Genomic DNA, 55,350 nt, shown 5'->3' with positions numbered 1-55,350 from the left:
CAGGGACGATAGACCTCGCGGTGCTTGTCGTGCTCCGGGCGGCCGTCGGCCTTGAGTCGTTCGACCACCTGCTTCACCTCCTGCACGCGGTCCTTGCTGGCGACCAGGACCGCATCCTTGGTCTCGATCACGATCAGGTCCCTGACGCCCACCGCCGCCACCAGGCGGTTGCTGGCATGGACGTAGGAGCCGGCGCAGTCCTGCAGGATGACGTCGCCAAGGACGGCGTTGCCGGCGGCGTCCTTGGCGCTCAGGTCCCACAGCGCCGACCAGCAGCCGACGTCGCTCCAGCCGGCGTCGAGGGCGACGACCGCGGCGTCGGCGGTTTTTTCCATGACCGCGTAGTCGATCGAATCCGCCGGGCAGGCCTCGAACGCCGCCTTGTCCACCCGCAGGAAGGTCAGATCCGCCTGCGCGCCGGCGACCGCTTTCCGGCAGGCGGCGACGATCGCCGGCGCGAACTGCGTCAGTTCCTGGAGATAGCGGTCGGCCGTGAACAGGAACATGCCGCTGTTCCACAGGAAGCGGCCGCTGTCCAGGTAGGCCTGGGCCGTTTCGAGGTCCGGCTTCTCGACGAAGCGGCGGATGGCGAAGCCGCCGTCCATGGCTGCGCCGCGCTCGATGTAGCCGTAGCCGGTCTCGGCATGGGTCGGCGTGACGCCGAACGCCACCAGCTTGCCGGTTGCCGCCAGCGGCAGGGCCGCCTGCACGCAACGCTGGAAGGTGGCGACATCGCCGATCACGTGGTCGGCGGCGAGGACCAGCAGGAGCACCTCGCCATCGCTCGCCGCGCTGCCGGCGAGCAGCGCCGCCAGGGCGACGGCCGGCGCCGTGTTGCGGCCGGCCGGTTCGAGCAGGATGCGCGCATCCTCGCGGCCGATGGCACGCAGTTGTTCAGCCGCCAGGAAACGGTGTTCCTCGTTGCAGATCAGCAGCGGCGGCGCCAGGTTCAGCCCGTCCAGCCGCTGCACGGTGGCCTGCAGCATGGTCTGGCCGCCGGGTGCCAGCGGCAGGAACTGCTTCGGGTACTGCAGCCGCGACAGCGGCCAGAGCCGGGTGCCGGAGCCGCCGGCCATGATGACGGGTTGAATGCGCATGGTCAGGTAGGAAATGAAAGACGGGCCTTGCAAGGGATACCGGCATGCCGCCGGCGCCAGCGACGATTTCCGGCAGCATAGCAGTTGTCTCAGCGGAGCAAGGAATGCAGGTAGTCGATCTGTTCGCGCAGGGGGTAATGATGGTTGCCGACGAAGAAGCCGGCGCGGTCGATGTGGTCGGCATTTTCCAGGGTGCCGTGGATGCTGTAGTCGAACCACTTCAGCACCTCGTTCTTGGCGAAATTGCCGGCGACGATCGGCCGCACGTTGACGCCGGCGGCGCTCAGCCGGTCCACCAGCGTCGCCCGGTTGACCGGGGCGTCCTCGGTCAGGCGCAGCGCGAAGCCGAACCAGCTGCTCTGCCCGGTTTCCCGCTGCAGGCGCAGCCAGGGGTGGTTGGCGAAGCGCTCGGCGAAATGCCGGGCGTTGTCGCGGCGGGCGGCGATCATGGCGTCCAGTTTCTGCAGTTGCGCCTGGCCGATCGCCCCGCTCATTTCCAGCGGGCGCAGGTTGTAGCCGGGGAGGACGAAGCGGAAGGATTCCTCGAACGGGTTGTCGCTCTTCTCGCCGCACACCCGGTTGTGCTTGGGTAGGTTGCGCGTCCAGCCGTGGGCGCGCAGGCAGAGCAGGATGTGGTGGAGTTCCTCGTCGTCGGTGACGACCAGGCCGCCTTCCATGGTCGAGATATGGTGGCTGAAGAAACAGCTGAAGCTGCCCATCAGGCCGTGCGTGCCGGCCTGCTTGCCGGCGCAGCTGGCGCCCAGCGATTCGCAGTTGTCCTCGAGCAGGATGATGTCGCGCTCGCCGATGATCCGGCGGATCGCCGCGAAATCGTTCGGGTTGCCCAGCAGGTTGACGGCCAGGATGGCCCGGGTGTCGTCGCTGATCGCGGCGGCCAGTTGCTGCAGGTCGATGTTCAGGGTGTCGCGGTCGATATCGACGAATTTCAGCTTCAGGCCGTGTTGCTGCAGCGGCGCATAGGTCGTGCTCCACGATACCGCCGGGACGATCACCTCGGCGCCTTTTTGCAGGCCGCCCTGCTGGCGGAACATGAGGGCGGCGATCATCGCCAGGTTGGCCGACGAGCCGGAATTCACCATCACCGCATGGCGGCTGCCCACCCACTCGGCAAAGGCCTGCTCGAAGCGGGCGACTTCCTGGCCCATCGAAAACATGCCCGATTTGACCACGCGGTCGATCGCGGCGTATTCGGCCTCATCCCAGGTCGAACTGGCGAGCGGGTAGTGCATGTCAGGTTCCTTGCAGTTGCTGCAGATAATAGTCGTAGGTTTTGGCCAGGCCCTGCGCCAGCGTATGCGCGGGTTGCCAGCCCCAGCGCGTGGCCAGGCTGGTGTCGCTCAGCTTGCGTTCCATGCCGGTGGGCCGGGAAAGATCGTGGTGGAAGCCGCCGCGATAGCCGACGACCTCGGCGGCGATCGCGTAGTACTCGTTGACGGTGTAGTCGTGGCCGAGGCCGATGTTCATCAGCGCCGGCAGGGCGGCAAAATCCTCGACGGCGCGCAGGACCGCGGCGGCGAGGTCGCCGGCGTAGAGGAATTCGCGGCGCGCTTCGCCGTTGCCCCAGATTTCGACGCTGTCCTGGCCGGCGGTCTTGGCGCGGTGCAGCTTGTCGATGATCGCCGGAATCATGTGCGACCAGCGCGGGTCGAACTTGTCGTGAGGGCCGTAGAGGTTGCAGGGGATCAGGGTCTTGTACTGCAGTTGCGGATTTTCCCGGGCCAGGTAGGCGGCCAGCCGCGCCACCGTGATCTTGGCCAGCGCATAGCCCTCGTTGGTCGGTTCCAGTTCGCCGCTCAGCACGTCGTCTTCGCGCAGCGCCTGCTGCCGGCCGCGCGGATACATGCAGGTGCTGCCGAAGTTGAGCAGCCGGGTGATGCCGGTTTCGGCGGCGGCGAGCAGCACGTTGCGCCCCATGTCGAGGTTGTCGACGAGGAAGCGCACCGGTTCGCGCAGGTTGGCCTGGATGCCGCCGACCCGGCCGGCGGCGTGGATCACCAGGTCCGGCTGGCTGGCCTGCAGGTAGTGCCGGACGGCAGCGAAATCCAGCAGGTCCAGCTCGCCGCTGCCCGGCGTCAGCCATGCGTGCCGGGCCGCCGCCGGGTGCTCCAGGAGGTTGCGCCCGACCATGCCGGAGGCGCCGGTCAGCAGGATTTTCATGCGCCGCGCCCTACTCGAAGTGCCAGGCCGATGCCTGGTAGCCATGTTGCTTGAGCAAGGCGTGCTGGCGGGCCTGCGCCAGGTCGTGGGCGACCATCTCGGCGCACATTTCCCGGGCCGTGATCTCCGGTTCCCAGCCCAGCTTGGCCTTGGCCTTGGACGGGTCGCCGAGCAGCGTCGACACTTCGGCCGGCCGGAAATAGCGCGGGTCGATGGCGACCACGATGTCGCCCGGCCGCACGGCCGGCGCCTTGTCGCCGGCGATGGCGACCACCCGCCCCTTCTCCTCGATGCCCTCGCCTTCGAAGGCGAGGGTGATGCCCAGTTCGGCGGCGCTCCATTCGATGAACTGGCGCACGCTGTGCTGGCTGCCGGTGGCGATGACGAAATCGTCCGGTTGCGCCTGCTGCAGCATCATCCACTGCATGCGCACGTAGTCCTTGGCGTGGCCCCAGTCGCGCAGCGCGTCGAGATTGCCCATGTACAGGCATTTCTCCAGCCCCTGGGCGATGTTGGCGAGGCCGCGGGTGATCTTGCGGGTGACGAAGGTTTCGCCGCGGCGCGGCGATTCGTGGTTGAACAGGATGCCGTTGCAGGCGTACATGCCGTAGGCCTCGCGGTAATTGACGGTGATCCAGTAGGCGTACATCTTCGCCACGGCGTAGGGGCTACGCGGGTGGAAGGGCGTCGTTTCGCGCTGCGGGGTTTCCTGCACCAGACCGAAGAGTTCGGACGTGGACGCCTGGTAGAAGCGGGTCTTCTTTTCCAGGCCGAGGAAACGGATCGCCTCCAGGAGGCGCAGGGTGCCGATCGCGTCGACGTCGGCGGTGTACTCGGGCGCTTCGAAACTGACCGCGACGTGGCTCTGGGCGCCGAGGTTGTAGACCTCGTCGGGTTGAACCTCCGCCAGGATGCGCGTCAGGTTCGAGGAGTCGGTGAGGTCGCCGTAGTGCAGTTCGAAACGGGCGTTCTCGACGTGCGGGTCTTCGTAGATGTGATCGATGCGCTGGGTGTTGAAGGACGACGCCCGGCGCTTGATGCCATGCACCTTGTAGCCCTTGGCGAGCAGGAACTCCGCCAGGTAGGAACCGTCCTGACCGGTGACGCCGGTGATCAGGGCTTTTTTCATGGAGTCTGCTCCTTGTCGGTCAAAGCGTGAGGATCGCGGAATAGGGGGCCGCGTTCGTAGACGGCTTCCAGCAGTTCGAGATCGCCGTCCGGGAGGCTGCGCCCGTTCGGGAAGGGGGCGGCCGGATCGTCGCCGAAGGCCTGGCGGACCGCCGGATCGAGACAGTAGCACTGGATGGCGAGCAGGAAGAAGTCGGCGAAGGCCGCCAGGTGCTGGCGGCGGATGCGGCTCAGCAGCACGGCGCGCGCCGCCGCGTCGAGATCGGCGAAGGGCGTCTCGGGCGATGCCGCGGCGACGATATCCAGCAGCGTGACGAGTGGCGCGCTGCGGCTGTGCCGCGCCGCGAAGTCGGCGAGCCGGGGGGCGTCGATCGTCGGCACGCCGTCAGCCGGCGGCAGCAGGTCGTCGAGGAGGACGGCGAGCGTCCGGTCGCCGGTTTCCGCAGCCGAACTCATGCGGCGCTCTGCCTTCTGGCGACGATGCTGTCGGCGATGTGCAGGGCGATGGCCTGCATCGTCGAGGCCGGGTTGACGCCGCCCGAGGTGACGAAGACGCTGCTGTCGACGATGTAGAGATTGTCCACATCGTGGCAACGGCCCCGGGCGTCGACTACGGCGCGGGCCGGGTCGTTGCCCATGCGCGCGGTGCCCATCAGGTGCCAGCCGGTGTGGCGGACCGGGCCGAAGGCCGCGGTGCGCCGGGCGCCAGCGGCGCGCATGACTTCCTTGCCGCGCTCAAGCCCGTGGGCGAGCATGCGCCGGCTGTTGTCGCCCAGCGTGTAATGGATTTTCGGCGCCGGGATGCCGTGGCTGTCGGTGAGTTCGCTGTCCAGCGTGACGCGGTTGTCCGGGTCCGGCAGGTCTTCGACGATGATGCCCATGGCGGCGAGGTGACCGAAGCGTTCGCGCAGCGCCGCGGCGAAGCCGGGGCCGGGCGGGATTTCGCGGCGCAGGAAGCCGCTCGTGGCGGTCTCCAGCAGCCCCGGGCCGCGCAGCACCTGCATCGTGTAGCCGCGCAGGAAGCCGCGGGCGCTATCGGTTTCGTAGAACTGGTGGCTGTAGATCGAGCAGCCCTGCGGGCCGAGCTGGCTGTCGAGCGCTTCGTCGAACAGGCCTTCGACGTAACCCAGCGGGTGCAGCATCAGGTTTCTGCCGACCAGCCCCGAGCGGTTGGCCAGGCCGTCGGGAAAGGCCGGGCAGGCGGAATTGAGCAGCAGGCGTGGGGTGCCGACGCCGTTGCAGGCGAGGACGACGAGCCGTGCCGGCTGCTGCCATTCGTTGCCGGCGGCATCGAAATAGAGGACGCCGCTGGCTTTCCCCTGCGCATCGAGGGTGACGCGGCTGACCCGGGCGCCGGTCTGGAGGCGGACGCCGGACTGCCTGGCTGCGGGCCAGTAGCTGACGTCGGTGCTGGCCTTGGCGCCCTGGGCGCAGCCGGTGTTGCACGGGCCCAGGTTGATGCAGGGCGGGCGGCCGTGGTGCGGACGCGTGGCGATTGCCGCGTAGGCCGGCCACCAGTGCCAGCCGAGCCGGTTGAAGCCGCGCCCGAGGCATGCGCCGAGGCGGCCCATCGGCACCGGCGGCAGCAGGCCGTCGATCGGCGGGTAGGCGGGATCGCCGCCGAGCCCGGAAACCCCCATCATGCGATCGTTGAGGGCGAAGTAGGGGGCGAGTTGCGGGTAGTCGATCGGCCAGTCGTCGGCGACGCCGTCGAGGCTGCGGACCCGGAAATCCGACGGGTGAAAGCGCGGGAAGTGGCCGGAAAAGAGGATCGTGCTGCCGCCCACGGCATTGAAATTGGCGATGGCGATCGGCGAATCGTTGTCGTTGATCGGGTAATCGGCTTCCCGGCGGCGGACGTTGGGGCTGACGTGGAAGTCCTGCAGGCGGGCCAGCTCCCAGTCCGGGCGGGTGCTCGGGTAATGGGCCGGGTCCATGTGTTCGCCCTGCTCCAGGCACAGCACGTCCAGCCCGGCCTGGCCGAGGCGCCAGGCGACCGCGGCGCCGGTGGCGCCGGCGCCGACGATCAGGATGTCTACGGGCGGCAGTCCGGCCATCGTCAGGCTTGCGGTTTCTTCGGCAGGTACTGTTCGAGGATTTCCGGAATGGTGATCATCATCTCCGCCTCGCAGGCGACTTCGCCGTTGGTGTAGCCGGTGGCGGTGCCCTTGGCGATGCCGCGCTTCCAGGACAGCACCTTGGCCTCGATGACCAGTTGCTGCCCCGGCAGGACTTCCTTGCGGAAGCGGACCAGGTGCTGCAGCGCATGCGTGACCTTGCCCTTGTTGCCGGGCAGGGTGGTGATCGCCACCGTCAGCATCTGCGCCATTGCTTCCAGTTGCAGGGCGCCGGGCATGTTCGGGGCGCCCGGGAAATGCACCGGGAAATACCATTCGTTCATCGTCAGGTTCTTGTAGCCGCGGGCGCTGACGCCGGGGATGACCTCCTCGACGTGGTCGATCATCAGGAAGGGGTAGCGGTTGGGCTGGTATTCGAGGAGTTCGACGCAATTCAGGCTGAAGGCTTCCATGGCGGCTTTCCAGTGGGTCATTGGGTGGCGACGATGCGCGACAGCGCGCCGACGACATCGTAACCGTCCCAGACGGGACCGATGTCGAGTGCGCGGCCGACGGGAACGATGCGGTCGATGCCGCGCAGGCCGCGGTCGACGATCGTCTGGGCAAGATGTTCGCGGTCGACGCCGTAACAGGTCAGGGTCTGGGTTTTCTCGTCGACGATGGCGTCGAGGCAGTTGGTGTCCGGGCTGACGTATTCGAGGAACAGGCCGTGCCGGCCGCGTACGCGTTCGATGTCCGGGGGCAGCGCGGCCAGCCGGATGCGGTAGATGGCGTTGCCGTGCCGTGTGCTGGCGACGGCGGCGGGCAGCTCGAGGGCGATCCGGCAGAGGTCGCTCAGTTTGTCCACCGCCTGTACCGCGCTCAGCGGGTACTTGTCCCGGACGACCTCGGCCAGCGCCGGCCAGAAGCGCGCCTGGGCGCGCGCGGCGGTTGCCTCGTCGCCGAGCCAGAGCACAAGGTGCGGCGACGAGCAGGCGTTCTGGTCGAGCAGGTAGGCGTCGTTGTAGAAATCGCCGGCCAGTTTTGCCAAGGCTGCCGCGTCGCTTGCCGCGACGCTCGCCGCGTCGAGCAGGCACAGCGAGTAGCGGTCGGCGAAGGCGATCTCGACGCAGCGCGGCGGCATCGGCAGTTGCCGCAGCTGGGCGATGCTGCGGTCGCCGCCCCACAGCACGCGGGCGTCGCAGCAGGCCGAGAGGGCGGCGGTGATGGCGTCGTCGCGCGGGTAGCCGACGACACGGTTCATCGCCGCGAGGCGGGCGTGCACCGGTTCGGCGAACAGCTCGCGCAGCGCGGCGCACAGGATCAAGGTCTGCTCCTTGGGCGCGGCCGGTACCCGCACGATGTTGGCGTTGCCGGCGAGCATGCCGAAGGCGAGGCTGAAGGCGAAGTTGACCGGGACGTTGGCGGGCGCGATGTGCAGCGCCAGTCCGCGGCCGAGGCGCCGCTGCGGGCCGGCGGCTGCGGCGGCCAGGCGGGCCAGGTTGGCCGGCCGGCACCAGTAGCCGAAGGCGGCGATGTCGGGGAAGGTCCGGCAGGCGCTGTCGGCGAGCAGGCGGCGCGAAAGGTCGGCGAGGAAGGCCAGCGTCGGCGGCGCGTAGGGCGGCAGCGGACGGCAGTCGATGTCGGCGATGCCGGCACCGGCGTGGTACGTCAGCGGCAGGTCGGCGGGCAGCGGGCGTTTACTCATGGCTCGCCCGGACATCGCTGCAGCCGCGCAGTTCGGCGCTCGGGGCGCGGCCGGTCACGGTGAAGTACTTGCCCCGCCAGCCGCAGGGGCAATCGTCCTCGCCGAGCAGGACGCCGAGATCCTCGGTGAGCAGGGCGTGCCCCGGGTAGCTGAAGGGCAGGACGGAGAGGGTTTCGATCAGCCCGCTCTGGCCCGCCGGCAGGACCGAGAAGTCGGCCGGGCTGCGGATCAGGACGTCGGAAAACAGCGAGGCGTGGAGGTGGCCGGCCGGGCATTCGAGATAGATCGAGCCGGTCTGCTCGACCATGCCGTAGTAGTTGACGATGCGCTCGATGCCGGTCTGCGCCTTGAGCCCTGCCTTGAACTCGGCGTTGCCGACGGCCTGTTCCTGCAGCTTCTTCCAGCCGCCGCCGTGCAGGAGCAGCGCGTTGTCGAGCGCTAGCCGCCGGCCCTGGGCGCGCAGGCCGAGGTAGAGGTGCTGCCAGACCAGGAAGGTGAAACCGAAGACCAGGATCGGCGCGCCGGCGTGGCGGGCGAGGAAGGCATCGATCGCCGGCAGGTTGGGCTGCAGGTCGTCGTCCAGCGCATAGGTGAGGTCGCGGCCGAACAGCGAGAAGCCGAGGATCGCCGCGCCGCGCGCCGAGAAGCGCTGGCGGTCCCTGAGCACGCCGGGCGCGTTGACGATCAGCATGGGCAGCCGCTGGCGGCCGATCAGTTCGGCCATCAGCCGGGCCAGCACCTTGCTCTGTCCGGCCGCCGTCGCGCGGTCGAGGAAGATCCGGGAAACCGCCTGGCCGCTGGTGCCGGACGAGGTCATCGTCTTGAACACCTGGTCGGGAGCGACGCTGGCCAGTTCGTATTCCTTGAACAGCCGGACCGGCAGGAAGGGAATGTCGGCAAGGCCGGCGGCGGCTGTCGCGTCATCGCCGAAAATGTCGAGCAGGCGCGCGTAGGCCGGGCATTGGCGGCGATGGTGTTGCGTCAGGCGGGCCAGGGCGCCGGCGAGGCGGGGCGTCTTGTCACAAGCGGCCAGCGCGAAGGGCGGGATTTCCAGCCACTGCGCCAGCTCGGCCAGGTAGTCGTCCGCCGTCATGCCAGGGGTTTTCCGGCCAGGCCGGCCAGTTCGGCATAGCGCAGCTTGCCGGCATCGTTGCGCGGCAGCGCCGCCACGCCGACGACGGCGATGGCCGAAGGCGGCGCGCGCAGGGTCTCGGCAAGCTGGCGCTTGAGGTCGCCGGCGTCGGCGCCGTCGGCTTCGTTCAGGTAGATCACCAGATGATCGTCCTCGCCGCCGCAGGCCGCGTCGTGGCCCCGGGTGCGCAGCATGTCCTCGACGTCCTGCAGGTTGATGCGGTGGCCGAACAGTTTGAGGAAGCGCTTCAGGCGGCCGGTGATGTAGTAATAGCCATCGCTGTCGCGGCGGGCGAGGTCGCCGGTGCGCAGGCAGCCCTGGTTGTCGTCGCCGCGCGCCAGGTCGGCGTAACCCGTCGCGTAGCCGAGGCTGACGTTGTCGCCACGATAGACCAGTTGACCGCTGGCTGCGGCGTCGCTCAGTTCGTTCCCCGCCTCGTCTTCCAGACTGAAGCTGCCGCCGGGAATGGCGCGGCCGATGCTGCCCGCTTTCTCGATGCTCATTTCCGGTTCGAGGTAGGACATGCGCGCCGTCGCCTCGGCCTGGCCGTACATCGTGTAGTAGCGCAGGCCCCGCTGGCGGGCTTCGAGCGCCATTTCGAGGGCGATTTCCGGCGCCATGCGACCGCCGGCCTGGGTCAGCGTGCGCAGGCCGGGCAGCGTCATGCGCCAGAAACGCAGCTTGCGCAGCATTTCATAGTGGTAGGGAACGCCACCGAACGAGGTCGGCGCGACTTCCCGGAAGAAGTCCCAGAAGCCGCGGTCGAAGAAGCTCTTGCCGGTCAGGGCGATCGGGCAGCCGTGCAGGACATGGCTGTGGATGATCGACAGGCCGTAGGTGTAGGACAGCGGCAAGGTGGTGATCGGCCGCTCGTCGGGGCCGATGGCGAGATATTCGGCGATCGCCGCGGCGTTGGCGGCGAGGTTGCGCCGGGATTGGCGGACGAACATCGGGCTGCCGGTGCTGCCGGAGGTGGCGACCAGCAGGGCGAGATCCGGGTGGATCGCGTAGTCGGCCGGCGTTGCGCTGCCGAGCAGGACATGGTCGGCATAGGCGGCGGCTTCCCGGGTGCCGGCGAGTTCCGCGGCGCGCTGCCGCTCCAGCCAGTGGAAGGCGGGGCGGTAGGCGGCGATCAGCGCGCTCAACTGGGGCGCCGGCAGGCTGCTGTTGAGCATCAGCGGTACCGCCCCGCAGCGCAGCAGCGCCAGGTAGCCGAGCAGCGCGCCCGGCGTGTTGCCGGCCAGGCAGAAGACCAGTTGCCTGGCGCAGCCGGCCCGTTCGAAGGCGGCGGCCAGTTCGAGCACGCTGGCGTAGCGATGGACGCTCGCGTCGTCGGCCTGGATCAGCGGCCAGTCGGCGAACTCAGTTAGACGGGCGATGAAGTCCATGCCGGCGCCGATTGCCTCAGAAGGTCACGCCGTACTTGCCGAGCAGTTCCATTCCCTTGGTGTAGGACGAGAAATCGACGATGTCGTCGGTCTCCATCATGATCCCGAAGGTATCTTCCAGCGCCGCGATCATGCCCATGTGGCCGACCGAATCCCAGGCCGGAACGCATTGATAGGTGAACTTTTCGCCGAGGACATCGGCGGCGACGCCGAAGCATTCGATGAAGACCTGCTGGTATTTTTCCTGATTGCTCATCGAGCGAGTGCCTTTCCTTACTTGTTGAAAACCCGGCGGGTTTCGTTTTTTCGCATGGCCCGCGCCGGATTGCCCAGGGCGATCAGGTCGTCGCCGAGGTCATGGTGGACGACCGACCCCATGCCGACGATGCTGCGGTCGCCGATGCGCAGTTGTTCCTTCACCTGCGACCCCATGCCGATATAGGTGGCGGTCCCGACGCGGGTGCCGCCGCCCAGATTGACCATCGACGAGATCACCGTATGGTCGCCGACGACGACGTCGTGACCGATGATGGCCTGGACATTAACGGCGACATTATTACCGACTTTAGCATCCGCGGCGACGCTGCAGAAGGCCGTCAGCACAACGCCTTCGCCGACGCTGGCGTAAGGCGAGACGATCGCCGAGGGGTTGACGACCCGGCCCAGGCGGATGCCGCATTGGCTCAGTTTGCCGTACAGGGTCTCGCGGTGCACCGGTTCGCCCTGGGCGATCACCACCTCGATGGCGGCGCTGTCGAAATCTTCCAGCACCGAGGTGAACGGGAAGGACTGGCAGTCGCCGAACCAGGTGCCCGGCGGCGCGAAATCGTCGATGAAGAAGATCTTGTCCCAGGTCTGTTCCTGCCGGTTGGCGCGTCGCGCGATATCGCGGATTTCCTTGCCGAAGGCGCCGGCGCCATAGATGAAAAGATGGGGAAGGCTCATGGTGTTGCGCGCTTTGCCGAGGAATGGCGGGCCAGCGAATCGACGACGATGCCGCTGATCCGTTCGATGTCGGCGGTGCCGAGCTCGAAATACAGCGGCAGGCAGAGGATGCGCCGGGAGATGCTTTCGGCGACCGGGAAGGGCTGGTAGGGAAAGAGACGGTCGAGGGTGTTGAGCGCCGGGTAGAAGTAGCGCCGGGCGACGACAGACTCGGCGAGCAGCGCCTGCTCGGTGGCGAGCAGGCTGTCCTCGTCCGGGAAAATGACCGGCAGGTAGCTGTGGTTGCAGGCTTCCGGGTCGATGCGCTGGAAGCGCAGTGCCGGCGCGCTGCCGAGACAGGCCAGGTAGTGCGCGTAATCGGTACGGCGCTTGCGCTCGACGGCGGCGGCGAATTCGAGGTTGACCAGCCCGAGCGCGGCGTGGATCTCGGTCATCTTGCCGTTGGTGCCGTCGTCGACGATGTTGCGTGCGTCGTCGTGGCCGAAGAAGCGCAGGCGGCGGATGCGCGCGTCGAGTTCCGGGTCGGCGCTGACGCAGGCGCCGCCTTCGCCGGTGTTGAACAGCTTGGTCGCGTGGAAGCTGAGGGAGGTGACGTCGCCGGCCAGCGCCAGCGGCTGGCCGCCCTGCCTGACGTTGAAGGCGTGGGCGCCGTCGTAGATGACCTTGAGCCGGTGGCGGGCGGCGATTTCGCCGATCTCCCCGGTGGCGCACGGGTTGCTGAAGACATGGACGGGCAGGATGGCGCTGGTGTGCCGGGTGATGCGGGCTTCGATCTGCGCCGGGTCGATGTTCAGCGTTTCCGGGTCGATGTCGACGAAGACCGGCCGGCAACCTTCATAGACGATGGCGCTGACGGTGGCGACCCAGGAAAACGGCGTGGTGATGATTTCGCCACGCAGGCCGAGGGCGCGGATCGCCAGTTGCAGGGCGATGGTCCCGTTGGTGACGGCGGCGAGCCGGGGCAGCGCCAGGTAGTCGCAGAGCCGCGCTTCGAGTTCGCGAACGAGCGGGCCGTTGTGCGTCAGGACGCCGCTTTCCCAGGCGGACTCGAGCTTGCGGGCGAAAGCGTCAAGCGGCGCCAGGGCCGGTTTGGTGACATGGATGGCGGGCATGGGTTCTCAGGGCTTCGGTGAGCGTGGCCTGGCGCAGCAGTCCGTCGCACGCCGTGTCGTGGCGGGCGATGCGGCGGATGAAGTGGCGCAGGGCGTTGGCAAAGTGGTTGTCGGCGGCGATCGTGTGTTCTTCGCCGCCTTGTCCGGTTTCGATCCGGACCGGCGGGCTGAATCCCGGTGGCGCGGTGAAGATTCTGGGGGCGGTCAGTCTGGCGTTGGCGGTCCAGATTTCCAGCTCGCAGCGGTAGTGGCTGTCGAAACCGAAAGCGAGCTGGGCGGTGATGCCCCGGGACGATAGCAGCAGGGCGCTGCCGAAGCGGTCGACCTCGCTGTCCGGTGGCGTCTGCAGGTAGCTGCCGAGCAGCGTCAGCGGGTCGCCGAGCAGTTCGCGGGCGATGCGCAGGGTGTAGCCGCCGGCATCGAGCAGCGCGCCGCCGCCCAGCGCCGCGCGGTAACGGAAGTTGTCCGGCGGCAGCGGCGGGAAGCCGAAGCTGGCCCGGAGCAGGCGGATTTCGCCCAGTTGGCCGCTGGCGAGCCGGTCCTTGATGAACTGCAGTTGGCGGTGGTGGAGGAACATCCAGTTTTCCTCCAGGACCTTGCCGGCGCGGCGCGCCGCCTCGACCAGGCGGCTGGTTGCGGCGAGGTCGGTGGCCAGCGGCTTCTCGCACAGGACGTGCTTGCCCGCCGCCAGCGCGTGAGCGGCCCAGGTTTCGTGCAGGGCCGGCGGCAGCGGCAGATAGACGGCGTCGATGTCGTCGCGGGCGAGCAGGGCGTGGTAGTCGCTGGCCGCCGCGCAACCGAAATCGGCGGCGAACTGCGCGGCGCGAGCGGGATCGCGGGAGGCGATGGCGACCAATGTTGCCTCCTCGACCTGGGCGATGGCCGGCGCGAACATGCGGCGGGCGATGCTGGCGCAGCCGAGGATGCCGAAGCGGATGCTCATGCCTTGATCACGCGAAGGAAATGGCGGAAATCAGGCTGCGCGCCTGGATGTTCAGGTAATTGTTGAAGCGGATGAACTGCTTGATCTGGTTCAGGGTCATCCAGCGGTAGTTTTCCGAGGTCGCCAGCGGGAATTCGTCGTCGGCCAGTACCAGCAGGTTGCGGTTCTGCTCCTGGAAGAAACGCCCGCCTTCTTCGGACTGCATGGTGTCGACCAGTCGCTGCGCGGGCGCCGCGGACAGCACGTAGTCGAGATAGGGCGGCCGCTGCCCGGGCTCGTTGTCGCGGAAATTGCCGGTCAGGCACTGGACGGTCGGCGCAAACTCGATGATGTCGAAATTGCCCGGCTCCAGTTTGGCCTGGACCAGGAAGTGATAGACGCCGTTGATCGGCTTGATGATGAAGGCGAGCAGGCCTTCCTGGGCGCTCTCGATGAGCGGCTGGCACCAGCTGCGCACTTCCCGGCCGTGCAGCTCGATGCGGGTGCCGATCACCTTGAAGAAGCGGTTGGTTTCGTGGCGTATGCAATCCCGCTCGATCCGCCACTGGCGCAGTTCGGCAAGCGGCTTGCGGGTGATGTGGAGTTCGTAGCGCGAGCGCAGGTGCGTCACCCAGGACAGGATTTCTTCCATGCTGTGCAGGCTGTCGCCGGCGTGGAGGAAAGACCTGAGGAGCGAAATGGCGGGCAGGTTGCTGCTCGAGAAGTGGCGCGCGAAGAGGTCGAAGTAGTACTCGGCGCGATCGTCGAACTCGCCGTAGGAAATCCCGGAAATGACCGTCCGGGTATCCATGTTGATGAGGTTCGGCTGGCGCAGCAGGTGTTTGATCTGGCCCAGCGTCAGCCAACGGAAGCTGGGGGTCAGCGCCAGTTCGCCCTGCGGTTCGATGATGATGTTGCGGTTGCGCTTGGCCAGGAAGCGGGCGCCCTGCTCGGACTGCAACTGATCGAGCAGGATCTCGTCGGGCCGGGCGTCGATGAAGAAATCCAGATAGCGCGGGGCGTTGCCGCCGTGGGCGCGCGAGTAATTGCTCTTGGTCGCCTGCAGGGTCGGCGAGATCTGGACCGCGTTGAGATTGCCGGGCTCGACCTTGGCCTGCATCAGGAAATGCAGGACGCCGCCGAATTCACGGGCGATCAGGCCGAGGAAGCCGACTTCCGGCTGGTCGATGATCGGCTGGTCCCAGTTCGGGACCTCGCCCCAGTCGGTGCTCACCTCGATGCCCTGGATCGCGAAGAAGCGGCCGCTGCGGTGGGCGATGCGACCGTTTTCGGAGAACGCCCAGTTTTCCAGCTGGTCCAGGGGGACGCGTTCGAGCGAGAGTCCGGCCGAGCGACGTTCTTCTTCCAGCCAGCCGGCGATTTCGCTGTTGGGCGTCAGTTCGCTGTCGACGACGAGTGACGATTTGAGGAAGCGCAGCGGAACATGCTGGCGGCTGGCGAGCGGCGATTTCCTTTCCGGCACGAGGCGGCTCTCCGTCATGGGGTCCACTGCTTGGTCACGACCCGGTTCTTGCCGGTCTGCTTGGCGACGTACATCGCCTCGTCGGCGCGCTTGATCACGCTGCCTTGATCGTCGTTGTCGGTCATCTGGGTGACGCCGGCGCTGAAGGTGATCAGGACTTTTTCGTTGTCGTGCAGGAAGAAACGCTTGGTCAGCTCGCGCTGCAGCCGGGCCAAGACGGTGGCGGCGTCGTCGAGACGGGTTTCCGGGAGCAGGATGACGAATTCCTCGCCGCCGTAGCGGGCGATCGTGTCCTGTGGGCGCAGGGTTTCGCGGCAGACGGCAGCGAGATGGACCAGCGCCTGGTCGCCGACATCGTGGCCAAGCGAATCGTTGAGTTTCTTGAAATTGTCGATGTCGAGCAGTGCGATGCAGAGCAGGGTGTCGTGGCGTCTGGCCCGTGCCAGCTCCTTGCTGAACATCTCCTCGAGGCCGTGCCGGTTGAGGGCGCCGGTCAGTTGGTCGTGGCGGACCAGGTCGCTGGTCTTGGCGAGTTCGACTTCCAGTTCGCTGATGCGGGCCTCGGCCTCCCGCACGCGTTGCTGGGTTGCCCGCAGTTCGTCGCGCGAGCGCTTGGCGTTGCTCTGTATGCTGCGGGTTTCCCGCATTACCTCGCCGAGGACGTTTTCCAGCGCCGAGATGTTGTCCGCCGAACTGATCTTGTTGGCGAAGTTTTCGATCCGGTCGTGGTAGTCCGAGGTGGCATCGGCGAAGTTGGCCAGATGATCGACGAAACCGGTGAGCATCTGCTTGATCGCCTCGCGGGTTTCGAACAGGCTCGCCTTCAATTGGCTCTGCTTGAACAGGACTTCCTTGAGGCGGCGTTCGGCATCGTCGATGCTGCGCTGCGACAGCGGCTTGTCGATGATGTCGCGGACGACTTCGATCTGTCCGTGCAGCCAGCGGTCGTCGATGACCAGTTCGGTCATGTTTTCGACCAGCAGCCGGAGCAGGCCGAGCAGGCTCTTGCGCAGTTCCTGCTGATCTTCGGCGAGCAGTTCGAGCTTGAAGGCGAAACGTTTGAGACGGACCAGGAAATCCTGGGTTTCCTCGGCGTTCCTGGCCTGCCTGATGGCCAGGGCCAGTTGCTTCGCATCGTCGGAAAGTGCCGGACTTTCGAGCAATTGGGTGGCGATTGCAGTTTCCAGCGTGAATGCGAAAAGCTCTCTGAGTTGAGACAGGACTTCCTTGTGGTCATTGGCATTGGCAACCGGCTTCTGCTCGGCAGACGGAAGCTTGGCGACTTCCGGCGTTTCCGGTGCGCTGCTGCTCGGCTCGTGTTCTCGGCCATTTCCCCACGAACGCAGAAGATTCTGCAGGCGGGAGAACAGGTTGTCCGGGTTGCTGGCGCTGCTGGTCAGGACGTGTTCGAGCGATTCACGTTTGCGCGCGGAAGTGAGTCCCTGATGCTTGGCTTCCCATTGTCGGAGCAGGTCGCTGATCAGTTCACCCCAGGCCAGCTTCTGCGATTCGGCCAGTCCGGCGACGAAAGTCGCCAGACATTTCTGATAGGCTTCCCAATCGGCGCGCTTGATTGCTTCGTCGAGCTGTCTGGCCAGGCGTAGCTGGTCGGGCGAGCTTCTGGGCAGGGCCTCCGTCAGGGAGCGCAACTGCCGTTCGGGGAAATTCGCGTTGACCGGTTTGGTTCCGGCGATGTCGTGATAGAGAGTCTGATAGTTGTCCGGGGTCGGCGGGATGCGCTTCTGTGCCAGTTGCTTGAGCGTATCGCGGGCAATTTCAAACGGATTGGTCGGCGTGGTCATCAATGAACTCTGTCGATCGGCTATAATCCCGGCCCGGCGTCAGCCCCCGTAGCATGAAGGTCGTGCAGTTGATTTGTAATCATCAGGCGTTGGTTCGATTCCGACCGGGGGCACCAGCACTATTCCTGAATACTGCCGTAGCCTAGCCGATGCGATAGTTCTGCTGCGGCTGCGAGCATGCGCTTCGCCGTATCGCTCTCCCACTCGACGTCGAATTCGCCAATGGTGCCCAAAGAAGTAATGGCGGCAACCATGCGACCACTGTGATCGTATACCGGCGCGCTGAAGCCATTGATGCCGGGGGTCAGGCTGCCGCTGGCTCGTGAAAGCCCGCGCTCGCGGATTTCGGTGAGCGTGGTTTCGAGTTGGCGGCGGCAGGTGGTGATGGCGGTCTTGCTGCTGTCGGCCTGTTCGCGGAGTTCCTTGTCGATCATCTTCTTCAGGAAAGGCGAGCGACAGAACGTGGCGAAGGCGCGTCCGGTTGCCGATCGGGTCAGTGAAAGAACCGTCCCGGGGCGCAAGGTGATGGTGATCGGGCTGCCGGCGTCGACGATGCGGACAATGGTGGCGCCATGTGTCCCCCAGACGGCGAGGGCGACGGTTTCATGGATGTCCTCGCAAAGATTGTCGAGGATGGGGCCCGCCAGTCTGACCGGGTCGAGACGGCCAAGTCCGGAGAGCCCCAACTCCAGGGCGTAGGCCCCCAGATCATAGCGGCCGGTACCGGCGTCCTGTTCGACGATACCGATGCGCATGAAGCTGACCAGATAGCGGTGAGCCTTGGCCGCCGCCATGCCTGCTCCCTTTGCAATATCGCGCAGCATCATCGGACGATTGTTCTTGGCCAGCACGTCAAGCAGTCGGAAACCGACCTCGATGGACTGGATACCCTGGCGTTCGCCGGCAACTTTCGTGATCATTTTGCAGTTTCTGATTGGTGAAGTGCTTATTCTATGCATCTATGACGCGTCTGGTGCGAGCAATATAATCATGCTCATATTAAAGAGGGAGTTTCAGATGCGTGCAGTGCTCGTGGCAAATCCAAAAGGCGGGGCAGGCAAGACGACCCTGGCAACCAATCTGTCGGGGTATTTTGCCAATCAGGGCAAGGTGACGACACTCTGCGATCTGGATCGCCAGCAGTCAGCCTTGCGCTGGATGGCTTTCCGCGACCAGTCCCTGCCGCCGGTTACCGGCTATTTCGGCGGTAACCAGATCACTCTCAATTTGCCGAGGGACGCCGACTGGGTCGTCGTGGACGCGCCGGCAGGGCTTCAGGGTTACAAACTGAGCGATTACATCCGTGCGGTGGACAAAGTCGTGGTGCCGCTGGTCCCTTCGGTGTTCGATATGGCGGCGACGGAAGATTTTCTCAATTCCATCCGCGGTGAAATACGCGGTGTGCGGGCCAAGGTCGCTATCGTCGCCATGCGGGTCGATCCGCGGACACGCGCAGCGGCGATGCTGGAAGAGTTCCTGCGCCATTTCGACATTCCTATCGTTGCTTATCTCCGCAACACTCAGAACTATGTAAACGTCGCTGCTGCCGGCGCGACCGTATTCGATCCGCCGAAAGCCAAGCACAAGAGGGATGTCGAACAATGGTCGTCTTTGCTCGAATGGTTGTCCGAATAAAAGAATTTGCAGCAAGGGGGTTGACGAAGGTGTGAGGGCTAGGCATAATTCGGCCTCTCTGACGGACGCGGGGTGGAGCAGTCTGGCAGCTCGTCGGGCTCATAACCCGAAGGTCGCAGGTTCAAATCCTGCCCCCGCAACCAGCAAGCGACGCGCTTGGTAAAGCCAAGCGTTTTGTTTCTGGAGGTTAGAAGAAGTGGTTTTGAAGTGGTTTGAAATAATTTTTCAAAACGCTTGACGGAAGTGAGGAGTTGGTTCATAATCTCACTTCTCTGCTGCTGACGAAGTGAAAGCGACGGCGCGGTGGAATTGATCTTTAAAAGTTAGGACAACCGATAGGTGTGGGTGTCTTGATGCGAAGCGACTTAGGTCGCAAAAGTATTAAGGCAAAAACACCGAGTAATAGGTAGAGAAATCTACCGTCAGTGAATTTGCGAGTTAGTTGGATTGAACTGAAGAGTTTGATCCTGGCTCAGATTGAACGCTGGCGGCATGCCTTACACATGCAAGTCGAACGGCAGCACGGGAGCAATCCTGGTGGCGAGTGGCGAACGGGTGAGTAAAGTATCGGAACGTACCCTAGAGTGGGGGATAACTATCCGAAAGGATAGCTAATACCGCATATTCTATGAGTAGGAAAGCGGGGGATCTTCGGACCTCGCGCTCTGGGAGCGGCCGATATCAGATTAGCTAGTTGGTGGGGTAAAGGCCTACCAAGGCGACGATCTGTAGCGGGTCTGAGAGGATGATCCGCCACACTGGGACTGAGACACGGCCCAGACTCCTACGGGAGGCAGCAGTGGGGAATTTTGGACAATGGGGGCAACCCTGATCCAGCCATGCCGCGTGAGTGAAGAAGGCCTTCGGGTTGTAAAGCTCTTTCGGCCGGGAAGAAATCGCGCAGACTAATAATCTGTGTGGATGACGGTACCGGAATAAGAAGCACCGGCTAACTACGTGCCAGCAGCCGCGGTAATACGTAGGGTGCGAGCGTTAATCGGAATTACTGGGCGTAAAGCGTGCGCAGGCGGTTTTTTAAGACAGGCGTGAAATCCCCGGGCTCAACCTGGGAACTGCGCTTGTGACTGGAAGGCTAGAGTATGGCAGAGGGGGGTGGAATTCCACGTGTAGCAGTGAAATGCGTAGAGATGTGGAGGAACACCGATGGCGAAGGCAGCCCCCTGGGCCAATACTGACGCTCATGCACGAAAGCGTGGGGAGCAAACAGGATTAGATACCCTGGTAGTCCACGCCCTAAACGATGTCAACTAGTTGTTGGGTGGGTAAAACCATTTAGTAACGTAGCTAACGCGAGAAGTTTGACCGCCTGGGGAGTACGGCCGCAAGGTTAAAACTCAAAGGAATTGACGGGGACCCGCACAAGCGGTGGATGATGTGGATTAATTCGATGCAACGCGAAAAACCTTACCTACCCTTGACATGCCAGGAACTTGCCAGAGATGGCTTGGTGCCCGAAAGGGAGCCTGGACACAGGTGCTGCATGGCTGTCGTCAGCTCGTGTCGTGAGATGTTGGGTTAAGTCCCGCAACGAGCGCAACCCTTGTCGTTAATTGCCATCATTTAGTTGGGCACTTTAACGAGACTGCCGGTGACAAACCGGAGGAAGGTGGGGATGACGTCAAGTCCTCATGGCCCTTATGGGTAGGGCTTCACACGTCATACAATGGTCGGTACAGAGGGTTGCCAAGCCGCGAGGTGGAGCCAATCCCAGAAAGCCGATCGTAGTCCGGATTGTAGGCTGCAACTCGCCTGCATGAAGTCGGAATCGCTAGTAATCGCGGATCAGCATGTCGCGGTGAATACGTTCCCGGGTCTTGTACACACCGCCCGTCACACCATGGGAGCGGGTTCCGCCAGAAGTGGGTAGCCTAACCGCAAGGAGGGCGCTTACCACGGCGGGGTTCGTGACTGGGGTGAAGTCGTAACAAGGTAGCCGTAGGGGAACCTGCGGCTGGATCACCTCCTTTCTAGAGAAAGCATCCTGGCACCCACAACCTATCGGTTGTTCGAAAGTAGCAAACAGACGAGGGTCTGTAGCTCAGTCGGTTAGAGCACCGTCTTGATAAGGCGGGGGTCGTTGGTTCGATTCCAACCAGACCCACCAACTGGCATTTGGTAACACTGCGCACTTCGGCGTTGTCGCGCGGCTTGCATACGAGAGTATGCGGCGCCACGCTCCGCCTTGAATTGCTTGGTTACCAAAAGCCAGTGGAACGTCTATCAGATGAACGAGCAGTACTAGGCGCGAGGAAGGGCCGCATAGCAGCGCTATGCAACCGACCGAGCAACGACGTAATGCGAAGTTCAGCGGGGGATTAGCTCAGCTGGGAGAGCACCTGCTTTGCAAGCAGGGGGTCGTCGGTTCGATCCCGTCATCCTCCACCAGAGACCAGTGATAAGCAAAGGTGCTTATCACTGGCTTTTGAAAGAAAGCTACTGTTCTTTAACAAGTTGGAAGAAGGTTGTGTTGTTCCTTGATGAGAGGAATGACACGTTGTGATTGCATCTGATTGTTCATTACAGCTAATGGATGATCGGCACAAAGTTTATGAGTTGCCTGTAGCCGCTCTCGCAAGAGAGGACAAGGTTATAGGATCAAGCGACTAAGTGCATGTGGTGGATGCCTTGGCGATCACAGGCGATGAAGGACGTGTAAGCCTGCGAAAAGCTTCGGGGAGCTGGCAATAAAGCTTTGATCCGAAGATGTCCGAATGGGGAAACCCACCCGCAAGGGTATCGCTTACTGAATACATAGGTAAGCGAGGCGAACCCGGTGAACTGAAACATCTAAGTAGCCGGAGGAAAAGAAATCAACCGAGATTCCGTAAGTAGTGGCGAGCGAACACGGAAGAGCCTGCTAGTGATAGCGGAACTGTTAGGAGAACGGAATGGAAAGTCCGGCCGTAGTGGGTGATAGCCCCGTATTCGAAAACAGATCCGTGGTACTAAGTTAGCGAAAAGTAGGGCGGGGCACGTGAAACCTTGTCTGAACATGGGGGGACCATCCTCCAAGGCTAAATACTCGTGATCGACCGATAGTGAACTAGTACCGTGAGGGAAAGGCGAAAAGAACCCCGGGAGGGGAGTGAAATAGAACCTGAAACCGCATGCATACAAACAGTGGGAGCCTCCTTGAGGGGTGACTGCGTACCTTTTGTATAATGGGTCAGCGACTTACGTTGTGTTGCGAGCTTAACCGAATAGGGGAGGCGTAGCGAAAGCGAGTCTGATAAGGGCGTTTAGTAGCACGGCGTAGACCCGAAACCGGATGATCTATCCATGGCCAGGATGAAGGTGCCGTAACAGGTACTGGAGGTCCGAACCCACTAACGTTGAAAAGTTAGGGGATGAGCTGTGGATAGGGGTGAAAGGCTAAACAAATCCGGAAATAGCTGGTTCTCCCCGAAAACTATTTAGGTAGTGCGTCACATATCACTTCCGGGGGTAAAGCACTGTTATGGCTAGGGGGTCATCGCGACTTACCAAACCATGGCAAACTCTGAATACCGGAAAGTGCGAGTGTGGCAGACAGACAGTGGGTGCTAACGTCCATTGTCAAGAGGGAAACAACCCAGACCGCCAGCTAAGGTCCCAAAGACATGGTTAAGTGGGAAACGAAGTGGGAAGGCATAGACAGCTAGGAGGTTGGCTTAGAAGCAGCCATCCTTTAAAGAAAGCGTAATAGCTCACTAGTCGAGTCGTCCTGCGCGGAAGATGTAACGGGGCTCAAACCATGCACCGAAGCTGCGGATATCCGTAAGGATATGGTAGGGGAGCGTTCTGTAGGTCTGTGAAGGTGTCTTGTAAAGGATGCTGGAGATATCAGAAGTGCGAATGCTGACATGAGTAGCGATAAAGGGAGTGAAAAGCTCCCTCGCCGAAAGCCCAAGGTTTCCTACGCAACGTTCATCGGCGTAGGGTGAGTCGGCCCCTAAGGCGAGGCAGAAATGCGTAGTCGATGGGAAACAGGTCAATATTCCTGTACCGGCTCTAGATGCGATGTGGGGACGGAGAAGGTTAGGTCAGCCAACTGTTGGAATAGTTGGTTTAAGCGTGTAGGCGTGCCCCTTAGGCAAATCCGGGGGGCTAAGCTGAGGCGTGATGACGAGGCACTACGGTGCTGAAGTGATTGATACCAAGCTTCCAGGAAAAGCCACTAAGCTTCAGTCTAGAGACGACCGTACCGCAAACCGACACAGGTGGGCAGGATGAAAATTCTAAGGCGCTTGAGAGAACTCAGGAGAAGGAACTCGGCAAATTAACACCGTAACTTCGGGAGAAGGTGTGCCCCGGTAGGTTGTAGAGCCTCGCGCTCGAAGGCCGATGGGGTTGCAGTGAAATGGTGGCTGCGACTGTTTAATAAAAACACAGCACTCTGCAAACACGAAAGTGGACGTATAGGGTGTGACGCCTGCCCGGTGCTGGAAGATTAATTGATGGGGTGCAAGCTCTTGATCGAAGTCCCAGTAAACGGCGGCCGTAACTATAACGGTCCTAAGGTAGCGAAATTCCTTGTCGGGTAAGTTCCGACCTGCACGAATGGCGTAACGATGGCCACACTGTCTCCTCCTGAGACTCAGCGAAGTTGAAATGTTTGTGAAGATGCAATCTCCCCGCGGCAAGACGGAAAGACCCCATGAACCTTTACTGCAGCTTTGCATTGGACTTTGAACCGGTTTGTGTAGGATAGGTGGGAGGCTGTGAAACCGGGACGCTAGTTTCGGTGGAGCCAACCTTGAAATACCACCCTGATTTGTTTGAGGTTCTAACCTTGGCCAGTGAATCCTGGCCGGGGACCGTGCATGGTAGGCAGTTTGACTGGGGCGGTCTCCTCCCAAAAGGTAACGGAGGAGTACGAAGGTACGCTTAGGGCGGTCGGACATCGCCCATAAAGTGCAATGGCAAAAGCGTGCTTGACTGCGAGACCCACAAGTCGAGCAGGTGCGAAAGCAGGTCATAGTGATCCGGTGGTTCTGTATGGAAGGGCCATCGCTCAACGGATAAAAGGTACTCTGGGGATAACAGGCTGATACCGCCCAAGAGTTCATATCGACGGCGGTGTTTGGCACCTCGATGTCGGCTCATCTCATCCTGGGGCTGTAGCCGGTCCCAAGGGTATGGCTGTTCGCCATTTAAAGAGGTACGTGAGCTGGGTTTAAAACGTCGTGAGACAGTTTGGTCCCTATCTGCCGTGGGCGCTGGAAATTTGAGAGGGCCTGCTCCTAGTACGAGAGGACCGGAGTGGACATTCCTCTGGTGTACCGGTTATGACGCCAGTCGTATCGCCGGGTAGCTATGAATGGAAGAGATAAACGCTGAAAGCATCTAAGCGTGAAACTCGCCTCAAGATAAGATTTCCCGGGGCCTTGAGCCCCCTTAAGGGTCGTCGAAGACCACGACGTTGATAGGTCAGGTGTGGAAGCGCAGCAATGCGTTAAGCTAACTGATACTAATTGCCCGTGCGGCTTGATCCTATAACCTTGTTCATACAAGTAACTCTAAACAAGCAATCACAACACACAACCCCTTCCTCCTTGGCTTGATCACAAAATCAAGCACACAAGTTTCGCTTGGCGGCAATAGCCTTCTGGACCCACCCCTTCCCTTCCCGAACAGGACCGTGAAACAGAAACGCGCCGATGATAGTGAGCATCTCGCTCGCGAAAGTAGGTCACCGCCAGGCTCCCATTCCAAAAGACCCCTGCTAGCATCCTAGCCGGGGCCTTTTGCCGTCTACATTCCAAACACATCAGCACAGAGAAATTCCGCCCTAGTGGAAATGGTGGGGGCGCTCTGTGTTAGAATTCGCCCCGGCGGGTCTCCCCGCATTGCAGGATGGTTAACCTGGTCAGGTCCGGAAGGAAGCAGCCACAGCCGTTTTCTGCAAGTGCCGGGGGTTAGGCTCGCCACTTTCATTTTTGCTTTAGTGTGGGGCGCATGAGTTATCAGGTTCTCGCTCGAAAGTGGCGGCCGCGTAATTTTTCGACAGTTGTTGGCCAGGAACATGTCGTACGCGCCCTGACCCATGCGTTATCCCAACAAAGACTTCACCACGCTTATCTGTTTACCGGCACCCGCGGTGTCGGCAAGACGACTTTGGCCAGAATTCTGGCTAAATCACTCAACTGCGAAACCGGCATAACTCCGCTTCCTTGCGGTAAATGCTCGGCATGCCAGGAAATCGATGCCGGGCGCTTTGTCGATTTGCTTGAGGTTGATGCGGCAACCAACACCCGTGTCGACGAGATGCGGCAGCTTCTGGAAAATGCGGTCTATGCGCCGACCAGAGGACGATTCAAGGTGTATGTCATCGACGAAGTTCACATGTTGTCGACGTCGGCATTCAATGCGATGTTGAAAACTCTGGAAGAGCCACCTGAGCATGTGAAATTCATCCTTGCCACGACCGATCCGCAGAAAATCCCGGTTACGGTGCTTTCGCGTTGCCTGCAATTCAACTTGAAGCAGATGCCGGCGCTAGCGATTTCCTCTCATCTTGCACACATTCTGCAGGCAGAGGGAATTCCTTTCGATACTCCGGCGCTTTCGCTGCTTGCTCGTTCGGCCGCAGGCAGCATGCGGGACGCACTTTCCTTGCTTGATCAGGCGATTGCTCACGGTGCAGGGAACGTGGACGAGGCGCAGGTCAGGGCCATGCTGGGTAACGTCGACCAGGATTACCTGTTTTCAATCCTGGAGACGCTGCAGGAAGGCGATGCTTCCGGGCTTATGCAGCAGGCCTCTCTGCTTGCTGTAAGAAGCCTTTCGTTTAACGGGGCGTTGCAAGAGCTGGCTGCCTTGCTAACCCGGATTCAGGTCGTGCAGTGCGCACCAACGACAATCGACGACGACGACCCGGATCGGCAGCGGCTGCTGGCATTGGCGGAAATTCTTTCACCCGAGTATGTGCAACTCGCCTATCAGATCGTCAATGTCGGGCGGGCTGAACTGGCGCAGGCGCCCGATGAATACTCCGGGTTCGTTATGACCTTGTTGCGCCTGCATGTCTTTCGTCCGCGCAGTGTTGCCGAAGTGGTGGCTTCGGTTCGTGGCAATCCGCCGGCGCAGGCCAAGTCGGCGGTCAATGTGCCTCCTCCCGTCAGGGAGAAGCCGATCGCGTCTGCGCCGCGCGAAGCCACGCCAGCGAAGGCGGCGTATGCACCGGGGGACTGGCACGCCATCGTCGCCGAACTTCCGCTTTCCGGGTTGGCGAAGGAGCTCGCCTTGAACTGCGAATTGCGTGAGATTGGCGAGGGGCATTGTCTGTTACGTTTGGCCAGTTCGGCTGCGCATCTGCAGATGAAGCCGTCGCCGGAAAAGCTGCAACAGGCACTGAGCAGCTATTTTTCTCGGCAGCTCGTGCTGAAAATCGAACTTGGTGCGCCGAGTGTCGAGACCCCTGCCGTCACGGCAGGGCGTCAGCGCCAGGAGCGTCAAGAAGGCGCAGAACTGGCGATCGAAAAAGATTTCTTTATCCAAGACGCGATCGCAACGCTAGACGCGAAGATCGTCGATTCTTCCATTAAACCCATTGATTGACGGAGCTCGCTAATGATCAAAGGTGGTTTGGGCGGTCTGATGAAACAGGCCCAGATGATGCAGGAAAACATGAAGAAGGCGCAGGAGCAGCTGGCCCTGATCGAAGTTGAAGGACAGGCGGGGGCCGGGGTGGTCAAGGTCGTGATGACCTGCGCACACGATGTACGGCGAGTCAGCATCGATCCCTCGGTGATGGACGATCGCGAGATGCTCGAGGATCTCGTGGTGGCGGCGATCAATGACGCGGTGCGAAAGGGCGAGGCGCTTTCCCAAGAAAAAATGGCGGGCTTTACTGCCGGCCTCAATTTGCCGCCAGGACTGAAGTTGCCCTTCTGAGGTGAGCACCAACGGACTTGATGCGCTGATCGAGGCCCTGCGCTGCCTTCCCGGTATCGGGCCGAAATCTGCACAGCGTCTTGCCTATCATCTGATGCAACATGATCGTCCCGGGGCGGCTCGCCTCGGCGACGCGATCCGGCACGCCTTGAGTGCCATTCGTCACTGCCGCTCCTGTAATACCTTGACCGAGCAGGATGTCTGCGAGCGTTGTTCTTCCGCGAAGCGCGACAGAAGTCTGCTGTGCGTGGTTGAAACTCCGGTTGACATGAACATGATGGAACAGACCCTGGCCTATCCCGGGCTGTACTACGTCCTGATGGGCAGAATTTCGCCGCTGGATGGGCTGGGGGCGCGCCAGTTGCAGTTGGATCGCCTGCTGGCCAGGGCCAGTGACGGGGTGGTGAAAGAAGTGATTCTGGCTACCAACTACACCAATGAGGGTGAGGCGACTGCGCACTACATTACGGCAATGCTGAAATCCCGAGGGGTCAGCGTTACGCGGATCGCTCGTGGTGTCCCGGTCGGGGGAGAGCTGGAATTCGTCGATAGTGGCACGCTGGCCCAGTCGTTGCGTGAGCGTCGGGTCATTACAGAATGACGAGAGTCTGACAGGCGCTTTTATCAGGGGTTCCGTTGGCGTATAATTTAGCGTTTGTTTTTAAACCCATTCAATTCCTTTAGGGGTCAGCGTTATGAGCAATCAAGGAAAAGTGGACTGCGGGCGGCGGCGGCTGATCGTCGCCACTGCAGCCGTCGGCGGGGTGGGCGCGGTTGGCGCGCTCATCCCGTTCGTCTCCAGTTTGCTTCCGTCCGAACGTGCCAAGGCAGCAGGCGCACCGGTCGAAGTCGAAATCGGTAAATTGGCAGAAGGTCAGATGATGACCGTCGAATGGCGCGGCAAGCCGGTTTGGATCATCAACCGGACCAAGGACATGCTGGCAACCCTGCCGAAGCTGGACGACAAAGTGGCTGACCCGAAGTCCGAAGTGGCGTCCCAGCAACCGGCATATGCCGCAAATCCGACGCGTTCGGTCAAGGAAAATCTCCTGGTCGTGATCGGTATCTGTACCCACCTGGGGTGCTCGCCGAGCTCCAAGTTCAAGGCCGGAGCTGAAGAGGGGATGACTGCGGACTGGCTCGGCGGCTTCCTGTGCCCCTGTCACGGTTCGACGTTCGATTTCGCCGGTCGCGTCTTCAAGGCCAAGCCTGCGCCGACCAATCTCGAAATTCCGCCGCACGTGTATCTGACCGATACCCGTATCCTGATCGGCGACGACAAGAAGGGGGCATGACATGGCTGGGGGCACTTACGAGAAGTACAAGTCCGATGGTTCGCTGGCTGGCAACGTGCTGGAATGGGTTGACGCACGTTTCCCCGCAACCTCGATGTGGAAGGGACACCTTTCCGAATACTACGCGCCGAAGAATTTCAATTTCTGGTATTTCTTCGGCTCCCTGGCGCTGCTGGTCCTGGTCATTCAGATCGTCACCGGCATTTTCCTGGTCATGCACTACAAGCCGGATGCTGCACTGAACGCCGCTGGTGTTCCGGTGGCCTTCGCTTCGGTCGAATACATCATGCGCGACGTGCCGGGCGGCTGGATCATCCGCTACATGCACTCGACGGGGGCTTCGGCTTTCTTCATCGTGGTTTATATGCACATGTTCCGTGGCCTGATCTACGGTTCCTATCGCAAGCCGCGTGAACTGACCTGGCTGTTCGGCGTCGGCATCTTCCTGGTGCTGATGGGCGAAGCCTTCTTCGGTTATCTGCTCCCCTGGGGCCAGATGTCGTACTGGGGTGCGCAGGTGATCGTCAACCTGTTCGGTGCCATTCCGGTGATCGGTAACGACCTGTCGATCATCATTCGCGGCGATTTCATCGTCGGCGATGCGACCCTGAACCGCTTCTTCTCCTTCCACGTGATCGCTTTCCCGCTCGTGCTGATCGGTCTGGTCGCTGCCCACATCCTGGCGCTGCACGAAACCGGTTCGAACAACCCGGACGGCATCGACATCAAGGAAAAGAAGGACGAGCACGGCATTCCGCTCGACGGCATCCCCTTCCACCCGTATTACACGGTCAAGGACATCGTCGGCGTCGTGGTTTTCCTGATGGTCTTCTCCGCCGTGATGTTCTTCGCCCCGGAAGGTGGTGGCTACTTCCTGGAAACGCCGAACTTCTACCCGGCCGATCCGCTGAAGACGCCGCTGCACATCGCGCCGGTCTGGTATTTCACGCCGTACTACTCGATCCTGCGCGCCATGGTCTGGAACTTCTTCGGTCTTGACGCCAAGTTCTGGGGGGTTGTTGCGATGGGCGCTTCGGTTGTCGTCTTCGCCTTCCTGCCCTGGCTGGATCGCAGCCCGGTGCGGTCGATCCGCTATCGCGGTCCGATCACCAAGGCGATGATCACTCTGTTCGTGATCTGCTTCTTCATCCTTGGCTATCTCGGTACGCTGTCGCCGTCGCCGATGGGTGAGCTGGTATCGCAAATTTGCATGGTCTTCTATTTCGCCTTCTTCCTCGGCATGCCGTGGTGGTCCCGGATGGACAAGTTCAAGCCGGTTCCCGAACGCGTCACGATGAAGTGAGAGGATGCATAACATGAAAAAATTTCTCATCGCATTGCTCTTCGCGCCGGTCATGGCTTTTGCTGCCGGTGCGGCGCTTCACCTCGACAAGTGGCCGGGCTCGGTCAGCGACAAGGCAGCATTGCAGAATGGCGCCAAGCTGTTCGTCAATTACTGCCAGAGCTGCCACAGCGCCTCCTACATGCGCTACAAGAACCTGATGGACCTTGGCCTGACTGAATCCCAGGTCAAGGAAAACCTGATGTTCGCTGGCGAGAAGATTGGCGACCTGATGATGGTTGCTGCACGTTACGACGAGCAGAAGAAATGGTTCGGTGCGACGCCGCCGGATCTGACCATTGTCGCTCGTGCCCGTGGCGACGCTGGTGCTCCCAAGGCCGGTGCCGATTGGCTCTATACCTATCTGCGCACCTTCTACCGCGACGACGCCCGTCCGACCGGTTGGAACAACGTTGCCTTCAACGCGGTTGGCATGCCGCACGTCCTCTGGGAGCTGCAAGGCACCCAGGTGATGGATCACGAAACGCACGCGCTCAAGCTGGCCGTTCCCGGCAAGATGAGCCCGGCGGAGTACGACAAGGCGGTTTCCGATCTGGTTGGCTTCATGGTCTGGATGGGCGAGCCGCAACAGGAATACCGCCAGACGCTCGGCATTTTCGTGCTGATTTTCCTGGTCATTCTCTTCGTCGTTGCCTATGCGCTGAAGAAGGAATACTGGAAAGACATTCACTGATCCTTCCCGGATCTGCTGACGGCATCGTGGGTTTGACTTCGGTCGGCCCCCGGTGCCGAATCTCATTTGAGGGCTGTTAAACATGATGAACCTCTACTCGGGCACTACCTGCCCCTTCAGTCACCGTTGCCGCATCGTCCTTTACGAAAAGGGCATGGACTTCCAGGTCATTGACGTCAACCTGTTCTCCAAGGCCGATGAAATGGCCGCGATCAACCCGCACGGTCGCGTGCCGGTACTCGCCGAACGCGACCTCGTGCTGTTCGAACCGAACATCATCAACGAGTACATCGACGAGCGCTTCCCGCATCCGCAACTGATGCCGGCCGATCCGATCATGCGGGCGCGCGCCCGCCAGTTGTTGATCGGCATGGAGCGCGAAATCTTCTCGCACATGGAAGTCATCGAGAAGAACGGCAAGGCGGCCGACAAGGCCCGCCAGGAAATCAAGGCGCGCCTGACCGAGATCGTGCCGATCTTCAACAAGCAGAAGTTCATGCTCGGCGACGAGTTCTCCATGCTCGACGTTGCCATCGCCCCGCTGCTGTGGCGTCTCGACCACTACGGTATCGACCTCGGCAAGGCTGCCGCGCCGCTGATGAAGTACGCCGAACGGATCTTCAGCCGCCAGGGTTTCATCGACGCGCTGACGCCGTCGGAAAAGGCGATGCGCAAGTAAGCGATGGAACTGCCGTCCACCAAACCCTACCTGTTGCGTGCCATCTGGGAGTGGTGCTGCGATAACGGCTTCACGCCCTACATCGCGGTCCAGGTCAACGCGCGCACGCTGGTTCCGCGCGAGTTCGTCAAGGATGGCCAGATCGTCCTCAACCTGGGGCCGGGCGCCACCAACAAATTGCAGATGGGCAACGAACTGATCGAGTTCCAGGCCCGTTTCGGTGGCGTGGCGCGCGAGCTTTCGGTGCCGGTGGCGCAGGTTGCCGCCGTTTACGCGCGCGAGAACGGCGCCGGCATGGCCTTCGATGTCGACGAGGCCGACTCGCTCGCAGCGCCGTCGGCAAGTAAGCCACAGGCGGGTCCGGTTGCCGTCGACGAAGTACCCGAACCGCCGCCGGACGGTGGGCGGCCCAAGCTGCAGCGCGTCAAATAGGAACGTCGCCAGCGGCGAATGCACCAAAAGAGGGAAATTCACGGGCTGAATTTCCCTCTTTTTCATTCAAGCCATTGATTTTTCAGCTTGGCATGCGTGTTGCGTATAGCCTTTCGAGTTCAATGTCATGCCTGAAAAGAGGGCAGGTCGCGCTGTGATGTGAGTTCACTCAACGAGTCACGTTACGCTAGGCAGCGATGACCGTTTGGCACGGCCATGACGAACAAAGACCACAACGGAGGAGACCGTGAGCTACGCACAATACATCAAGGAAATCGGACGCGGCGCTGAAGGCGCGCGGGATCTGACGCGGGAGGAAGCCAGCCGGGTCTATGCCGCGATGCTCGACGGTGGCGTCCCCGACCTGGAACTGGGTGCCATCCTGATCGCGCTGCGGGTCAAGGGCGAATCGATCGAGGAGATGCTCGGTTTCCTCGACGCCAGCGACCAGCGCATGCATCGCCTGGTGATGCCGCACGGCCGGGTCAGGCCGGTGGTCCTGCCCAGCTACAACGGCGCCCGCAAGGAAGCCAACCTGACGCCGCTGCTGGCGCTCCTGCTGCAACGTTTCGGCGTGCCGGTGCTGGTGCACGGTCTGCTCGAAGGTTTCGGGCGGGTCAGCACGGCGCAGATTTTCCGCGAACTCGGTCACATGCCGGTCGGCTCGGTGCAGCAGGCGCAGCAGACGCTGAGCGCCGACGGCCTGGTCTTCCTGCCGCTCAACGCCTTCTCGCCCGGCCTGCACAACCTGCTCGCGCTACGCGGTCGGATGGGCGTGCGCAACAGCGCGCACAGCCTGGTCAAACTGATCAACCCCTTCCTCGGCGAAGCGGTGCTGGTCGCCCCGGCGACGCATCCCGACTACATCGACCTGATGCGCGCGCTGCTCCTGGAGCGTGGTCAGCGGGCGCTGCTGCTGCGCGGTACCGAAGGCGAACCCTACGCCAATCCGAAGCGCCGGCCACGCCTCGAACTGGTCAGCCAGGGACAGGTCGACATCCTGTTCGAGGCCGAGCACGACAGCCTGCGCGGCCTGCCCAACCTGCCCGAAGGGATCGATGCGACGAGCACCGCGCGCTGGATGCGGCGCGTTCTCGACAAGCAGTTGCCGCTGCCCAAGCCCCTGGCCAACCAGTTGGCCTGTCTGCTTTACGCCAGCGGTTACGCCGACGACCTCAACCAGGCCAAGGCCATCGTCGCCGTCGAGGCGACCGGCATGGCGATGGGCGGCAACTGAGATCCCGGGGCGCCCGTACGGTCGCCGCCGTTCGCCGCTTCCGTCCCGCAGCTTACTGCGAACACGCCTTAAGGACGCTCGCCGGCAGCCAGGCGGCGCTCGATGTCGTCGAGCACCGGTACCAGGTCGGCGACGCTGTCAATCAAATAATGCGCGCCGGCGGTGGTGAACTCCGGGGCGATGCGGGCGCGCAAGGCGGCCAGTTCGTCCGTGGTAGCCGCCGCGAATTCGGCCTCGGTGAGCCCGGCCGGGCTGCCGGAGAGCATCAGGCCGACCGTCCACATGCCGGCGTTGCGACCTTCGGCGATGCCCGGCAGGGTGTCGTCGACCTTCACGCAGTGGCTGACCTTGCCGATCTTCAGGTCGAGCACGCATTGCAGCGCCATCCACGGGCCGGGGCGGGCGCCGGCGGCGAGATCGTCGGCGCAGACCGTGCAGTCCGGCGTGTAGCCGTTGGCGGCGGCGGCGAGCATCAGCTTGTCCATGACCGGGCGCGGGTAGCCGGTGGTCGAGCCGATCTTCAGGCCGCGCTCGCGTAGCGCGGCGACCGTTTCCAGCGTGCCGGGAATCAGTGTCGCGTGTGCGCCGACGCGTTCGACCTGCAGCGGCAGGAAGGTGCGGTAGAGGTGGTCGATGTCGTCGTTGTTCATCGGCCGCCCGAATTTTGCCCGCCAGCGGGCGTCGACCGCCGGATCGCGGCCGAGCGCCTCGATGTGCTGCCACTTGCCCAGGCCCATCGGGCCGCGCGCTTCGGCCAGCGTCAGGTCAAAGTCGTAGGCGGCACGGAAGGCGTCGACGAAAATCTGGGTCGGCGCGAAGGAACCGAAATCGACCGTGGTCCCGGCCCAGTCGAAAATGACCGCTTCAAGTTGCTGTTGCATGGGATGTCTCCGTAAGGTGGCGGCGGTTCAGCCGGAAGTTTTTCCGGCCCGCGCGGCGGCGCAGGCGGCGAGGAATTCGGGGGCATAGGGGTCGAAATTGCCGCGCCGGCCCGGGGCGCTGGGCTGCGGATCGACGAAGGGCGCGGCGCCACGGATCAGTTCGCCGATCAGGCGGCCGACGCCGCCGGCGAAGCTGATTCCCGAGCCGTTACAGCCGCTGGCGACGTACAGCCCGGCGATCTTCGGCGCGGCGCCGACGACCAGTTGCCGGTCGGGCGTGTAGTTGCTCGGCCCGGTCAGGTAATGGGCAATGCCCAGCGTGTTCAGCGCCGGGAAGCAGGGCGCCAGCTCGTCGGCGCCTTCGGCCAGGTTGGCCCAGCCGTCGGCGTCGTCGGGGTCGAAGACGAAACCGGCGAGATCGGCCGGCAGCCTGCGGGCGTCGGCGACTGCCGGCTGGCGCTCGCGGATGCCGAAGAGCAGTGCCCCAACCTCTGGCCGGGCGTAGGCGCGGATCGCCGGCAGCAGAACGATGGCGCCGTCGCGCGGGAAGATCGGCGCCGGCTCGCTGATCCAGTACTGGCTGCGTACCGGCGCCATCGGTAGCGGCAGGCCGAGGTTGACGCTGAGGCGGTTGGCCCAGGCGCCGGCTGCGTTAACCATGACGCTGGCTGGGCGCTGCGTAGCGTCGGCCAGTTCGACGCCGCGTACTGCGCCGGCGTCGACGACGATGCGCGTCACTTCTGCGCTGGTGCTGCGCACGCCGCCCGCGATGGCAGCGCGTAGCAGGGCGGTGGCGAACAGGTAGGGTTCGACGTAGCACTCGTCGGGGAAGAGCACCGCGTGATCGAAGGATTCCGGCGCCAGCCAGGGGGCGCGGGCGAGCGCCTCGGCTTTGTCCAGCCAGCGGCTGGCGATGCCGTGCGCGGCGGCGCCTGCGGCACGCGCCTGCAGCACCGCCAGGTGACTGGCCGGTGCCGCGTGCAGGGCGCCGACCGTGCGCCGGCCAATGTCTTCGCCGAATTCCTGTTCGAGTTCGGCCATCGTGCGGAAAGTCTGGCGGGCCAGTGCGATTTGCCCGGGGTCGTCGCGCACCATGGTCACCAGCGCCGCCGCCCGGCTGGTCGCGCCAGCCGCCGGTTGCAGGCGTTCGAGGACGAGGACGCGCTCGCCGAGGCCGTGGCGGGCGAGTTCGTAGGCGACGGCGGCGCCGAAGATGCCGCCGCCGACGATCAGGATGTCGCGCTTGTTCATGCCAGCATGTCGCGCAGCGTTGCAGCCACGGCATCGACCACCTTGGCGACGTCCTGCGTCGTCAGCGCGCCGATGCAGCCGACGCGGAAGGTGTCGACCTCGGTCAGCTTGCCCGGGTAAAGGATGAAGCCCTTGTCGCGCACCGCCGCGTAGAAGGCCTTGAAGTCGTAGTTCGGGCTGGCCGGCGCGTGGAAGGTGGCGATGATCGGCGCCTGGTGCTCGGGCGCCAGGAAAGGCTTCAGGCCGAGTCCGGCCATGCCGTCGACCAGCGCAGCGCAATTGGCCGCGTAGCGGGCGTGGCGCACGCTCAGCCCGCCTTCCTCGGCGTATTGAGCGAGCGCTTCGTGCAGCGCGACGACGACGTGGGTCGGCGGCGTGAAGCGCCATTGCGTGGTCTTCTGCATGTAGATCCACTGGTCGTGCAGGTCCATCGCCAGCGAATGGCAGTTGCCGGCAGCAGCTTCCAGCGCGCTGCGGCGGACGATGACGAAGCCCATGCCGGGCACGCCTTCCAGGCACTTGCCGGAAGCGGCGACCAGCGCCGCAATCGGCGTCGTGCGCAGGTCGATGTCGAGAGCGGCGAAGGAGCTCATCGCGTCGACGATCAGCTCGCGCCCCTGGCGGGCGACGGCGGCGGCGATCTCGGCGAGCGGGTTGAGGATGCCGGTGCCGGTTTCGCAATGGACCTGGGCGACGTGGGTGATCGCCAGGTCGGCGGCGAGCGCCGCTTCGATGGCCGCCGGGTCGGCCGGCTGGTCTTCGGCGAAGCGCAGTTCGACGGCCTCGCGCCCGAGGTAGCCGAGGATTTTCAGGATGCGCGCGCAGTAGGCGCCGTTGTTCGGCACCAGCACCTTGCCCTGGCGCGGCACCAGCGTGCCCAGCGCGGCTTCCACCGAGAAGGTGCCGGAACCCTGCAGCGGCACGCAGACGTGGCTGTCTTCGCCATGGGCGATGGCGACCAGTTGCCGGCAGACGTCGGCGGTGATGCGGTTGAAGGCGGCGTCCCAGGAACCCCAGTCGTGCAGCATCGCCTGCTTGGTGCGCAGCGAGGTGGTCAGGGGGCCGGGGGTGAGCAGCAGCGGGTCACGGTCGACGGCGTACATGGCGGGTTTTTCTCCGGTAAATCAGCGTTGGCCCTGGCGCCAGGCCTGGTGGCGGCGGAAGAGCAGGTGGGTGACGAGCGAATAGAGCAGGCTGATCGCCGCCGAGGTGAGCACGATCAGCGTCGCCATCGCCGCCGCCGGGCCGAGTTCGCCGGCCTCGTCGAGGTTGAGGATGGCGACCGAGGCCGGCAGCGTATCCGGCGAGTAGAGGAAGACCAGCGCCGACACCGTGGTCATCGCGTTGATGAACAGGTAGCGGGCGATTTCCAGCACCGCCGGCAGGCAGACCGGTAGCGTCACCCGCCACAGCGTGACGAAGGGCGAGACCTTGAGCGAGGCGGAGACCGCCTCGAACTCGCGGTCGATGCCCTTGAGCGCGGTCAGCGCGGTCAGGTGGCAGGCCGTGTAGTAATGCACGATGTTGGCGACGACCATGATCGCCAGCGTCTGGTACAGCCCGTTCAACGGGTTGTCCGGCGCATTGAAGAAGAGGATGTAGCCGATGCCGAGCACCAGCCCGGGCACGCCCATCGGCAGCGCGGCCAGCGCGCGGACCAGCGGCCGCAGTCCGGCCGGGCCGCCCTGGCATTTCTCCAGCAACCAGGCGGTGAAGAAGACGAAGGGCGTGCCGAACAAGGCGGTCAGCCCGGCGATGCGCAGGCTGTTCAGCCAGGCGTCGAGGACGCCGGCTTCGGCCAGGCCGTAGATGTAGTGGTCGAGGCTGAGTTCGAGGTTGTACGGCCAGAAGCGGACCAGCGAGGTATAGCCGGCCATGCCCAGGATGCCGAGCATCGCCGTCGCCAGCAGCAGGCAGTAGAAGAGCAGCGGCAGGTCGCGCCGCCAGTCGGGGCGTGGCCGGTAGGGCACGGCGCGGGCGCTCAGCCCGGCCTGCTGGCGGCGCTGTACCCACCAGTCGATGGCGAAGGCGAGCAGTACCGGCAGCAGCAGGAGCAGCGCGACGACGGCGCCGCGCCCGAAATTGTGCTGACCGACGACCTGGACGTAGATTTCGACGGCGAGCACCGGGAAATTGCCGCCGATCACCTTGGGAATGCCGAACTCGCTGACCGAATAGGCGAAGACGACGAGCGCCGCGCTGATCAGCCCGTAGCGGGCGCCGGGCAAGGTCACCGTGACGAACTTGCGCCAGCGCGACGCCGACAGCGCATCGGCCGCTTCGTAGAGTCGGCCGTCGGCGGTGGCCAGGGCAACGACGAGGATCATCAGGGCGTGCGGGAAGCTGGCATAGACGGTGGCCATGACGATGCCCACCGGACCGTAAACTGAAGTTTCGCCAAGCCAGGCCTTGAGCACGCCCTGGGTGCCGAACCACTGGATGAAGGCGATCGCGCCGACCAGCGACGGGCCGAGCAGCGCCGACAGCCCGACGATCCGCCACAGCCCGCGCAGCGGCAGGCAGGCGCGCTCGATCGCGTAGGCATAGACGAAGGCCAGCGGCACGGTGATCGCAGTTACGGTGGCGGCAACCCACAGCGTGTTCCAGATCGCCGTCGCCATGCCCGGCGTCGCCGCGAATTCGGCAAAACGGAGCAGGCTGAAGGCGCCGCTGTCGTCGCGCACGGCGCCGAGGAGGACGGCGCCCAGCGGTAGTAACAGGAAAACCGCCAACGCCAGGGCGGCCAGCATCAACAAGGGGCCGCCCAGTTGCTCGCCGAGCGTGGACCGACGGCCGGGCGGCAGCGTGCTCAGACCGGCGACTCTCATGCCGCCTCCGGCAGCGGGCGCAGGTGTTCGGCCGGGATGCCGACGCGCAGCGTCGCCCCCGGGCGGATTTCGCGGCCGCCCAGGTAGTTGCTGGAAAACTGGGCGACCAGCGGGATGCCGTTGCCGGTTGCCGCGTGCAGGGTGACCAGCGAATAGGCACCGAGGAACTCGCACTTCAGGACATGGGCGTAGAAGCTGTTCTCGCCCTGGTCGAGCGTGTCGTGCAGGCGGATGTCCTCGGGCCGGACGTAGAAGCGCTGGCGGCTGCCTTCGCTGCTGTGGCCGGTGCAGCGCAGCAGCAGGTCGCCGATGCGGACGTGTTGCGGGCCGGCGCCGGTGGCGTCGAGCAGGTTGCCGCGGCCGATGAAGTCGGCGACGAAGTCGTTGCCCGGCGCCCGGTAGATTTCCTGGGGCCCGCCGATCTGCTGGATGCGCCCGCCGCGCATGACGACGATGCGGTCGGCCATGGCCAGCGCCTCTTCCTGGTCGTGGGTGACCATGATCGTCGTCACGCCAAGCCGGTTCTGCAGACTGCGGATTTCCGAGCGCAGGCGGACGCGTTCGATGGCGTCGAGCGCCGACAGCGGCTCGTCGAGCAGCAGCAGGTCGGGCGAGGTGGCGAGCGCGCGGGCCAGCGCGACGCGCTGCTGCTGGCCGCCGGAGAGTTGTGCCGGGAATTTGGGCTGGCTGCCCGGCAGGCCGACCAGCTCAAGCATCTCCTCGACCCGGTTGCGCACCAGCCGGCGGTCGGCGCGCCGGCTGTTCAGGCCGTAGGCGACGTTGTCGGCGACGCTGAGATTGGGGAACAGCGCGTAGGACTGGAAGACGATGCCGTAGTCGCGCAGCGCCGGCGACAGTTGCGAGATGTCGCGCCCGGCGTGCACGATGCGCCCTTCGTCCTGCCGTTCGAGACCGGCGATCGCCCGCAGCAGCGTGGTCTTGCCGCAGCCGGACGGGCCGAGCAGGACGAGGAACTCGCCGCGTTCGACGGCCAGCTCGATGCGCTCGAGCGCGACGAAAGCGCCGTAGCGCTTGGTCAGTTGGGTGATTTCCAGGTGGGCCATGGGCGCCTCGCGGTCAACGGTGAAACCGCCCGCCAGGCGGCGGGCGGCGGGGGCGGGGAATTACTTCTTCGGTTCCGACTTGGTCGAATAGCGCTTCTGCCATTCGGTCAGGATCGCGTCGCGGTTCTTGGCCATCCACTGGAAGTCGTTCTTGACCAGGCGCTGTTCGTAATCGTTCGGTACGTACTTCAGGCGGGTGGCGATGCCGGGCATGGCGACGACGGCGAAGTTCTTCGCGTAGAGTTCGTTGGCTTCGCGGGTGGTCGCCCAGTCGGCCAGCTTCTTCGCCGCTTCAAGCTGCGGCGTGCCGTGCACGATGGCGATCGATTCCATGTCCCAGCCGAGGCCTTCCTTGGGGAAGATGATGTCGATCGGCGCGCCCTTGCTGCGCACGACGTTGGCCCGGTATTCGAAGGCGATGCCGACCGGGAATTCACCGGCGCCGGCCATCACGCAGGGCTTGGAGCCGGAATGGGTATACACCGCGATGTTCTCGTGCAGCTTGTCCATGTAGTCCCAGCCGCCTTTTTCGCCGAACATCTGCAGCCAGGCGGTGACGTCGAGAAAGCCGGTGCCCGAGGAATTCGGGTTGGGCATGACGATCTTGCCCTTGAATTCCGGCTTGAGCAGGTCCTTCCAGCTTTCGATGCGGGGCAGACCCTGCTTCTGCATTTCGGCGACGTTGTAGCAGATTGCCGCGCCCCAGACGTCCATGCCGACCCAGGTCGGCGTCGCGCCGGCCGAGCGGAAGCGCGGGTTGAGTGCCTTCAGGTTGGCCGGGGCATACGGCTGCAGCATCTTCTCGCGGTCGAAGACGACCATGCTGGAGGCGGCGACGCCCATGATCACGTCGGCCACCGGCTTCGCCTTCTCGGCCAGCAGCTTGGCGGTAATGATGCCGGTCGAATCGCGCGTCCACTTGATTTCGATGTCCGGGTAGGACTTGTTGAAGGACTGCTGGTAGGCCTTCAACTGGTCGGTTTCCAGCGCCGTGTACACGTTGAGGACGGTCTTCTCGGCGTGCGCCGGGACGATGGCGGCGAGCGCCAGGCCGGCGACGGCGAAGCTGCGGATGAGGTGCTTGAGTTGCATGCGGATTTCCTCCGGGGGAAGGGGTGACGGGGTTTCCGGGATGCCGGGCTGTCATCGAACTGACATCGCGGCGCACTAGACTGGCTTTCATCTTAGTGACGGTTTATTGCAGATTGTTGACAATCTACAAAGCAACGATGAATTACAATGCCACTTTCGATTACCGCCCGACGGCCATGTCCGAAACCGCCCCCTCCCCTGTCGACAGCGTGCTCGCGCTGGTCCAGCGCACTTCTCTGACCCGCCTGGTCGGAGAGGCGCTGGAGAAAATGATCCTCGCCGGCGAACTGCCGCCCGGCAGCAAGCTCAACGAAATGGCGCTGGCCGAACGCCTCGGCGTGTCGCGCGGGCCGCTGCGCGAAGCCTTCCGCACCCTCGAAGAAAGCGGCCTGATCCGCCAGGAGAAGAACCGCGGCGCTTTCGTCCGCGAGATCGAGCTGGCCGAGGCCGCCGACATCTACGAGGTGCGCGCCGGCCTCGACGCCACCGCCGGGCGCCTGCTCGCCGAGCGCGTGACGCCCGAGCAACTGGCGGTGCTGCGCGAGTTCGCCGCCGGCATGCAGCGGGCGGCCGGCGCCAACGACGTCGATGCCTTCCACACGCTCAACCTCGCCTTTCACGACCGCATCGTCAACATGACCGGCAACGCCGCGCTGGTCGACGTCTATCGCCGGCTGGTCAAGCAACTGGCGCTGTTCCGCCGGCGCAACCTGCTGGCGCCGCGGGCGATTCCGCATTTCGCCGACGAGCACAGTGCGATCGTCAACCGCATCGCCGCCGGTGACGCCGCCGGCGCCGCCGAGGCGCTGCACGCGCACGCCCGCGGCGGGCGGGCGCGCATGCTGCGCGACGGCGAACTGGGGGGCGTTTCCGATGCCGCCTGAAGTCGACCGCAGCGAAGGCGACGTCAACCTCGGCGCCCGCCGCGCCGCCTGGCAGGAGGAGCATCTCGATGCGGCGACGCGCGAGTTGCTGGCCGAGGACGCGCGCTGGTTCCTCCACCAGTCGATGTCCACGCCCTGCCTCAACGCGCTGGCCGGCGCCCAGGGCAGTTGGCTGACCGACCTCGGCGGCCGGCGCATCCTCGATTTCCACGGCAACAGCCTGCACCAGGTCGGCTACGGCCACCCGAAGGTGGTCGCGGCGATCCAGGAAACGCTGGCGACCTTGCCCTTTTCGCCGCGTCGCTACGCCAACCGGCCGGCCGTCGAACTGGCCCGCCGCCTCTGTGAAGCGGCGCCGATGCCGGGGGCGCGGCTGCTGTTTGCGCCGGGCGGCACGGCCGCCATCGGCATGGCGCTCAAGCTGGCGCGGCTGGCCACCGGGCGGTTCAAGACGCTGTCGATGTGGGACGCCTTCCACGGCGCCTCGCTCGATGCCATCTCGCTCGGCGGCGAAGCCGTCTTCCGCCGCGGCATCGGCCCGCTGCTGCCCGGCGCCGAGCACGTGCCGCCGCACGACCCGGGCAACTGCGTGTTCGGTTGCGGTGGCCGGTGCGCGCTGCGCTGCGTCGATTACATCGACTACTGTCTGGCCAAGGAAGGCGACGTTGCCGCCGTCGTCGTCGAAACCGTGCGCTGCACCGACGTCCAGGTGCCGCCCGCCGATTACTACCAGCGCCTGCGCCGCATCTGCGACCGCCACGGCGCGCTGTTGATCCTCGACGAGATTCCCATCGCCCTCGGCCGCACCGGCCATCTGTACGCCGTCGAACGCTACGGCATCGAGCCGGACATGATCGTCATCGGCAAGGGCCTGGGCGGCGGCGCCCTGCCGCTGGCGGCGCTGATCGCCCGCGATGGGTTGAACGTCGGCCAGGACATCTCGCTCGGCCACTACACGCACGAGAAGAATCCGCTCGCCTGCGCCGCCGGGCTGGCGACGCTCGACGTGATCGCCGAGGAAAACCTGCTCGAACGCAGCCGCACGCTGGGCGCCGCGGCGCTGGCGCAATTGCGCGCGGCGACCGCCGACCTGCCGGCGGTGGTCGAAGTGCGCGGCGCCGGCCTCTTGCTCGGCATCGAGTTGAACGACGCCGACCTCGCCGAAGCGGTGCTCTACCGCTGCCTGAGCCAAGGCCTGTCGTTCAAGGTTGGCCAGGGCAAGGTGCTGGTGCTGGCGCCGCCGCTCAACGTCGCCGCCGCCGACCTTGACTGGGCGCTGGCTTGCGTGGTCGCCACGGTGCGGGCGGAAAGCGGTGGCTGAGGCCGGTTTGCCGCTCAATGTTCTGCTCGCCGTGCTGGCCGCGGCGCTGCTCCATGCCGGCTGGAACGCGCTGATCCGCGGCGCCGGCGACAAAGGCCTGTACACCGTGCTGCTGCATGCCAGCAGCGGCTTCCTGGCGATTTTCGCGCTGTTCTTCCTGGGCCTGCCGGCGCCGGCCAGCTGGCCTTACGTCGGCGCCTCGGCGCTGCTCCACACGTTGTACATCGCCTGGCTGATGCGCGCCTACGACGGCGGCCAACTGGCGGTCAGCTACACGCTGATGCGCGGCCTGCCGCCGCTGCTGGTGGCGCTGGTCTCGGCGCCGCTGCTCGGCGAGCCGCTGGGCAGCGCCGGCTGGCTGGGGATTGCGGCGATCTGCGGCGGTGTCCTCGGCATCGGTTTTGCCGGCGGGCTGACGCCGGGCCGGGCGCTCGCCCATCCGGCCAGCCGCGCCGCCGCGCTCAACGCGCTGGCGATTGCCGCCTACACCGTGGTCGATGGCATCGGCGCGCGTCAGTCCGGCAACCCGCTGGCCTACGCGTGCATGCTCTTCGTCGGCGAGCCGCTGCTCATCCTGCTCTGGCAGTACCGGCTGCGTGGTTCGCAGTTGCTCGCCTACTGCCGCAGTCACTGGCGGCTCGGCCTGCTCGGCGCCGCCTGTTCGACCAGCGCCTACGCGACCATCCTGTGGGCGATGACGCAGGCGCCGGTGGCGATGGTCGCCGCGCTGCGCGAAAGCTCGGTGGTTTTCGCAGTGCTGATCGGCAGCCTGTGGTTCAAGGAAGGGCGGCTGCGCCCTGGCCTGCTGGCCGGCGCTGGCGTGGTCTTGGGCATTTTCCTGCTGCGCACCTGAACCTCGGGCGGCGCTGGCGGTCTGTGACGGGTAAGATGACCCTCAGCCCGCCTCTGGAAAGCCCATGTCCCAAGCCATCATCCTCTTCGCCCACGGTGCCCGCGATCCCGAATGGGCTTCGCCGATGCGCCGGGTGCGCGCCGCCATCCTGGCCAATGCGCCGCAACTGGCGGTCGAACTCGCCTTCCTCGAATTCATGGCCCCCGACCTGCCGGCCTGCGTCGCCGAACTGGCCGGGCGCGGCGCGCGGCGCATCCTGATCCTGCCGATGTTCATCGCCCAGGGCGGGCACCTGAAACGCGAAGTCCCGGAAATCGTCGCCCATCTGCGCGCCGCCTGGCCGGCGATCGAGTTTTCGCTGGGGCGGGCGATCGGCGAGGAGGAGAGCGTCGTTCAGGCGATGGCCGCCGCGGCGCTCAATGCATCGACGGTAGCGGGTGCGTCCGCTTGAGGTGTTCGTAGGTTTCCATCAGCTCGATCACTCGCTGGTTCTCGCCAGCGGCGAGCGCCTGTTGCATGTTTTCGAGGATCATCGCGTGCAACTGGCAGACGCCTTCCGGCGTACAGAGCAGTACTTCGCTCAGTTCCGCGGCTATTGCCAGCGGCAGATGCTCGTGTTCGGCGATGGCTTCGATTTCGCCGCGATCAAGGTCGCAATAATCGAGAACGTCTTGCATGGACAACATGGGATCTCCTCCTGGCAGAAGCGGCGAGCGCCGTTGGTTTCTGTCTGTCCGCCTTGTCATCGTTGTCGGTGGAGGACTACTGCTTTAGTTATAGCAGCTTATTGCGGCCGGGCAAAGGTGCTCAGAAGGCCAGCGTTGCGCTCTCGTCCGTTGCCGCCTGACGCAGGCGCCGCAGCAGCGGGCGCAGGTCGAGCCGGGTCTGTTGGCGCAGCGCCTGGGCGCGCTTTTCCAGGTCGACGAAGGAAACCTGCACCGCTTGCGCGTCGCGGCCGAACACGATGGTGTTGCCGCTGGTGCATTCCGGCAACTGCAGGATCTGCCCGGAAAACGCCTCGGCGATGCGCTCGACGCTGCGCGCGAAACCCTTCTCGCGCAGCAGGTTGACGCAGAACAGGCCGTCGTCGTTGAGGTGGCTGCGGCAGGCCTGGTAGAAACCCGGGGTGTCGAGCATGCCGGGGCGGCCGTCGGCGCCGAAGCCGTCGGAGAGGATGAGGTCGAAGCGGCGTTTCGTGCTTTCCAGGTAGTCGGCGCCGCAGGCGATCTCGACATGCAGGCGGCGCGGGTCGTCGGGCAGGCGGAAGTACTGGCGGGCGACGAACTCGACCTGCGGGTTGATCTCGACGACGGTGATCCGGCAATCGGGGAAATTGCGGTACAGGAACTTCGCCAGCGAACCGGCGCCGAGGCCGATCAGCAGGACATTGCGCGGCCAGCGCGGGGCCTCGCGCAGGAGCAGCCCGGCCATCATGTCGCGGGTGTATTCGAGCAGCAGCGACCATGGCCGGGCGACGCGCATGGCGCCCTGGATCCAGTCGGAACCGAAATGCAGACAGCGAACCCCATCCTCCTCGCTGATGTCGATGGCGTGGCGGGGCGGTGTTGGGCGGGTTTTCATCGGGTTCGCAGGCGGGGTGGCGCCCCCAGGTGGAATCGAACCACCAATTCGCCCTTAGGAGGGGCGTGTTATATCCATTTAACTATGGAGGCATGCCGGTTTGGCGGGCAGGGGCGAATTGTACCGGCTGGCCGACCCTTGTGATAGATTGACCGGACGACAAATCACAAAAAATGGAGACGAAAATGAGGGGGGCTTTTTCCTGTCAACCAATCGCCCAGCAACTGATCATCGCGCTGGTCGGCGCGCTGCTGCTGGTGTTTACGTTAATGACCGTGATCGTCCAGTGGCGTTCCGACGGCGCCGCGTTGAGCGTCGCCGAGAACAACCTGGCGCACGAAGCAAAACTGATGGCGGGGACACTCGATTCGCTGTTCGAGGCGGTGCGCGACCGGGGTAATCGGCAGTCGGATTTCTTCCTGCGCAACCTCAACGGCACGCTGCAACCCGGTAGCGAACTGGTCCGTACCGGCGACGTCGATCTGCCGGTGGTCCGCCTCGGCAACGAGGTGCTCAACGGCAACGATCGCATTCTCAAGGCTTTCCAGGCGCTGACCGGCGACGAGGCGGCGCTGCTTTTCCTGCGCGATGGCAAGGTTTACCGCTTGGCCACGCTGTTGCGCGACAAGGACGGCAAGCCGATGCACGGCGTGCCGGTCAAGGCCGACGATCCGGTGACGCTGTCGCTGCTCGCCGGCAAGGATTACCAGGGGCTGGCGGTACGCGGCGGCAAGTACTACTTCAGCACCGTGCGCCAGTTGCGCGACGCCAGCGGCAAGGCCTGGGGCGCCGTTTCCGTGCGGGTTGCCCTGGAGGAGGAGCTGAAGCGCATCCGTGCCCAGTTCGGCAGCATCGTCGCCGGCACCACCGGTTACGTCTATATCGTGCGGCCGGTCGGCGACAAGGGCGACGGCGAGTTCGTGCTGCATCCGAAATTCCAGGAAAAGCTGCTCTCCGAAGTCGATGTGCCGGCAACGGCGAAAAACGCCGTCACCGAGATCCTCGCCCGCAAGAACGGCGCCTATCGCTACCTGATGCCGGACGGCAACGGTGGCGAGCGCGAGAAGATCGTCGTCGCTGCCACCTCGGAGTCCTGGGGATGGACGGTCGCCACCGGTAGCTGGCTCGACGAGTATCTCGAGGAAAGCCACGCCTTGCGCAACCTGGTCATCCTGATCAGCATCGTCGCCGCCCTGGTGCTCGCGGTGATCACTTTCTGGCTGGTTAATTCCCGGCTGCGCGGTTTGTCGCAACTGGTCGGCGAGGTTTCCCGGATCAGCTCGGGCGATCTCCGGGTCACCGTGCGCGACGCCGATCCGGCCAGCCGCAACGAGGTGCACGTGATCGCCAGCGCCTTCAACGAGATGGCGGCGAGCATGCGGCGGCTGGTCAGCGGCGCGGCGCAGACCTCGGGGCGGGTCGGCGATGCCGCGCACGCCTTGCAGTCCGCTGCCCAGAGCGCGCTGGAAAGCGCCGGCCAGGCGTCGCAGTCGGCGTCCGGCATCGCCGCCTCGGTCGAGCAGTTGTCGGTCAGCATTTCGCAGGTCGCCGACAATGCCAACCATGCGGCGCAGATTTCCGAGGATTCGAAGGCGGTCACCGCCAACGGCCGCCAGGTCGTCACCCGGACCATGCAGGAACTGGAGCGGGTGGCCGGCGACATCGGCGAGTCGGCGGTACTGATCGAATCGCTGGGCGAGCGCTCGAAGCAGATTTCCAGCGTCGTCGGCGTCATCCGCGAGATCGCCGAGCAGACCAACCTGCTCGCCCTCAACGCGGCGATCGAAGCGGCGCGGGCCGGCGAGCAGGGGCGCGGCTTCGCCGTCGTCGCCGACGAGGTGCGCAAGCTGGCCGAACGCACCGCGATGTTGACGCAGGAAATCTCGACGACGGTGACGGCGATCCTGAAGGAGACGGCCAACGCCGTCGAACGCATGCAGGCGGTCAGCGGCAACATGAGCAGCAGCGTCGGTCTGGCGCGCGAAGCCGGCGAAGCGCTCAACAGCATCGACGCGCGGGTCCAGGAGACGGTCGGCGTGGTCATGCACATCGCCGAAGGCACCCGCGAGCAGAGCGCCGCCAGCCAGGAAATTGCCCGTCTCGTCGAGCGCATCGCCCAGGCCGCCGAGGGCACCAACGAACGGGCGTTGGGCAACCGGCAGCGGGCGCAGGAACTGGAACACCTGGCCGACGAGCTGCAGGCACAACTTTCCCGTTTCACCACCTGAACGATTAGAATCCTGCCATTCCCATTACATCGGCGCCTCGCGGGGCGCCGTTTTCATTGCCGCCCATGCCCTACCTGAAACTTGCCGATGCCTGCCTCGCCTACGGTCACGTGCCGCTGCTCGATCACGCCGAATTCCAGCTCGATCCGGGCGAGCGGGTGGCCCTGATCGGCCGCAACGGCACCGGCAAGTCGTCGCTGCTCGCCGCGCTCGCCGCCGGCTCCGGCAAGGGCCGGCTCGATGACGGCGAGGTCTGGGTGCAGCCCGGCATCCGCGTCGGCTACGTGCCGCAGGAACCGCCTTTCGACCCGGCGCATTCGGTGTTCGAGGCGGTGATTTCCGGCATGGGCGAAACCTCGGCGCTGCTCGCCGAGTACCACGCGGTGTCGCACCGCCTGGGCGAAGGCGGCGATCACGAAGCGCTGCTGGCGCGCATGGCGCAACTGCAACAGGAACTGGAAGCGCGCGGCGCCTGGGCCTACGAGGCGCAGGCGGAGAAGGTCATCGCCCGCTTCGGGCTCGACCCCGAAGCCAGCGTCGGCAGCCTCTCCGGCGGCCAGAAGAAGCGCCTGGCGCTGGCCCAGGCGCTGGCTGTGGCGCCGGAGGTGCTGCTGCTCGACGAGCCGACCAACCACCTCGACATCGCCGCCATTGAATGGCTGGAAACGCTGTTGATCGAATCCGGCGTGACGCTTCTTTTCATCACCCACGACCGCTCCTTCCTCGACCGCGTCAGCACCCGCATCGTCGAGCTCGACCGTGGCCTGCTGGCCAGTTTTCCCGGCAATTTCACGCAGTACCAGCAGCGCAAGGAGGCGATGCTGCACGAGGAAGCGCTGGCCAACGCGCGCGCCGACAAGCTGCTCAAGGAAGAGGAAGTGTGGATCCGCAAGGGCGTCGAAGCGCGGCGCACGCGCGCGGTGTTCCGCGTCCAGCGCCTCGACCGCCTGCGCGCCGAACGCCAGGCGCGGCGCGAGCGCATGGGCCGCGTCAACCTGCAACTGGAAAGCGGCGATCGGAGCGGCAAGCTGGTTGCCGAGCTGGAGCATGTCAGCAAGTCCTGGGGGGCGCGGGCCATCGTCGGCGATTTCTCGACGCGCATCCAGCGCGGCGACAAGATCGGCCTGATCGGCCCCAACGGCGCCGGCAAGACGACGCTGCTGCGCCTCATCCTCGGCGAACTGGCGCCGGACGCGGGGACGGTACGGCAGGGGACGAAGCTGGAAATCGCCTACTTCGACCAGTTCCGCACCCAGCTCAATCCGGATTCGACGCTGGCCGACGTCATCTCGCCGGGTTCCGACTGGGTCGAGATCGCCGGCGCCCGCAAACACGTCATCGGCTACCTGGAAGACTTCCTGTTCGCGCCCGAGCGCGCCCGCTCGCCGGTCAGCTCGCTTTCCGGCGGCGAACGCAACCGTCTGCTGCTCGCCCGCCTGTTCGCCAAGCCGGCCAACGTGCTGGTCCTCGACGAGCCGACCAACGACCTCGACATCGATACCCTCGAACTGCTCGAACAACTCCTGCAGGACTACGACGGCACGCTGTTCCTGGTCAGTCACGACCGTACCTTCCTCGACAACGTCGTCACCCAGACCATTGCCGCCGAAGGCAATGGCGTCTGGAAGGAATACGCCGGCGGCTACAGCGACTGGGCGAACTACCAGGCGAGCCTGGCCAAGGCGCCGGCCGACAAGCCGAAAGCCGAGACCAAGGCGGCGAAACCGGTCGAAGCGGCGAAGACGAAGGCCGACAAGCTGAGCTGGAAGGAGCAGCGCGAACTGGAGGCGCTGCCGGAGAAGATCGCCGCGCTGGAAGCCGAACAGGCGAAGCTGACCGCATTGCTCGAAGACCCCGGCCTCTACCAGCGCGACGCGCAGGGGGCGCAGAACGCATCGGCGCGCCTGGCAACGATCGACGACGAACTGATGGCCTTGCTCGAACGCTGGGAAGCGCTCGAAGCGCGCGCCGGGAACCCGAACTGAAAGCGGAAATCGAAACGCCATGAACCTGCCCCGAACTTCCTGGCGTACGCCGCTGCTGATCCTGGTCATCGGCGGCCTGATCCTCACCCTGTCGATGGGCGTGCGCCACACCGCCGGCCTCTTCCTGCAGCCGATGACGATGGATCACGGCTGGAGCCGCGAGACCTTTTCCTTCGCCATCGCCATTCAGAACCTGGTCTGGGGGCTGGCCTCGCCGTTCGCCGGAGCCATCGCCGACCGCCATGGCGCCGGGCGCACCTTGCTCGGCGCGACGGTGCTCTACGTGCTCGGCCTGGTGCTGATGGCGCAGGCGAGTTCGCCGCTGAGTTTCGACCTGTCGGCCGGCGTGCTGATCGGCCTCGGCCTGTCGGGGACGACCTTTGCCGTGATCATGGGCGTCATCGGCCGCCATACGACGCCGGAGCGGCGCAGCCTGGCGCTCGGCATCGCCGGTGCCGGCGGCTCCTTCGGCCAGTTCGCGGTGCTGCCGATCGGCCAGGCGCTGATCAACGCCTACGGCTGGCAGAGCGCGCTGGTCCTGCTCGCCTGCGGCGTCGGGCTGATTGCGCCCTTGGCCTACGCCTTGGCCGACGGCCACAAGCCGGCCGCCGGCGGCGGCCAGTCGATCGGCGAGGCTCTGCGCGAGGCCACAACGCAGAAGAGCTTCCACTACCTGTTCTGGGGCTATTTCGTGTGCGGCTTCCAGACCGCCTTCATCATGCTCCACCTGCCGTCCTTCCTGGTCGACGGCGGCCTGAGCGCCAATGTCGGCATGACCGCGGTGGCGCTGATCGGCCTGTTCAACATCTTCGGCTCCTTCTTCTTCGGCTGGGCCGGCGGACGCGGCAGCAAGAAGGACCTGCTGGTGGTGATCTACGCGGTGCGCGCGGTGGCCATCCTGGTCTTCATGCTGCTGCCCTTGACGACGGTCACCGCCTGGGGCTTCGCGGCGGTGATGGGCATCCTCTGGCTGGGCACGGTGCCGCTGACCAACGGCCTGGTGGCGCAGATTTTCGGCCTGCGCTACATGTCGATGCTGACCGGCATCGTCTTCCTCGGCCACCAGCTCGGCAGCTTCCTCGGCGCCTGGCTGGGCGGACGGATTTTCGACGAGACCGGCTCCTACAGTCTGGCGTGGACGATTTCCATCGTTCTCTCGGTGCTGGCCGCGCTCTGCTCCTGGCCGGTCAACGAGAAGCCGCTGCTGCGGCCGACCGGCGCGTGAAGCCGCACTGGAAATCCGTGCTCGCCGGGGCTGGTATCGCCGCCCTGCTGATCCTGCTGGCGTTGATCTTCATGGCCTACCAGATGCCCGAGCTGCTGCTCGACTGGGCCAACCTCAATTATTGCGGCTGATCGCCGGTGCTGCGTGCCGGCACGCCGAGATGCTGGCGAGTCGCCTCCGGGTTGAGGTTGAGCAGGGCGCCGATGTCGCGGTAGTCATCAGGCAGCGCCGGGTCGTCCCAGCCTTGCGCCGAATGGCGCGCCAGGCGGACCGCCAGCGAGACGTTGCGGACGCGCGGACTGTCGCTCTGGCTGTCGTCGATCAACAGGCTGAGCAATTCCGGCAGATGCCAGACCTTGCACAGGGCGAGCTGGATTTCCTGGAAAGTCAGGCCCAGCACCTGCTGCTGGGCGTCGGCGCTGCGCATCCCGGGGTTGGCCTGGAGCAGCGCCTGGATGCGCAGGCCGAGTGCCGGCGCGAAACACCAGACGAGGATTTCGGCGAGGTCGTGGAGCAGGGCGGCGATGCGCACTTCCTCCAGGTTCATGTCGTGGCGCCAGATTGCCCAGTCCTGCGCGTAGTCGGCGGCGCGCTGGGCGCGGCGGATGATGTGGAGGACGCCGAGCAGGGCGTGCGGGTCGCAGCCGTGCAGGGTGTTCTCGATCGTCGGCAGGGCGTCGAAGCGGCGGAAGAAGGGAAACAGGCCGGACATCATCACGGCGCCGGCGATGGTGGCGATGTCGTGTTGCAGCGAGCGGCCGCGGAAGGGCTGGATGTAGGCGAGGACGCGCACGGTCATGATCGGGTCGCGCAGAATCAGCTGGGCCAGTTCGCGGGCATCGAGGGTGTCGAGGTCGCTGCGCATTTCGTCGAGCCGGCGCCGGGTGGCGCGCAGGACCGGCAGGCTGTTGTTGCTGAACAGCAGCACCCAGGCATCGCGGTCGGGCAGGGGGGCGTCGATCATGCGCATCTCGCTCGGAGAACGGGCGGCGGGCCCGGATGCCAGGCAGTGTAAGGGCCGGGCCGACGGCGGGCAAGCCTGCTGCCATGCGATAATCGCCGCCTTCATTCATTCTCCCTTCCCGCCATGCGCTACCAGATCGTTCCCGTCACGCCCTTCGAGCAGAACTGCACGCTGTTCTGGTGCCAGCAGACCCGTCAGGCGGCGGTCATCGATCCCGGCGGCGATGTCGATCGCATTCTCGCCGCGCTGGCGGCGGAGCAACTGACGCTGGCCAAGGTGCTGGTGACGCACGGCCACATCGACCACGCCGGTGGCGTTGCCGCGCTGGTCGCGCGAACCGGCGTGCCGGTCGAGGGGCCGCACGCCGAGGACGCCTTCTGGATCGACGCCATGGGGCAGCAGAGCCGGATGTTCGGCTTCCCGGACACGGCGCCCTTCACGCCGGACCGCTGGCTGGTCGATGGCGACAAGGTGCGTTTCGGCGAGGTCGAACTCGACGTGTTGCACTGTCCCGGTCACACCCCCGGGCATGTCGTCTTCTTCCACGCGCCGAGCCGGCTGGCGCAGGTCGGCGACGTGCTGTTCCAGGGCTCGATCGGACGCACCGATTTTCCGCGCGGCGACCACGCGACCTTGATCGCTTCGATCAAGGACAAGCTGTTCCCGCTCGGCGACGACGTTGCCTTCATCCCCGGGCACGGACCGATGTCGATGCTGGGCGAGGAGCGTCGCTACAACCCCTTCCTCAGCGGCCGTTTCGGCTGATCAGGCGGCGACGTGGATGCGCCCTGCCCACTGCAGGGCCTGCATCTGGGCGTCGCGGAAGGCTTCCGGGGAAATCGCCAGTTCGTCGAGCAGGCCGGCGGCGATCTCGTGGTTGCGCCGGTCGGCGGCATCCAGCGCCCGCAGCAGCTTGCCGGCCGGGCCGGCGTGGTGGGCCAGGGCGTCGTTGATCGCCGGGGCCAGCGGCAACTGCTGCAGGATTTCCGGCATCGACATGTTGAGCAGGACGTCGAGCAGCGAAAAGCTGCCGATCATGAAGGCGCCGTCGCCGATCGCGCTGGCCGCCGTCTGCGCGGCGAGGGGCTGCATCAGGGTTTCCATGACGCGGCCGCGCACCGCCGCCTTGTAGAGCAGGGGATTGGGGTGCTGGTCGTTGTCCGGGTCGGCATAGACCAGCAATTGCAGCCAGCGCTGGAGCTGGCGGCGGCCGAGCATGTTGATCGCCTGGGCAAAACAGGTGATCGGCGTACGCGGCGCCATCGCTGCCGAATTGACCAAGCGAAGCAGGCTGTAGGAAAGCTTGCTCTCCTGGCGAAAGACTTCGTCGAGCTCGGCGGTGTCGGCATCCTGGGCGATCAGGGCGAGCAGCTTGAGCATCTTCTGGCGCGTTGTGTCGGCCTTGCGCCCGTTGCTGTTGCGCGTCAGCAGGTATTCGCCGGTGCTGAAAGTGCAGGCGTTGGCCAGTGCCCAATCGCGGTCGCTGTGCGTCTGCACTTCGGTGGCGACGATCACCGTGCGCGTCGCCAGGCCGAGCAGCGTGTACGGCGGCTGAACACGCGCCTGGCTGATCGGCAGCAACAGGTAATCCCAGGCGCCGCTGGCCGGCAGCTTGTGTTCCGGGGCGGCGATCAGGGCCAGCTTGCGCTTCATCTGGCGCAAGGCGGCTTCCAGTTCGCCGGCGTCTTCGCGGCAGGCGCGGAAGCAGGGGACGATGCGCTCGGCGCCGCCGGCGGCAAGCGGCGTGGCGGCGAGGAACCAGGGCTGACGGTGGTCGAAACCGTCGAACAGCGGGTGAGTCGGGATGCTTTGGCCGGTCGGGCAGGCCGTCGGGGCGTTGCTGTCGACGAAATAGGCGGCGTGACGGTCGCCGTGGTCGAGCAGGGGGTGGATGAAATCGTAGCCGGGCAGTGGCATGGTGTGCTTCTTGGTGGTCTTTTGCCGATGTTAGCAAATCTTTACCTGCAACAAGATGAAGCGGCACGCTGATTTTTCGATTTGGGCCGGGGGCGGCCTTGTGGGAAGATGCCGGCCATGATTCCCGATTACTGGGCCGAGGCGACCCGTGCGCTGGCTGCGCTCGATGCGCCGCTGGCCGCCCTGATCGAAACGCACGCCGGGGCCGCGTTGGCCTCGCGCGGGGACCCGTTCGCGACCCTGGCGCGCTCGGTGGTCGGTCAGCAGATTTCCGTGAAGGCCGCCGACGCGGTCTGGGGGCGCTTCGTCGAGCGCGTCGGCACGCTGTCGCCAGCGGCGGTGGCGGCCCTGGGGCGCGAGGGGCTGGCCGGCTGCGGCTTGTCGCAGCGCAAGATCGAATACCTGGCCGACCTCGCCGCGCATTTCCTCGACGGCCGCCTCGACCCCGCCGATTGGCATCGGCTCGACGACGAGACGCTGATCGTCGAACTGTGCCGGGTGCGCGGCATCGGCCGGTGGACGGCGGAAATGTTCCTGATCTTCAACCTGATGCGGCCGGATGTCTTCCCGCTCGACGACATCGGCCTGCAACGGGCGATCGCCCTGCATTACTTCGGCGGCGCCCGGCCTACCCGGCGCGAACTGGCGAGCGTCGGCGAACGCTGGCGTCCCTGGCGTTCGGTGGCGACCTGGTACCTGTGGCGCAGCCTCGATCCGGTGCCGGTCGAGTACTGACGCATTGCCCTTCTGACCTTTGGGGTAAAATGCGCGCCAACTTCAGAATCGAGTAGTCCATGAAAATCAGTTTCCTCGATTTCGAGCAGTCGATTGCCGAGCTCGAAGCCAAGATCGAACAATTGCGTTTCGTCCAGGATGATTCCGCGGTCGATATTTCGGAAGAAATCGGTCGTCTGGAAAAGAAGAGCGCCCAGTTGACCAAGGATGTCTATGCCAAGCTGACGCCTTGGCAGATCTCGCAGGTTGCCCGCCATCCGCAACGCCCGTATACGCTCGATTACCTGCAGCACATCTTCACCGATTTCGAAGAGCTCCACGGCGACCGTGCCTTTGCCGACGACCACGCGATCGTCGGCGGCCTGGCCCGCTTCAACGGTCAGCCGGTGATGGTGATCGGCCACCAGAAGGGCCGCGACACCAAGGAAAAGATCTACCGCAACTTCGGCATGCCGCGCCCGGAAGGCTATCGCAAGGCGCTGCGCCTGATGAAACTGGCCGAGAAGTTCGGCCTGCCGGTGATGACCTTCGTCGACACGCCCGGCGCCTACCCCGGCATCGGTGCCGAGGAGCGCGGCCAGTCCGAGGCGATCGGCCGCAACCTGTACGTGATGGCGGAACTGAAGGTGCCGGTGATCGTCACCATCATCGGCGAGGGCGGTTCCGGCGGCGCGCTGGCGATTGCCGTCGGCGACACCGTGCAGATGCTGCAATATTCGACCTACTCGGTGATCTCGCCGGAAGGCTGCGCCTCCATCCTCTGGAAGAGCGCCGACAAGGCGCCGGAAGCCGCCGAAACCATGGGCATCACCGCGCAGCGCCTGAAAACGCTGGGCCTGATCGATCGCATCGTCAACGAACCGCTCGGCGGTGCCCACCGCGACCATGTCGCGATGGCGGCCAACCTGAAGAAGGCCTTGCAGGATGCGCTCAAGCAGCTCACCGCGCTGCCGGTCGAAGCCTTGCTGGCGCAACGCTACGAGCGCCTGATGAGCTATGGCCGGTTCAAGGAACAGCCTGCCGACTGATCTGCTGCGGCGGGTCGGCGATTTTGCCGCCGCCCGCATCGCTCCCGGCGCGACCGTCCATCTCGGCCTCTCCGGCGGGCGCGATTCCATCGTCCTGCTCGATCTGCTGAGCCGCCTGCCGCTGGCCGGCCGGCTCGCGGCGATCCACGTCAATCATGGGCTGTCGCCACGGGCCGACGCCTGGGCCGATTTCTGCCGCGTCACCTGCGAGCGGCTTGGCGTGCCGCTGACTGTCGTTCCGGTGGTCGTCGACCGCGGTGCCGGCCAGGGGCTGGAGGCCGCCGCCCGCGCCGCCCGCTACGCAGCCTTTGCCGATTGCGCCGGGCCCGGTGGTGCGCTGCTGCTCGCCCAGCATCGCGGCGATCAGGCCGAGACCGTGCTTTTCAACCTGTTGCGCGGTAGCGGTGTCGCCGGCGCTGCCGGCATGCGCAGCGAGCGCGACAGCCACGGCCTGCGCCTGCTGCGTCCGCTGCTCGGCACGGCACGCGCCGAAATCGATGCCCATGCGCAGGCCCGCGGGCTTGCCTGGATCGACGACGAAAGCAACGACGACACGCAGTTGTCGCGCAACTTCCTGCGCCACCGCATCCTGCCCGAGCTGAACGTCCGCTTTCCCGGCGCCGAGGCGGCGCTTGCCCGGGCCGCCGGGCATTTCGCCGAGGCCGCCGAATTGCTCGACGCGCTGGCTGAAATCGACTGGCAGCGCGTCGCCGACGGCGAGGCGGCGCAACTGTCGCCGCTGCGCCAACTGGCGCCGGCGCGGATCAGGAACCTGCTGCGCTGGCGTCTGCAGCAACTGGGCTGGCAGCCGCCGGTGGCCGGCCGTCTCGACGAGTTCGTCCGCCAGTTGCTCGACGCCGCACCCGACCGTCATCCCGAACTACAACTGCCGGCCGGGCGGATGCGCTTGAGCCGGGCCCGGCTGCGCTGGTTGCCAGGCGGATAACAATTGCTTACCGCGCGCCTTTCCCCCGCCGGAAGCCTTCAGTTACAATCACCGGATCACTTCTTTGTAAACAGGCCATGATTACCGGATCCATTGTCGCCATCGTCACGCCCATGCACGAGGATGGCAGCCTCGATTTCAACGCCCTGCGCAACCTGGTCGACTTCCACGTCCAGGAAGGTAGCGACGGCATCGTCATTGTCGGTACCACCGGCGAATCCCCGACCGTCGACGTCGATGAGCACTGCGAACTGATCCGCGTGACGGTCGAGCACGCCGCCGGCCGCATTCCGGTGATCGCCGGTACCGGCGCCAATTCGACGGCGGAAGCCATCGAACTGACGCGTTTCGCCAAGAAGGCGGGCGCCGACATGGCGCTGTCGGTCGTGCCGTATTACAACAAGC

Annotated in this window: 50 protein-coding genes, 5 tRNA genes, 3 rRNA genes and 1 other RNA gene (2 of these 59 running past the window's edge); 31 read left to right on the top strand and 28 right to left on the bottom strand. The window is 64.7% G+C overall.

Annotated features, from left to right (window positions below; translation table 11 throughout):
* The 16 genes from AC0KWY_RS09750 to AC0KWY_RS09675 all read right to left on the bottom strand — a co-directional run.
* On the bottom strand, positions 1 to 1,097 hold the 5' portion of the coding sequence (locus AC0KWY_RS09750; RefSeq protein ID WP_474029446.1) for a mannose-1-phosphate guanylyltransferase/mannose-6-phosphate isomerase. The gene continues 319 nt to the left of window position 1, outside the view; 1,097 of the gene's 1,416 nt are visible here — the first part of the coding sequence; it begins with the start codon at positions 1,095 to 1,097; its stop codon lies beyond the left edge, outside the window.
* An 89-nt stretch (positions 1,098 to 1,186) separates the two neighbouring features.
* On the bottom strand, positions 1,187 to 2,347 hold the full coding sequence (locus AC0KWY_RS09745) for a DegT/DnrJ/EryC1/StrS family aminotransferase (RefSeq protein WP_474029445.1): 1,161 nt from the start codon (positions 2,345 to 2,347) through the stop codon (positions 1,187 to 1,189).
* Between the two features lies 1 nt (position 2,348).
* On the bottom strand, positions 2,349 to 3,275 hold the full coding sequence (locus AC0KWY_RS09740) for an NAD-dependent epimerase/dehydratase family protein (RefSeq protein WP_474029444.1): 927 nt from the start codon (positions 3,273 to 3,275) through the stop codon (positions 2,349 to 2,351).
* Between the two features lie 10 nt (positions 3,276 to 3,285).
* Entirely contained in the window at positions 3,286 to 4,404 is a 1,119-nt protein-coding gene (gene gmd, locus AC0KWY_RS09735; protein ID WP_474029443.1) for a GDP-mannose 4,6-dehydratase, read from the bottom strand.
* A complete protein-coding gene (locus AC0KWY_RS09730; RefSeq protein ID WP_474029442.1) occupies positions 4,401 to 4,859 on the bottom strand; it encodes a hypothetical protein in 459 nt (152 codons plus the stop codon). Before AC0KWY_RS09730 ends, gmd begins: the two co-directional genes overlap by 4 nt.
* A complete protein-coding gene (locus tag AC0KWY_RS09725) occupies positions 4,856 to 6,460 on the bottom strand; it encodes a GMC family oxidoreductase (protein WP_474029441.1) in 1,605 nt (534 codons plus the stop codon). The genes AC0KWY_RS09730 and AC0KWY_RS09725 overlap by 4 nt, the downstream gene beginning before the upstream one ends.
* Before the next feature lie 2 nt (positions 6,461 to 6,462).
* On the bottom strand, positions 6,463 to 6,933 hold the full coding sequence (fabZ, locus tag AC0KWY_RS09720; protein WP_474029440.1) for a 3-hydroxyacyl-ACP dehydratase FabZ: 471 nt from the start codon (positions 6,931 to 6,933) through the stop codon (positions 6,463 to 6,465).
* Between the two features lie 17 nt (positions 6,934 to 6,950).
* Positions 6,951 to 8,168 (bottom strand): acyl-CoA reductase, encoded by a 1,218-nt coding sequence (locus AC0KWY_RS09715; RefSeq protein ID WP_474029439.1) that lies wholly within the window; start codon positions 8,166 to 8,168, stop codon positions 6,951 to 6,953.
* Positions 8,161 to 9,261: a LuxE/PaaK family acyltransferase gene (locus tag AC0KWY_RS09710; protein ID WP_474029438.1), complete on the bottom strand. Its 1,101-nt coding sequence runs from the start codon at positions 9,259 to 9,261 to the stop codon at positions 8,161 to 8,163. Before AC0KWY_RS09710 ends, AC0KWY_RS09715 begins: the two co-directional genes overlap by 8 nt.
* Positions 9,258 to 10,688 (bottom strand): AMP-binding protein, encoded by a 1,431-nt coding sequence (locus tag AC0KWY_RS09705; protein ID WP_474029437.1) that lies wholly within the window; start codon positions 10,686 to 10,688, stop codon positions 9,258 to 9,260. Before AC0KWY_RS09705 ends, AC0KWY_RS09710 begins: the two co-directional genes overlap by 4 nt.
* 16 nt (positions 10,689 to 10,704) lie before the next feature.
* A complete protein-coding gene (locus AC0KWY_RS09700) occupies positions 10,705 to 10,944 on the bottom strand; it encodes an acyl carrier protein (protein ID WP_474029436.1) in 240 nt (79 codons plus the stop codon).
* A gap of 17 nt (positions 10,945 to 10,961) precedes the next feature.
* Positions 10,962 to 11,633, bottom strand: coding sequence for an acetyltransferase (locus tag AC0KWY_RS09695; protein ID WP_474029435.1), 672 nt, complete (start codon positions 11,631 to 11,633; stop codon positions 10,962 to 10,964).
* Positions 11,630 to 12,745, bottom strand: coding sequence for a DegT/DnrJ/EryC1/StrS family aminotransferase (locus AC0KWY_RS09690; RefSeq protein WP_474029434.1), 1,116 nt, complete (start codon positions 12,743 to 12,745; stop codon positions 11,630 to 11,632). Before AC0KWY_RS09690 ends, AC0KWY_RS09695 begins: the two co-directional genes overlap by 4 nt.
* Positions 12,702 to 13,688, bottom strand: a complete 987-nt coding sequence (locus tag AC0KWY_RS09685; RefSeq protein WP_474029433.1) for a Gfo/Idh/MocA family protein — start codon at positions 13,686 to 13,688, stop codon at positions 12,702 to 12,704. The genes AC0KWY_RS09690 and AC0KWY_RS09685 overlap by 44 nt, the downstream gene beginning before the upstream one ends.
* 7 nt (positions 13,689 to 13,695) lie before the next feature.
* Positions 13,696 to 15,168, bottom strand: coding sequence for an NDP-hexose 2,3-dehydratase family protein (locus AC0KWY_RS09680; protein ID WP_474029432.1), 1,473 nt, complete (start codon positions 15,166 to 15,168; stop codon positions 13,696 to 13,698).
* Entirely contained in the window at positions 15,165 to 16,952 is a 1,788-nt protein-coding gene (locus tag AC0KWY_RS09675) for a GGDEF domain-containing protein (RefSeq protein ID WP_474029431.1), read from the bottom strand. Before AC0KWY_RS09675 ends, AC0KWY_RS09680 begins: the two co-directional genes overlap by 4 nt.
* A 42-nt stretch (positions 16,953 to 16,994) precedes the next feature.
* On the opposite strand from AC0KWY_RS09675, the gene AC0KWY_RS09670 reads away from it, so the two are divergent.
* Positions 16,995 to 17,068 (top strand) — tRNA-Thr (locus AC0KWY_RS09670).
* Positions 17,069 to 17,071: 3 nt separating this feature from the next.
* Here AC0KWY_RS09670 and AC0KWY_RS09665 read toward each other — a convergent pair.
* Entirely contained in the window at positions 17,072 to 17,872 is an 801-nt protein-coding gene (locus AC0KWY_RS09665) for an IclR family transcriptional regulator (RefSeq protein ID WP_474029430.1), read from the bottom strand.
* A 97-nt stretch (positions 17,873 to 17,969) separates the two neighbouring features.
* Here AC0KWY_RS09665 and AC0KWY_RS09660 point away from each other — a divergent pair, with 97 nt between their 5' ends.
* The 17 genes from AC0KWY_RS09660 to ybiB all read left to right on the top strand — a co-directional run bounded on the left by AC0KWY_RS09660 (position 17,970) and on the right by ybiB (position 32,162).
* Positions 17,970 to 18,587, top strand: a complete 618-nt coding sequence (locus AC0KWY_RS09660) for a nucleotide-binding protein (RefSeq protein WP_474029429.1) — start codon at positions 17,970 to 17,972, stop codon at positions 18,585 to 18,587.
* A 66-nt stretch (positions 18,588 to 18,653) separates the two neighbouring features.
* Positions 18,654 to 18,730, top strand: a tRNA-Met gene (locus AC0KWY_RS09655).
* Positions 18,731 to 19,036: 306 nt separating this feature from the next.
* A 16S ribosomal RNA gene (locus tag AC0KWY_RS09650) occupies positions 19,037 to 20,575 on the top strand.
* Positions 20,576 to 20,635: 60 nt separating this feature from the next.
* A tRNA-Ile gene (locus AC0KWY_RS09645) sits at positions 20,636 to 20,712 on the top strand.
* Positions 20,713 to 20,917: 205 nt separating this feature from the next.
* Positions 20,918 to 20,993, top strand: a tRNA-Ala gene (locus tag AC0KWY_RS09640).
* A 208-nt stretch (positions 20,994 to 21,201) separates the two neighbouring features.
* Positions 21,202 to 24,082 (top strand): 23S ribosomal RNA (locus tag AC0KWY_RS09635).
* Between the two features lie 95 nt (positions 24,083 to 24,177).
* Positions 24,178 to 24,291: ribosomal RNA gene (gene rrf, locus AC0KWY_RS09630) — 5S ribosomal RNA — on the top strand.
* Together the 16S, 23S and 5S rRNA genes with 3 tRNA genes alongside form the textbook arrangement of a ribosomal RNA operon.
* Before the next feature lie 129 nt (positions 24,292 to 24,420).
* Positions 24,421 to 24,519: signal recognition particle sRNA small type (gene ffs / locus AC0KWY_RS09625), an RNA gene on the top strand.
* A 26-nt stretch (positions 24,520 to 24,545) separates the two neighbouring features.
* On the top strand, positions 24,546 to 26,147 hold the full coding sequence (gene dnaX / locus AC0KWY_RS09620) for a DNA polymerase III subunit gamma/tau (RefSeq protein WP_474029428.1): 1,602 nt from the start codon (positions 24,546 to 24,548) through the stop codon (positions 26,145 to 26,147).
* 12 nt (positions 26,148 to 26,159) lie between these two features.
* Positions 26,160 to 26,483, top strand: a complete 324-nt coding sequence (locus AC0KWY_RS09615; protein ID WP_474029426.1) for a YbaB/EbfC family nucleoid-associated protein — start codon at positions 26,160 to 26,162, stop codon at positions 26,481 to 26,483.
* Between the two features lies 1 nt (position 26,484).
* Positions 26,485 to 27,084 (top strand): recombination mediator RecR, encoded by a 600-nt coding sequence (gene recR, locus AC0KWY_RS09610; protein WP_474029425.1) that lies wholly within the window; start codon positions 26,485 to 26,487, stop codon positions 27,082 to 27,084.
* A gap of 94 nt (positions 27,085 to 27,178) precedes the next feature.
* Complete coding sequence (gene petA / locus AC0KWY_RS09605; protein WP_474029424.1) at positions 27,179 to 27,778, top strand: ubiquinol-cytochrome c reductase iron-sulfur subunit; 600 nt, start codon at positions 27,179 to 27,181, stop codon at positions 27,776 to 27,778.
* Position 27,779: 1 nt separating this feature from the next.
* A complete protein-coding gene (locus AC0KWY_RS09600) occupies positions 27,780 to 29,081 on the top strand; it encodes a cytochrome b (RefSeq protein WP_474029423.1) in 1,302 nt (433 codons plus the stop codon).
* A 13-nt stretch (positions 29,082 to 29,094) separates the two neighbouring features.
* Positions 29,095 to 29,814, top strand: coding sequence for a cytochrome c1 (locus AC0KWY_RS09595; protein WP_474029422.1), 720 nt, complete (start codon positions 29,095 to 29,097; stop codon positions 29,812 to 29,814).
* An 82-nt stretch (positions 29,815 to 29,896) separates the two neighbouring features.
* Positions 29,897 to 30,493 (top strand): glutathione S-transferase N-terminal domain-containing protein, encoded by a 597-nt coding sequence (locus tag AC0KWY_RS09590; RefSeq protein WP_474029421.1) that lies wholly within the window; start codon positions 29,897 to 29,899, stop codon positions 30,491 to 30,493.
* Positions 30,494 to 30,496: 3 nt separating this feature from the next.
* Positions 30,497 to 30,925, top strand: coding sequence for a ClpXP protease specificity-enhancing factor (locus AC0KWY_RS09585; RefSeq protein ID WP_474029420.1), 429 nt, complete (start codon positions 30,497 to 30,499; stop codon positions 30,923 to 30,925).
* 247 nt (positions 30,926 to 31,172) lie between these two features.
* Positions 31,173 to 32,162, top strand: coding sequence for a DNA-binding protein YbiB (gene ybiB, locus AC0KWY_RS09580; RefSeq protein ID WP_474029419.1), 990 nt, complete (start codon positions 31,173 to 31,175; stop codon positions 32,160 to 32,162).
* A 68-nt stretch (positions 32,163 to 32,230) separates the two neighbouring features.
* Here the strand turns inward: ybiB and phnX are convergent, their stop codons facing one another.
* From phnX to AC0KWY_RS09550, 6 genes are read right to left on the bottom strand one after another with little or no spacing between them, the layout of a single operon-like run.
* On the bottom strand, positions 32,231 to 33,043 hold the full coding sequence (phnX, locus tag AC0KWY_RS09575) for a phosphonoacetaldehyde hydrolase (RefSeq protein WP_474029418.1): 813 nt from the start codon (positions 33,041 to 33,043) through the stop codon (positions 32,231 to 32,233).
* A 27-nt stretch (positions 33,044 to 33,070) separates the two neighbouring features.
* A complete protein-coding gene (locus AC0KWY_RS09570; protein ID WP_474029417.1) occupies positions 33,071 to 34,294 on the bottom strand; it encodes an NAD(P)/FAD-dependent oxidoreductase in 1,224 nt (407 codons plus the stop codon).
* Entirely contained in the window at positions 34,291 to 35,397 is a 1,107-nt protein-coding gene (locus tag AC0KWY_RS09565; protein ID WP_474029416.1) for a 2-aminoethylphosphonate--pyruvate transaminase, read from the bottom strand. The genes AC0KWY_RS09570 and AC0KWY_RS09565 overlap by 4 nt, the downstream gene beginning before the upstream one ends.
* 21 nt (positions 35,398 to 35,418) lie before the next feature.
* Positions 35,419 to 37,122 carry a putative 2-aminoethylphosphonate ABC transporter permease subunit gene (locus tag AC0KWY_RS09560; protein WP_474029415.1) on the bottom strand — a complete coding sequence of 568 codons (1,704 nt, stop codon included), beginning with the start codon at positions 37,120 to 37,122 and terminating at the stop codon, positions 35,419 to 35,421.
* Positions 37,119 to 38,186 (bottom strand): putative 2-aminoethylphosphonate ABC transporter ATP-binding protein, encoded by a 1,068-nt coding sequence (locus tag AC0KWY_RS09555; RefSeq protein ID WP_474029414.1) that lies wholly within the window; start codon positions 38,184 to 38,186, stop codon positions 37,119 to 37,121. The genes AC0KWY_RS09560 and AC0KWY_RS09555 overlap by 4 nt, the downstream gene beginning before the upstream one ends.
* A gap of 60 nt (positions 38,187 to 38,246) precedes the next feature.
* On the bottom strand, positions 38,247 to 39,278 hold the full coding sequence (locus AC0KWY_RS09550) for a putative 2-aminoethylphosphonate ABC transporter substrate-binding protein (RefSeq protein ID WP_474029413.1): 1,032 nt from the start codon (positions 39,276 to 39,278) through the stop codon (positions 38,247 to 38,249).
* Positions 39,279 to 39,415: 137 nt separating this feature from the next.
* On the opposite strand from AC0KWY_RS09550, the gene AC0KWY_RS09545 reads away from it, so the two are divergent.
* The 4 genes from AC0KWY_RS09545 to AC0KWY_RS09530 all read left to right on the top strand — a co-directional run bounded on the left by AC0KWY_RS09545 (position 39,416) and on the right by AC0KWY_RS09530 (position 42,787).
* Positions 39,416 to 40,162: a phosphonate utilization associated transcriptional regulator gene (locus AC0KWY_RS09545; protein WP_474029412.1), complete on the top strand. Its 747-nt coding sequence runs from the start codon at positions 39,416 to 39,418 to the stop codon at positions 40,160 to 40,162.
* Positions 40,152 to 41,483 (top strand): (R)-1-hydroxy-2-aminoethylphosphonate ammonia-lyase, encoded by a 1,332-nt coding sequence (pbfA, locus tag AC0KWY_RS09540; RefSeq protein WP_474029411.1) that lies wholly within the window; start codon positions 40,152 to 40,154, stop codon positions 41,481 to 41,483. The genes AC0KWY_RS09545 and pbfA overlap by 11 nt, the downstream gene beginning before the upstream one ends.
* Positions 41,476 to 42,336 (top strand): EamA family transporter, encoded by an 861-nt coding sequence (locus AC0KWY_RS09535; RefSeq protein WP_474029410.1) that lies wholly within the window; start codon positions 41,476 to 41,478, stop codon positions 42,334 to 42,336. The genes pbfA and AC0KWY_RS09535 overlap by 8 nt, the downstream gene beginning before the upstream one ends.
* A 64-nt stretch (positions 42,337 to 42,400) precedes the next feature.
* A complete protein-coding gene (locus AC0KWY_RS09530) occupies positions 42,401 to 42,787 on the top strand; it encodes a sirohydrochlorin chelatase (protein WP_474029409.1) in 387 nt (128 codons plus the stop codon).
* Here AC0KWY_RS09530 and AC0KWY_RS09525 read toward each other — a convergent pair.
* The 3 genes from AC0KWY_RS09525 to AC0KWY_RS09515 form a co-directional block, all read right to left on the bottom strand.
* Complete coding sequence (locus AC0KWY_RS09525) at positions 42,753 to 43,022, bottom strand: hypothetical protein (protein WP_474029408.1); 270 nt, start codon at positions 43,020 to 43,022, stop codon at positions 42,753 to 42,755. The genes AC0KWY_RS09530 and AC0KWY_RS09525 overlap by 35 nt on opposite strands.
* Positions 43,023 to 43,143: 121 nt before the next feature.
* Complete coding sequence (locus AC0KWY_RS09520) at positions 43,144 to 43,917, bottom strand: fused MFS/spermidine synthase (RefSeq protein WP_474029407.1); 774 nt, start codon at positions 43,915 to 43,917, stop codon at positions 43,144 to 43,146.
* Positions 43,918 to 43,934: 17 nt separating this feature from the next.
* Positions 43,935 to 44,009: transfer RNA gene (locus tag AC0KWY_RS09515), tRNA-Arg, on the bottom strand.
* Between the two features lie 93 nt (positions 44,010 to 44,102).
* Between AC0KWY_RS09515 and AC0KWY_RS09510 the strand changes: the two genes are divergently transcribed.
* The 4 genes from AC0KWY_RS09510 to AC0KWY_RS09495 all read left to right on the top strand — a co-directional run bounded on the left by AC0KWY_RS09510 (position 44,103) and on the right by AC0KWY_RS09495 (position 49,486).
* The gene (locus AC0KWY_RS09510; RefSeq protein WP_474029406.1) at positions 44,103 to 46,145 is read left to right on the top strand and encodes a methyl-accepting chemotaxis protein; all 2,043 of its coding nucleotides are present in this window, start codon (positions 44,103 to 44,105) and stop codon (positions 46,143 to 46,145) included.
* A gap of 65 nt (positions 46,146 to 46,210) precedes the next feature.
* Positions 46,211 to 48,130 (top strand): ATP-binding cassette domain-containing protein, encoded by a 1,920-nt coding sequence (locus AC0KWY_RS09505; RefSeq protein WP_474029405.1) that lies wholly within the window; start codon positions 46,211 to 46,213, stop codon positions 48,128 to 48,130.
* Positions 48,131 to 48,149: 19 nt separating this feature from the next.
* Entirely contained in the window at positions 48,150 to 49,355 is a 1,206-nt protein-coding gene (locus AC0KWY_RS09500) for an MFS transporter (RefSeq protein ID WP_474029404.1), read from the top strand.
* The gene (locus AC0KWY_RS09495) at positions 49,352 to 49,486 is read left to right on the top strand and encodes a hypothetical protein (protein WP_416694471.1); all 135 of its coding nucleotides are present in this window, start codon (positions 49,352 to 49,354) and stop codon (positions 49,484 to 49,486) included. The genes AC0KWY_RS09500 and AC0KWY_RS09495 overlap by 4 nt, the downstream gene beginning before the upstream one ends.
* Here AC0KWY_RS09495 and AC0KWY_RS09490 read toward each other — a convergent pair.
* Complete coding sequence (locus AC0KWY_RS09490) at positions 49,474 to 50,319, bottom strand: HDOD domain-containing protein (RefSeq protein ID WP_474029402.1); 846 nt, start codon at positions 50,317 to 50,319, stop codon at positions 49,474 to 49,476. The genes AC0KWY_RS09495 and AC0KWY_RS09490 overlap by 13 nt on opposite strands.
* Positions 50,320 to 50,442: 123 nt before the next feature.
* On the opposite strand from AC0KWY_RS09490, the gene AC0KWY_RS09485 reads away from it, so the two are divergent.
* Positions 50,443 to 51,084 (top strand): MBL fold metallo-hydrolase, encoded by a 642-nt coding sequence (locus AC0KWY_RS09485; RefSeq protein WP_474029401.1) that lies wholly within the window; start codon positions 50,443 to 50,445, stop codon positions 51,082 to 51,084.
* Here the strand turns inward: AC0KWY_RS09485 and AC0KWY_RS09480 are convergent, their stop codons facing one another.
* Entirely contained in the window at positions 51,085 to 52,236 is a 1,152-nt protein-coding gene (locus AC0KWY_RS09480) for an EAL and HDOD domain-containing protein (RefSeq protein WP_474029400.1), read from the bottom strand.
* 117 nt (positions 52,237 to 52,353) lie between these two features.
* Here AC0KWY_RS09480 and AC0KWY_RS09475 point away from each other — a divergent pair, with 117 nt between their 5' ends.
* From AC0KWY_RS09475 to dapA, 4 genes are all read left to right on the top strand, one after another.
* The gene (locus AC0KWY_RS09475; RefSeq protein ID WP_474029399.1) at positions 52,354 to 52,971 is read left to right on the top strand and encodes a DNA-3-methyladenine glycosylase family protein; all 618 of its coding nucleotides are present in this window, start codon (positions 52,354 to 52,356) and stop codon (positions 52,969 to 52,971) included.
* Positions 52,972 to 53,030: 59 nt separating this feature from the next.
* The gene (locus AC0KWY_RS09470) at positions 53,031 to 53,999 is read left to right on the top strand and encodes an acetyl-CoA carboxylase carboxyltransferase subunit alpha (RefSeq protein WP_474029398.1); all 969 of its coding nucleotides are present in this window, start codon (positions 53,031 to 53,033) and stop codon (positions 53,997 to 53,999) included.
* Entirely contained in the window at positions 53,968 to 54,945 is a 978-nt protein-coding gene (gene tilS / locus AC0KWY_RS09465; RefSeq protein WP_474029397.1) for a tRNA lysidine(34) synthetase TilS, read from the top strand. The genes AC0KWY_RS09470 and tilS overlap by 32 nt, the downstream gene beginning before the upstream one ends.
* A gap of 77 nt (positions 54,946 to 55,022) precedes the next feature.
* Positions 55,023 to 55,350, top strand: partial view of a 4-hydroxy-tetrahydrodipicolinate synthase gene (gene dapA / locus AC0KWY_RS09460; RefSeq protein ID WP_474029396.1) — the start only. The gene runs 551 nt beyond the window's last position; 328 of the gene's 879 nt are visible here — the first part of the coding sequence; its start codon is at positions 55,023 to 55,025; its stop codon lies beyond the right edge, outside the window.

Source organism: Azonexus sp. MM2026_4 (assembly GCF_055901855.1).
Note: the sequence above shows the minus strand (reverse complement) of the source record. Positions and strands in the feature narration are given on the sequence as shown.

Bases quoted from the DNA above. Each gene is read 5' to 3' on its own strand.
- AC0KWY_RS09745 (WP_474029445.1), bottom strand. From the start codon at position 2,347: ATGCACTACCCGCTCGCCAGTTCGACCTGGGATGAGGCCGAATACGCC.
- AC0KWY_RS09740 (WP_474029444.1), bottom strand. From the start codon at position 3,275: ATGAAAATCCTGCTGACCGGCGCCTCCGGCATGGTCGGGCGCAACCTC.
- gmd (WP_474029443.1), bottom strand. From the start codon at position 4,404: ATGAAAAAAGCCCTGATCACCGGCGTCACCGGTCAGGACGGTTCCTAC.
- AC0KWY_RS09730 (WP_474029442.1), bottom strand. From the start codon at position 4,859: ATGAGTTCGGCTGCGGAAACCGGCGACCGGACGCTCGCCGTCCTCCTC.
- AC0KWY_RS09725 (WP_474029441.1), bottom strand. From the start codon at position 6,460: ATGGCCGGACTGCCGCCCGTAGACATCCTGATCGTCGGCGCCGGCGCC.
- fabZ (WP_474029440.1), bottom strand. From the start codon at position 6,933: ATGGAAGCCTTCAGCCTGAATTGCGTCGAACTCCTCGAATACCAGCCC.
- AC0KWY_RS09715 (WP_474029439.1), bottom strand. From the start codon at position 8,168: ATGAGTAAACGCCCGCTGCCCGCCGACCTGCCGCTGACGTACCACGCC.
- AC0KWY_RS09710 (WP_474029438.1), bottom strand. From the start codon at position 9,261: ATGACGGCGGACGACTACCTGGCCGAGCTGGCGCAGTGGCTGGAAATC.
- AC0KWY_RS09705 (WP_474029437.1), bottom strand. From the start codon at position 10,688: ATGGACTTCATCGCCCGTCTAACTGAGTTCGCCGACTGGCCGCTGATC.
- AC0KWY_RS09700 (WP_474029436.1), bottom strand. From the start codon at position 10,944: ATGAGCAATCAGGAAAAATACCAGCAGGTCTTCATCGAATGCTTCGGC.
- AC0KWY_RS09695 (WP_474029435.1), bottom strand. From the start codon at position 11,633: ATGAGCCTTCCCCATCTTTTCATCTATGGCGCCGGCGCCTTCGGCAAG.
- AC0KWY_RS09690 (WP_474029434.1), bottom strand. From the start codon at position 12,745: ATGCCCGCCATCCATGTCACCAAACCGGCCCTGGCGCCGCTTGACGCT.
- AC0KWY_RS09685 (WP_474029433.1), bottom strand. From the start codon at position 13,688: ATGAGCATCCGCTTCGGCATCCTCGGCTGCGCCAGCATCGCCCGCCGC.
- AC0KWY_RS09680 (WP_474029432.1), bottom strand. From the start codon at position 15,168: ATGACGGAGAGCCGCCTCGTGCCGGAAAGGAAATCGCCGCTCGCCAGC.
- AC0KWY_RS09675 (WP_474029431.1), bottom strand. From the start codon at position 16,952: ATGACCACGCCGACCAATCCGTTTGAAATTGCCCGCGATACGCTCAAG.
- AC0KWY_RS09665 (WP_474029430.1), bottom strand. From the start codon at position 17,872: ATGATCACGAAAGTTGCCGGCGAACGCCAGGGTATCCAGTCCATCGAG.
- AC0KWY_RS09660 (WP_474029429.1), top strand. From the start codon at position 17,970: ATGCGTGCAGTGCTCGTGGCAAATCCAAAAGGCGGGGCAGGCAAGACG.
- dnaX (WP_474029428.1), top strand. From the start codon at position 24,546: ATGAGTTATCAGGTTCTCGCTCGAAAGTGGCGGCCGCGTAATTTTTCG.
- AC0KWY_RS09615 (WP_474029426.1), top strand. From the start codon at position 26,160: ATGATCAAAGGTGGTTTGGGCGGTCTGATGAAACAGGCCCAGATGATG.
- petA (WP_474029424.1), top strand. From the start codon at position 27,179: ATGAGCAATCAAGGAAAAGTGGACTGCGGGCGGCGGCGGCTGATCGTC.
- AC0KWY_RS09600 (WP_474029423.1), top strand. From the start codon at position 27,780: ATGGCTGGGGGCACTTACGAGAAGTACAAGTCCGATGGTTCGCTGGCT.
- AC0KWY_RS09595 (WP_474029422.1), top strand. From the start codon at position 29,095: ATGAAAAAATTTCTCATCGCATTGCTCTTCGCGCCGGTCATGGCTTTT.
- AC0KWY_RS09590 (WP_474029421.1), top strand. From the start codon at position 29,897: ATGATGAACCTCTACTCGGGCACTACCTGCCCCTTCAGTCACCGTTGC.
- AC0KWY_RS09585 (WP_474029420.1), top strand. From the start codon at position 30,497: ATGGAACTGCCGTCCACCAAACCCTACCTGTTGCGTGCCATCTGGGAG.
- phnX (WP_474029418.1), bottom strand. From the start codon at position 33,043: ATGCAACAGCAACTTGAAGCGGTCATTTTCGACTGGGCCGGGACCACG.
- AC0KWY_RS09570 (WP_474029417.1), bottom strand. From the start codon at position 34,294: ATGAACAAGCGCGACATCCTGATCGTCGGCGGCGGCATCTTCGGCGCC.
- AC0KWY_RS09565 (WP_474029416.1), bottom strand. From the start codon at position 35,397: ATGTACGCCGTCGACCGTGACCCGCTGCTGCTCACCCCCGGCCCCCTG.
- AC0KWY_RS09560 (WP_474029415.1), bottom strand. From the start codon at position 37,122: ATGAGAGTCGCCGGTCTGAGCACGCTGCCGCCCGGCCGTCGGTCCACG.
- AC0KWY_RS09555 (WP_474029414.1), bottom strand. From the start codon at position 38,186: ATGGCCCACCTGGAAATCACCCAACTGACCAAGCGCTACGGCGCTTTC.
- AC0KWY_RS09550 (WP_474029413.1), bottom strand. From the start codon at position 39,278: ATGCAACTCAAGCACCTCATCCGCAGCTTCGCCGTCGCCGGCCTGGCG.
- AC0KWY_RS09545 (WP_474029412.1), top strand. From the start codon at position 39,416: ATGAATTACAATGCCACTTTCGATTACCGCCCGACGGCCATGTCCGAA.
- pbfA (WP_474029411.1), top strand. From the start codon at position 40,152: ATGCCGCCTGAAGTCGACCGCAGCGAAGGCGACGTCAACCTCGGCGCC.
- AC0KWY_RS09530 (WP_474029409.1), top strand. From the start codon at position 42,401: ATGTCCCAAGCCATCATCCTCTTCGCCCACGGTGCCCGCGATCCCGAA.
- AC0KWY_RS09525 (WP_474029408.1), bottom strand. From the start codon at position 43,022: ATGTTGTCCATGCAAGACGTTCTCGATTATTGCGACCTTGATCGCGGC.
- AC0KWY_RS09520 (WP_474029407.1), bottom strand. From the start codon at position 43,917: ATGAAAACCCGCCCAACACCGCCCCGCCACGCCATCGACATCAGCGAG.
- AC0KWY_RS09510 (WP_474029406.1), top strand. From the start codon at position 44,103: ATGAGGGGGGCTTTTTCCTGTCAACCAATCGCCCAGCAACTGATCATC.
- AC0KWY_RS09505 (WP_474029405.1), top strand. From the start codon at position 46,211: ATGCCCTACCTGAAACTTGCCGATGCCTGCCTCGCCTACGGTCACGTG.
- AC0KWY_RS09500 (WP_474029404.1), top strand. From the start codon at position 48,150: ATGAACCTGCCCCGAACTTCCTGGCGTACGCCGCTGCTGATCCTGGTC.
- AC0KWY_RS09490 (WP_474029402.1), bottom strand. From the start codon at position 50,319: ATGATCGACGCCCCCCTGCCCGACCGCGATGCCTGGGTGCTGCTGTTC.
- AC0KWY_RS09485 (WP_474029401.1), top strand. From the start codon at position 50,443: ATGCGCTACCAGATCGTTCCCGTCACGCCCTTCGAGCAGAACTGCACG.
- AC0KWY_RS09480 (WP_474029400.1), bottom strand. From the start codon at position 52,236: ATGCCACTGCCCGGCTACGATTTCATCCACCCCCTGCTCGACCACGGC.
- AC0KWY_RS09475 (WP_474029399.1), top strand. From the start codon at position 52,354: ATGATTCCCGATTACTGGGCCGAGGCGACCCGTGCGCTGGCTGCGCTC.
- AC0KWY_RS09470 (WP_474029398.1), top strand. From the start codon at position 53,031: ATGAAAATCAGTTTCCTCGATTTCGAGCAGTCGATTGCCGAGCTCGAA.
- tilS (WP_474029397.1), top strand. From the start codon at position 53,968: ATGGCCGGTTCAAGGAACAGCCTGCCGACTGATCTGCTGCGGCGGGTC.